Source organism: Actinomyces oris (assembly GCF_006546825.1).
GTDB lineage: Bacteria > Actinomycetota > Actinomycetes > Actinomycetales > Actinomycetaceae > Actinomyces > Actinomyces oris.
On record NZ_VICC01000001.1, the window covers coordinates 524,960 to 581,732 of the forward strand.

Below are 56,773 nucleotides of genomic sequence, written 5' to 3' on the forward strand. Positions count from 1 at the left end.
TGTCTGATATCGCTGAGGTGCTGGTCGGCTCCCAGAACGTCGAGGTTGTTGATGCTCAGGGTGAGGTGTTTGAGGCGCCGGGGTCTGGAGTCGTTGAGGAGACTCGGGATGGTGCCGGTGTTGACATGGATGCGGTGTGTACTGCCTTGCGTGAGGCTTTTGCTGAGCGTACGGGGTATCCGCTTGAGCTGATTGAGGCCGATCTGGATCTGGAGGCGGATCTGGGGATTGACTCGGTCAAGCGTGTTGAGGTTGTGGGGCACGTCGGTGAGGTGCTCGGTGTGGACGTCAAGGAGCTGGACTTCAGTCAGGCCTTGAGCGTGTCTGATATCGCTGAGGTGCTGTTCGGCTCCCAGAACGTCGAGGTTGCTGATGCTCAGCGGACGGAAGCCGGAGCATCCGACGCCCAACTGGACTCAGTCACTATCAAGTACGAAGACGAATCCTCTCGAACTGCACATCGATACGTTCCTCAGTCGGTTCGGATCAAGTCTCTTGGAGCTGAGCGTACAATTCTCCCCGGTGACGCTATCCTAGTAACAGCGGCAGATCAGTCTGTCAATGATGCCGTGAGGAAAGTTCTTGAAGAACTGAGCTTGACAGTCATCGAGATTCCCGGGGATGCGTCGGAAGCGACTATAAAACGTCTGACTTCCTCGGATCGTCTTCGCCGAGTGTCTACCGTCGTGGATCTATCCGTCCTGCGTCCGCACGCCGACATACTGTCCGAGGGTGACGCCTGGTGGCAAGATGTTGAAGGCCAGTACACAACCGTATTCAGCGTTGCTCAAGCAACCTATGAGACCCTGCAGTCACATGGAGAGCATGCGTCATGGATCTCGGTGACGTCCAGTGGTGGTATGTCAGGGATGGACTTGCGAACCGTCGGCGATCCTATCGGCGGACTGACCGCAGGATTTGTCAAGACCTTGGCTCTCGAACTGAGGCAGATGCATACTCGAATTGTCGACTTTGACGTGGTTGAGCCTAGTTCGTTGGCTGGTGCTCTCAGAACCGAGTTGACTCACAAGGCTGTGAATGAAGAAATCGAGATAGGCTATATTGAAGGAGATCGGTATACGGTACGCGTTCTTCCCGTGCCAGTATCGAGTTCTGACCGCGCAGTACGGCAGTCCCTTTCGACAGACTCTTGCGTTGTGATGTCTGGTGGTTCCCGTGGCATCGTCCGTGAGTGCGCGCTGGCTTTGGCAGAGCAGCGAAACATTCCAGTTGTCCTCCTTGGGCGCTCAGACCCCGACGATCCGGAGATGAAACCATGGTTGGCCTACAGTGACGAGGACTGGGCAAATGCCCGTGCTGAAGTGATGCGTCAGGGGAGAACTCGACGTCCGGAGGCAAGCGTCGCCGAGCTCTCCGACGAATACAGGAGAATCACTTACACTCGTCAGCTTGTCACTAATCTGGCCGACATTGAGTCTCGCACTGACAAGATTCACTACCTTGTATGCGACGTGTCTGATCCAGATCAGGTTGACAAGGCGATGGCCCAAGCTCGTAGCAGGTTCGGAAAGATCGGCGCCATTGTGCACGGAGCCGGCCTTGAGTCATTCGGTGCCATACCTCGTAAGTCTCTCAAGAAGACCGCCAAGGCTATAGCTGTGAAAGCCCGAGGTTTTCAGAACCTCCTGAGGGCCACAGCTGAAGATGATCTAAGCGCCTTTATATCCTTCGGATCTATTTCTGGGCGATTTGGTATGGACGGCCAGTCGGATTACACTGCCGGCGCCTCACTGCTGGCGCAGATGGCACACATCATGTCTCGGTCGCAGTCGCAAAATCCTCGTACCATCCCGTTCATCACCATGGAATGGACCGCTTGGGGCGAGGTAGGAATGGCGACTAATCCTGAAGTCGTTTCAGTTCAGGCAAACGAGCGTGGCATGACATATATGTCTGTCGCCGATGGAGTTCGCCACTTCATCGATGAGATAGAGCTTGGGACGGCGAATCCTGAAGTGCTCTACTTTGGGGAGCTTGGAAAAAATCGTCCTGCTGCTCAGGTGCCGGAGCTGACGAAGAGTGGCACGCAGCTGAGTGCGCTGATGGATAAGTCTGGAATGATTGTCAACCGGAGCTCATTCCCCATGGTTGATTATGCTGAGACTACTGAGTCGGGGCTTCAAACGACTCGAGTCCTGTGGACTGAGCGTGATCGCTATCTTCCTGATCATCTGGTTAAAGGAACCGCAACCTTTCCTGGGGTGCTGCATTTCGAGACCCAGATTGAAACCGCGCTCCTGCTTGCTGGCGACCAGTATGCCGGAATTGAACTCGATCAACTTGATCTCCAGACATTCCTTAAATGCAGAGATCGGGATCGTGTGACGATCCATGTTGACGCTAAACGTGTGGATGAAAAGCGGATCGACACGGAATTGACTTCTGTATTCCGTACACCGGGCGGATATGTGCTCGATCCAAGAAGACCACAGTCGAGCGCTACATTCCGTCTCCTTGACGAGCCAGTATCAGCTAAAGAGCCTGTGCTTGACGTTGAGCATATCTTCGATGATGTGATCGGTGAGTTTGACATTGATAAGTACTATGCACTGACTGATAGCTTCATATCATTCGGGCCAACGTTCCGCTACCTGAATAGCGCCTTTCTTGTCGATGAGAACATAGTGGTCGGGGAACTTCAGATTCCGGGGATCCCAGGACTGTTCTCTGATGTCGCCGATCCGAACTTCCGGTGCAACCCGATTCTCGTTGACAATGTTGGAAGGTTCGCCCTGATGCGGCAGCTGTGGCGCAATGGCCAGTATGTTGTTCCGACGCAAATGAAGAATGCGCGAATGTATCGCTGCCCTCAGGTGCGCGAGCGTTGCTTCGGAAAGATGACTGTTCTCGAAGACTATGAGGATGGTTTTGACATGCGGCTCGATATCGTTGACGAAAACGGCTACCTGCTCTGCAGCGGCGAGCATATTCGCCTGACTGCGATCGGCAGCATGCCTGAACCTGCGGATATTCTTAGCAACACTACTTCTCCAAGGATCTGATTATGTCTATGTCATACTCTTCTCTTGCCGTTATTGGATTTGGATGCGATCTCCCTGGTGGTTCTAATGGTGCGGAGTCGTACTGGGACACCATTATTCAGGGGCGTAGTGGAATTAAAAGCGCGCGCGATCAGCGATGGAACTACAGTGGGTATCTAGATGCCGACCGCACTGCACCAGAGCGCACGTATTGTGGACTTGGGGGGCTGTTAGACGACTTTACTGTACGTCCCGGTAGGTGGTGCTCCTACGCAGCGGTTGAAAAACTCAATCGCACGCAAATGCTCATTCTAGATACAGCGATTCAGGCACTCGGCATGGCAGGGATGGTGCCGGGAGACAGCAGGCTGAAGGAAATTTCTCTCATTGTGGGAAACATGCTGGCCGACGAGGCGTACGATCATGAGGTTCTTGGCGAGATCGCCAGGCTCGCTCTCCAGGAGGCTGTTCCGGACCCTGAAGAACGTCGGCCCTACGAGGCCAGCCTCGATCATTCACTTCCGGTAGTGGATGCTAATGCCGATTCTGTCGGAGTGGTCCCGTCTGCTCTTGCGCATCCGGTCGCCACGTTACTTGGTTTGCAAGATAGGGCTCTTGTTGTCGATGGAGCTTGTGCATCCGGTTTGCTGGTCGTTGACGCGGCTGCTCGTTATCTACATGATCGTACCTCTCCTTTTGTTCTTGCCGTTGGGGCAATGGCGAACATGGCGATCACAGGAAACGTCAGCTTCTCCAAAATTGGTGGTCTCTCGGAAACTGACTCGACACCCTTGGATGAGAACGCTTCGGGGCTTGTTCCCGGCGAGGGTGCTGGAGCCGTGCTGCTGTGCCCGTTAGCCTATGCACTAGAGCATGGGATGACGGTATATGGAGTGATCCGTGGTAGCGCGACTCGTACTGATGGTCGTGGTAGGGCAATATATGCCCCTAACATGCGAGGCCAGGTGTCGGCCATGAGGCAGGCAATGGAGGGCGGTAACTTCGTTGCTGATGATATCGATCATATCGAGACGCATGCAACTGGAACAAAGGCGGGAGATACGGAGGAGCTGCTTTCTGTCAAGGAAATCGCTTCCGGTCGTTGCTCAGGTCCAGTATCTTTAGGGTCGGTTAAGTCACTTACGGGGCATGGTTTCCCGGCTGCAGGCATAGCCAATCTTGTTAAGGTTCTGCTTTGCATGCAGCATGAGTGCTTCGCGCCTGTTCATGGCGTGAAGACACCTCACAAGCTCATCAGGGAGAATCCCGACATTTTTGCTCTTCATCGAGAGTCTGCTACATGGCCTGTTAGTGATTCCCGGCCTCGTAGAGCGTTGGTCAATGCATTCGGTTTTGGTGGAGTGAACTCGTCGGTCTGCGTTGAGCAGTTTGATAAGCAGTACCACGCCAATCTCGTAAGAGCGGAGTCTGACGCTGTGCGGCCATCCGGGAACGGCCGAGCCGTAGCTATTGTCGCTACCGGGCGCTGTCAGGCGACTGCCATGGACAATGGTACACTTCTTGATGACGACATTGACTTCGACTGGCGCTATTTTAAGGTTCCTCCGGTCCTGGTTCCGCATATGGATGGCGCACAGCGTCTGGCCCTGGAGGCGACAAGGCGCTTGCTTGCTGAAAGGCAGATTGATCCGGATCGTTGTGGGATAGTGCTAGGGCAGCCTGCGGGTCTTGAGGTTCTCGCTCGTCGGTCGTTCAAGATCAGACTTCCTGAAGTTGTTTCAGCGCTGCGTTCCACTCAAAGTGTGGACAGTCGAGACATCGAAACCGTAGTCTCTGGTGTTGAAAAGATTGCCTCGTCTATTCCTGCAACAGTAGAGGCGTCTCTGCCGGGGTATATGGACAACATTGTTGCCGGCCGTCTTGCTAATGTCTTCGATGTTCGTGGGCCATCAATGGTCTTGGATGCCGGAGAAGCATCGTTTGCGGCGTCTGTTGACCTCGCGGCTCGCTATCTTGATGCAGGGGAGTGCGATCAGATGATCGTGGGTTCCGCTTTTGCGTCGAGGTCCCGTGTGCATCGAGCTGCAGGCTTGGCGTCTCAAGGCCGTAACGCTTCCGTTATGCTCGTGCGCTCTCTTGAGTGGGCGCGGAAGCATCCAGAGGAGGTCTTGGCTGTTGTTGAGGTGAAGACTGTTTCAGAGGTCGAACATGACGGAGGATTCAGTAACTCGGCGAATGCTGGTTGGGTGCTCGAGACGATGGCCACTCCTCAAAACGACTCCGGTTGGAGTGAGCAAGCTACTGTTGCTCAGTCAGGTCGGAAGTTTGGGTACAGCGTGGGCGTCTATGGCACAGTACTCTCATATGACGAGAAGTCGGATGGCGAATCGGCATCAATGTCGACGAGCTTGCACCTGGCGGCAGCCGACTCTCCTGAAGAAGGCTTGCGTCTGCTTTCCCGTCCCGCCGTGGCGAACGCAGACAAGGAGAATGGGTGTGGTCGTTTTCGGATGGCCGTCCTGGACTCCGATATGGAGCTGGCCGAGGTGATCTGGAGGTTCCTCGGTCAACGCGGTCGAGAAGAGGAACTCGTCCGCAAGTAGATCGAGTTTTGATCTACTCGTGCGGGGCTCTCGATCGCCTTAGTCGGGAGCCCCGCACACCCCGTTTCTTACCTGGATGGTTATCTATATCATGCCATGAGGCGGTTATATCAACTTCGGCTTATTCCGCGAATGACGACGTCTAGAAGAATATTGTAGGCATCGTCGTCGAGTGTTGTTACGTGATCGGAAGAGCTTCGCGCAGCGGATTGGTGCTGCCATTCAATGAATATCGCACCTTGAACGCTGGCCCATATTGCTTCAGCTAGTTTTCTTGGGTCATCTTTGATGAAGACACCTGCCACTTGCCCGTACTGGACGATGTGGATGAGTTGTGTGAAAGCATCGTGAGCGGCAGGTCCCGGGCGAGTGACCCACATCAGTTCATAGGCTTGAGGGGTGGCCAGCATGAGTTGGCGAACGACGATGCCTGCTTGACGGAGGCGAGTTTTAGGATCTTGTTCTGCTATCTCGCGCAATCGACTGACCATGACGGAGAAGTGTTGCTCGGCAATAGCATCGAGGATGCCTTGCTTGTCCCCGAAGTGGTTGTAGATGCTGGCCGGCGACACGTGTGCCTGCGCTGCCACAGCGCGGATGGTTACCGCCTGCACGCCTTTGTTCTCCAGGAGGTCCGTGGCCGCCTGAACGACGGTGGGCACTAGTTTTTTTGAGGATGTGCGAGTGGTGCGGCTTGTCGGCTGTGAAGCCATGGGTCCCCCTTTTATGAGAACGACCTATGGTGAGGTGGGCGAATTGTTATGTTGCTCATGATACTCGGCGTCGAAGTCCAGCGTTGTTGGGCTTTTTGAGGCGCGTAACACGGCGGTCGTCGGGATGAGGGGCTGTCCGCTACCAGCCTGGCGTTCGTAGATGGAGGAGGTCGTTGTGGGGAGCGGTGTTCATGGTCGTTGGCGGGGCGCGCTTCTAGCCTCGAAGCATGAGCTACGACCTCCTGATCTTCGAGCCGGACTGCGCGACCGATGAGGACTTCCCCCGGTGGTGGGAGCAGGCGGTCGCTCAGTGGGATGAGCCGGGCGACTTCAGTACCATCGACGGCTCCACCCCGGCGATCAGGTCCATCTACCGCGACCTCATCCGCACCTTCCCACCGTTCAACGGCCCCGACGCGCTGAGTGATGACGAGGTCGATGCGCGTCTCGCCCAGGGGTTGCCGGTCGCCGACTACACCATTGGCGAAGACTTGGTCTACGTCGGTGTCAGCTGGTCGGCCGCCAATGCGCTGGTGACGACCGTCAGCGAGCTCGCCTGGACGCACCGGCTCGCCGTGGCGTACGTCAGCGACGACGGAGCGATCGTGCGGCCACCGGACCAGCCGGCGCAGCCCGCCTCCAGCGTCCGGGTGGACTACGTCGTCCAGCACGCCACAAGGTGAAACCGGCCGCGTGAGCGCGGCGGCCGACACCCACCTACACATTAGTGATCCCATTCAGTGGAGCAACTACTGAGACATCTCCTTATTGTTCGGCTATAGTTGCTGACAGGCGGTCATCTCGTCGTCGCGGCTGACAGCGGTCAGCAGTACCCACGGCGCCCTGACCGGCTCAGGCGCACCTCGCGCGTCGCGACACCCCGGCCCGCTGGCCGAGCAAGGAGATACTCATGAACGACACCAACCTGCCCGAGACCCCTCAGGACGGTGCTCCCGCCGGCTGCCCCATGTCCCGCGCCGGCCTCGGCGAGCACCTGCCCAGCCGCAACAACGCCGTCGGCCAGGGCCGCATGACGATGGCCAACGGCTCGCCCGTCTACAACAACCAGGACTCCATGACCGCCGGGCCTCGCGGCCCCGTCGCCCTCCAGGACGCCTGGCTGCTGGAGAAGCACGCCCACTTCAACCGCGAGGTCATTCCCGAGCGCCGCATGCACGCCAAGGGCTCAGGCGCCTGGGGCACCTTCACCGTCACCCGCGCCATCCCCCAGCTCACCCGCGCCGCGATCTTCTCCGCCGAGGGCAACCAGTGCGAGCTCTTCATGCGCTTCTCCACCGTCGCCGGCGAGCGCGGGGCCGCCGACGCCGAGCGCGACATCCGCGGCTTCGCCATGCGTTTCTTCACCTCCGAGGGAAACTGGGACGTCGTCGGCAACAACACCCCCGTCTTCTTCTTCCGCGACGGCAAGAAATTCATCGACCTCAACCACGCCGTCAAGCGCGACCCCCGCACCAACCTGCGCAGCCCCAACACCAACTGGGACTTCTGGACCAGCCTGCCCGAGTCGCTCCTCCAGGTGACCATCACCATGTCCGACCGCGGCATCCCGCTGTCCTACCGCTACATGCACGGCTTCTCCTCGCACGCCTACTCCTTCATCAATGCCGAGGGCGTGCGCACCTGGGTGAAGTTCCACTTCCGCTCCCAGCAGGGTCTTGCCAACCTCACGGACCAGGAGGCCGCCACCGTCATTGCCGAGGACCGCGAGTCCAACCAGCGTGATCTGTACGAGTCCATCGAGAAGGGCCAGTACCCCCGCTGGACCATGTACGTCCAGACCATGACCGTTGAGCAGGCCGAGGCCCTGACCGACTTCAACCCCTTCGACCTGACGAAGATGTGGCCCAAGGCGGACTTCCCCTTCCAGGAAGTCGGCGTCCTCGAGCTCAACAGGAACCCCGACAACTACTTCCAGGACGTCGAGCAGGCCGGCTTCACGCCCCAGAACATCGTGCCCGGCATCGGATACTCGCCGGACCGGATGCTCCAGGCCCGCCTCTTCTCCTACGGTGACGCCCAGCGCTACCGCCTCGGCGTCAACCACCACCAGATTCCGGTCAACTCCCCGCGCGGCGTCGCCTGCCCCCATGGCTTCCACCGCGACGGCGCCATGCGGGTGGACGGCAATGCCGGGTCCCAGAACGCCTACGAGCCCAACTCCTACGGCAACTGGCAGGACTCGCGCGAGCTCTCCGAGCCCGTCCAGGCCGGAGGCGACGTCGCCATGTACGACTTCCGCGAGGACGACCACAACTACTACACCCAGCCCGGCATGCTCTGGCGCGCCATGACGCCCGAGCAGCAGCTCGTCCTGTGCGAGAACACCGCCCGCGCCATGGGTGACTCGACCCTGCAGATCAAGCACCGCCACATCTTCAACTGCTACCACGCGGACCCCGACTACGGCCGTGGTGTGGCCCAGGCTCTGGGCATCGACATCGACAGCGTGGACCTCAGCGGCGCCACCGCCGACTCCTACGAGCTGTGGCTCGCGCGCAACCGCGCCAACGCCGAGCTCGATGTCCCGACGTCGCCCGCGGCCCCCGCCTCGGCCGCGAACCTCGGTCCGGCAGGCCGCGACACGAACGTGGCTGACCCGACCACCCTGACCGACCCGATGAACGACCCCTACGTGCTCTGAGCACTGCGTCCCGGTGCCCGACGGTGGCCCGCCATCTCCCAGCGGAGGCGGTGGGCCGCCGTCGGGGATCGCTGTGGGGAGCGGTGTCCATGGTCGGGCGGTGGGTGCGCTACTAGCCTCGGGGCATGAGCTACGACATCCTGATCTTCGAGCCGGCGGCGGTCTCAGACGAGGAATTCCCGCAGTGGTGGGAACAGATCTCCCGTTGGGAGGAGCCGCGCGACTACTACACCACCGAGGGCTCTACCCCGGCGATCAGGTCCTTCTACCGAGACCTCATACGCGTCTTCCCTCCGTTCAACGGCCCCGATGCGCTGAGCGAGGAGGAGCTCGAGGAGCGGGAGGCCGAAGGGCTGCCGGTCGCCGACTACACCATCGGCGCTGACTTCATTTACGTCGGTGTCGGCTGGTCGGATGCGAACGCGCTCGTCAAGATCGTCGGCCAGATGGCCTGGACGCATCGGCTTGCAGTCGCCTACGTCAGTGATGACAGTTCGATCGTCCGGCCGTAGCGGCGGGCGGGGCCGCGGCGCCACGCTGACCTCTCATAAGCGCGGGTGTCTTGTCCGATAACTACCGACTGGTTAGGCTTCTCGTATCTGCTGGAAGGGTTCCCGCATCAAAGGAGACGACCGTGAAACCCGCACGAGCAACCCAGCTCCTCATGACCGCGGGTCTCGCCGTGGCGACGGTCACCGCTTGCTTCCCAGTCCAGCCCCAGGGTGCGGGCCCGGGGGCTGCTGCTCTGTCGACCAGTGTCGGCACCGAGCAGGCATCCCCCGGCGGCCCGGCCAGTGCGGCGGCCTCGGTGCCGCCGGCCGGTAATGCCTCCGTGCCGGCGGCACCGTCGTCGAGCATGGGGGAGACGACCACTGCTGCCCCGTCCGGTGAGCCCTCCGCCTTGCCGAGCGAGACCGCCGCCTCCCCGTCCGACGCCGCAACCGCCTCGCCCTCGCAGCCCTCCGAGGGCTCGGGTCGGGGGCGCTCCGAGGTCGAGATCGACGGCTGGAACGTCGACTTCTTCGAGGGTTTTGATGCCTCTATTGAAGACATTGGTTGGGAGCAATACGGCGGTAAGCCTGTCGGCCAGGGGGCCATGGGCATGAGGTTGAGGAGGGACTCCTTCACCCAGAACGGCGAGCTCATCATCCGCACCCAGTACCAGGATGGTCAGTGGAGCGCCGGTGGTGCCTCGACCAACAAGGTCTTCGCGGCTTCGCGCGGCCGGTGGGAGGTGCGCGCCAAGTTCCCCCGGGCAAAGGGCATCGGGTATGCGATCCTGTTGTGGCCCGAGGACCAGGAGTGACCGCCGGAGATCGACTTCGTCGAGGGGCGCTTCCATGGTCCGCCGGTGGTGGGCACCTACCACTGGGGTGATGCCACTCCGAAGGGACACAAGCAGAAACAAGTGAGCCGCGATAACCCTGACATGGGTGGTTGGCACACGTACGGTGTCATCGTGGAGGACGAGTACATTGCCTTCACCTTCGACGGTCAGGAGTGGGGCCGGATCACTCGGGACGACGTCGGTGAGAACATCTCCAGCAAGCGGATGTTCTTCGGGGTCCAGAGCGGGGCGATGGATCCCAACGACAAGAACGCCCAATGGTACGAGACCGTCGACGGCGGTGTCCCCGGCCCGCTCACTCCGGCCGTCTCCGACATCCAGATCGACTACGTCGCCCACTACACCAGGGGGTAGCTCGGCGCGTTGCGCAGCGCCCTGACTGGTGAGCTCACGTCCCTTGAGGCGATTCACCTGGCGACTGCGACGCTGCTTGACGACCCTCGCCACCCGGTCACGGTTCTGACTCATGACGCCCGCTTGGCCGACGCCGCCCGGTCCCGAGGCCTGGGCGCGATCGACCCGTTGGGCTATAGCACCTGATAGACCTCCTCGAAGGGCAGGCGCGGGTTGCGCTCCTGGTAGGCGTCTGGCCCTGGGTGACCGACGTTGATGACCAGCAGCACCTCCACGTCCTGACCGGCGAAGAACTCGGCCGCCAATGCCTCGGCGTCATCGCCGTTCATGGGGCCGGCTGCCAGCCCGACGGCGCGAATCGCCTGGATGACGTAGGCCGTCTGGATCAGTGCTGAGGTGCGCGCCCAACGCGCCCGCATCTCCGCCCCGCCCTCCTCCAGCAGCCGCTGGTAGCGCTCGCCGCGCGGGTGCAGCCGCGGTAGGGACCCGGCGAAGGACCGATCGGCTGCGCAGACGAGGGTGAGAGGCGCCCCCGCGGCCTGCTCGCGATTGCCGCGAGGAAGACAGGGCAGTATCCGCTCCCGGGCGGCGGGGGACTGCACGGCCGCCACCCGCAACGGCTGGGCGTTGACCGCTGTCGGCGCCCACTTGGCCAGCTCGTGGATCGCCCGCAGCTGGGCGTCCGTCACCGGTTCGTCGGTGAAGGTGTAGGCGGTGCGTGCCCCGCCGAACAGCAGCGAGGCATCGGACTCGGTCAGGACGGACTCGCCGGGCACGGGGCCCGGAACCGGAACGGGGGAGACGACTGCCATGCCTCGATTGAAGCACGTGCCGTCTCCCCCGCGGTGGAATGGCCGGTCGGGTACCGGCCCTTCGGGCGGTGACCAGTCCTTAGGCAGCCTTACTGGCCGCCGCCCGATGCTATGGATGATGTCTCCCGAGGTGTTCTTGTCGTTGCTCTGTGCCTCCTCCCTTCCTGCTTCTTCTGTCTTTCCTTGGCCAGGTGGGCGGGTGTGCGCCGTCCTGTGGACATCAGACAACACGAGGGGATGTTGTGGTGGTGTTGAGGCTATTGCTTATGTCGTTGCAACATGCGAACCCTCTGGGACATCTCGGTGGGTGCGTCGACGCTGCAGATATGTGACTGCGGCTTACGGGTGGCGGTGCCGTGGCCTGCTCAAACGCATGGCCCTGACCAGGGAGGCAACCAGAAGGGTCACGGTGATGGCTACTGCTCCGCTGCCTCCGATCGCCAGACCCAGCCACGGGCTGGCGGTGGTGCCCGCAATCGTGGCCAGGCCGACGACGACCATCGAGATGCCCGCGCTGCGGCTCATCGAGCGTTGAGCGACGATGAGGGCATTGAGCCAGGAGTCATTCGTCTCGACGTCGGACTGCGCGATGGGGAGATAGATGCCCAGAAGGACCAGCAGGGCGCCCAGGCTCATCGCCACCAGCGTGAGCGCGGAGGTCTCGGAGCCCGTGTGGAGGCCGACGACGAAGACGTGCATGGCGCACATCACTAGGCAAAGCCCGGCCTGCGTCGCGGTGCGGACCCGTGCGGCACTGCGGTCGTAGCGGGGCATTGGCATGCTGGTGAGGGAGGAGAACTTCGTGTTCACCCAGGGGCTGATCGCCATCAGTGAGGAGACCAGCACGAGGGTCACCGGCATTGCCGACGCGCTAAAGCCTCGGGGGATGATGCTCGCGCCGTGGCTGCCGCCGGCCTCCCGTGTGACGATGGTGGGCGCCATCTCCGGCCAGTGCACGGCGCTCCAGGCGATCATGAAGGCCAGGGCGATCGCCGCAGCGATAACAACTCCGGCGGGAAAACGAGTTGGGCGGTTCTCGGTTGTCATGGTTCTCTCCGTTCCTGAGCGAGGCGGACGGTGGGATCGGGGGCTTTGAGCGTGCCGCCCAGGGAGGCGAGCAGCAGCATGGCCTCGTCAATGAGGGTGAGGTTGACGCGGTACTGGATCTCGGTGCCGCGGCGACGGGTGTCGACCAGCTCGGCCTCGCGCAGCGTGCGCAGGTGGCCCGACAGGGTTGATCCTGAGACGCCGACGGCGTCGGCGATCTCGCCGACCTTGACGTAGTCGTGATCGCGCAGAAAGGCCAGGATCGCGCGCCGTGTGGGGTGCCCCAGGGCGGCGAAGACTCCTGATTCGGTATTTCGCGACATACCGAAATAGTACTCCGGGCGCCGTCGGCCCGCGCGTTGAACGAGCTGGAACGGGCCCGGAGCGGAAGGTGAGTGTGATGCGTTCAGTGCAGGAGGAGGGTCAGGAAGGCGCTGAGGTTGTTGAGGCAGTGGATGCTCGCCGGGTAGAGCAGGTTGCGGTCGGTCTTGACATAGAGCAGCCCGCAGCTGAGCCCGAAGAAGGCGTGCGGGATGACGCTCAGTACCTCGGAGAGCGCGAACGAGTGCATGTGCAGCGCACCGAACAGGACGCTGGAGACGACAACAGCCACCCAGGTCGGTGCGAAGCGCTTGATGAGCCCAATGAGGAGCTGACGGAAGAACATCTCCTCCACAATCGGCCCCACGATCCCGAGCACGACGACGATGATGATCGGCGGGAACATCTGAATGACTTCGGCAACGCTGGCGTCATTCTGCAGGATTGTTCCGGACAGGCCGGCGAGGTTGAGCAGGGCCGAGGACGCCAGGCCGCCGACGAGCTCGATCACCAAGGTGGCGAGTCCGCCCACGATGAGAGTGAGGACGGCCCGCCGCTTACGGGCCGCAACCTGACGGGCGGCCCGGGCTAGCGGGTGGCGGAAAGCGACGCAACCGACGGCGAAGAGAGCGATGTAGAGCGCGAGGCCGGTTGCGGGGCCGGCGTCCCCAGGGATGAGAAAGTGACCGAGGTGGAGGGGGAAGAAGAAGGCGTAGACGCTCGTGAAGATGACCAGCGCGACGGTGCTCAGTCGGTCGGGCCGGGTGCTTGCGGTCGGAGCCGAGACCGGAGCAGAGTCCGACGGCGAAGGATTCGGTACTCCGAAGGCGGTTGGCGTCTGCTGGGGCAGGGACGTGCGGGAGGTGCTCATGGCCGGAAGTGTGGGGCGGCCGGCCTGTGAGCCACATCGCCCCGGCGGCTGAGCCTCGGTGCGCCCCTCGGACCCTGGTTCGTCAGACTCCGGTTCGACTCTCTAAGCCTTGCTGAGCTGCCTGAGCGCATGTGTGGTCGGCTGTCGTGGGGTTGGAAGACTGTGCACTAAGCGTAAAAATAAGGGACAATTGTCAAGCAGTCGCATTTCAGTTTCTACTCCCAGCAACAGTGAAAAATGTGTGTATCAATGCGATTGCATTTTATGGCTGCGTGAGTTATTACTGCCTCTGGAGTGCTTCAATTCTATCGGCTAGCCGCCCACCATCCCTTCTCCTGACTCGAGGCTCTCGTGAACGCGCCCTTTTTGTCCCCTATTCCTCCCATATTTTCCCGTTCGTCTGTTTCATCAGTGTCTTCCTCGACGTCGAAGCGGCGGGGGCTGTTGAGGACCTCGGCTCCCCTGCTCCTCGCCCTGGTTCTTGGCGTCGGGCTCGCCGGCTGTGACGACACCGCCAGCACCAGCAGTGATGCTCCGTCTTCGACTGCGCCGGCCGAGTCGCAGCAGGACTCCGGCAGTGACGGCTCCGCTGACTCCGAGGAGGCGCCTGCTGAGGAGCCCGCTGCGAAGCCGACGGACGACTCGTCTGGCGGGAGCGGCTGGTTCGGTGGCAGTGACTCGGGCTCTGGAGAGGGCTCCCAGGGGGAGACGACCCCCGAGCCTGAGCCTCAGAAGGAGTTCTACGCCAACTGTGACGACGCCAAGGCTGCCGGGGCTGCACCGATGTACAAGGGTGACCCTGGCTATCGGCCCGAGCTGGATCGGGATAAGGACGGCATCGCCTGCGATCAAAATAAGTAAGGCCTGACTATTGCTGCGGCGAGCCAATGTCGGCTCTTGCTACTCCAGATCTCATTTTCGCGTGTCCCGTCATGCCGCGTCGAGTGCTATGCGGCATGACGTGGCGTAACGCATTGTCTTTCACTTTTCCTTTTCGAGGCTCTCATGAAGAATTTTCCTGTCTACTCCGTCTTTTTGCGATCGTTCCACGCCGGTGCTGGTCGGCCGGCAACTCCGATGTCCTGTCGCCAGAAGGTGACGCTGAGGTCGGTGTCTGCGGCCCTTGCCATGGCGACCTGCGCCGGCCTGGCCGGGTGCGGGGTTCCATCCGTGGCTGACGATGTGGACTCGCCGGTACCGGCACCCTCGCCGACGGCGACTGCTTCGGCGTCGCCGTCACCCACTCCGACTCCCTCTCCGTCGCCTACTCCGAGTCCCACCCCATCCCCGACCCCGAGTCCTACGCCGTCGCCGATTCCGACGACGCAGGCCCCGCCCCCCGAGCCCTCGACGCCGCCTGAGACGCAGGAGCCCGAGCCGACGCCGGAGGCGGATACGCAGGGTGGCGGTGGTGGGGCGGCTCCCGCACCCGCTCCGGAGCCGAAGCAGGAGAGCACGTACTACCCCAACTGCAAGGCTGCAAAGGCAGCAGGCGCTGCTCCCTTGTACCGAGGTGATCCCGGGTATCGCGAGGACCTGGATCGAGACAAGGATGGCGTCGCCTGCGAAATCAAGTAAGGTCCCGTCGAGGTCTGCCGTCTCGAGCGGTGGTGGCGCGAGAGTCTCCCCGGCTCCATGTGCGTCGTTCGCAACGTCCAGGCGTCGCGAACGGCGCACATCGGCTGGGAGCGGCCCGTGGGCTTAAGGCTTCGCTGACACTGCCTGAGGTGACTGGGCTGCCGACTGACGCTGGTTCGAGCCCTTACCGTGAGGACAAGTAGTTGCCGGGATTCCACACAAGCAGCCTCGTCTGGAACCCTGCCGCCGGGTACCCATCTACTCGGCCCGGGCTTCAGCGGATCTCTGGTGGTCCTTGGTCGCTGCGGTGACTGCGTGGGCTACGAGCCCTGCTGCATCGTCAGAGTCCTCGTGCTCCCAGATGTGGATAACCGTCCATCCAAGGGCGTTGAGCTTCTCATCGGTGTCACGGTCGCGGGCCTGGTTCCTCGCGATCTTCCACCTCCACCACTCGGAGTTCCGGCCGGGCATGGTCCCGTGCTCAGGGCAGCCGTGCCAGAAGCAGCCATCGACCTGTACTGCCACTTTCTTCCCGGGGAAAGCAATGTCGACCTTGCGACGTGGAATCCCCGGGACCTTGTACTGCACCCGATACCGCAGTCCTATCCGCCACAGCGCTCGCCGCAGTTCCATCTCAGGGGAGGTGTCACGCCGTGACAGGTTGGAGTAGCGAGTGCTCACCTTCGGATCGGCGGGCTTGTCTCGTGCCGGTTCGGGAGCGTGCAGCGGGTCGGACGAGGCATCATCCGATATCGCAGGCTGCATACATCACCTCGTCAGTAGCTTGCGGACCGCCTCATCAGGACTTGCTGGAGCGGCATCTACCGCATTGAGGATACGGCGGCCGGACGCTGTCGACTCGAGGATGTGGCGGTCGCGCTCACAGTGCATCTTGAGCACGTTCCAGACCACGCCTACGTTGACGCCGTTTCCCAGCTGCTTGTAGGTCTTGGCGTCAGGTTGGCCGGCAAAGGAGAACTCATCGGGGAACCCCTGAAGGCGGGCGGCCTCCCGAGGTGCCAGTCGGCGACGTTTCTTACCGACGATGCTGGTCTGTGTGATGGCGACAAGTGCGGGAACGTAGGTGGGCGGCTTCGCGCGCAGACCGGACGGGCGGAAGTGCATGAGGCAGTCCCAGAGAGACTCGATGTCCTGTGCCTGCCACTCGAGCTTGCGGCGCGACGGCGGGAAGTTCTTCACGCCAGAGGTGGTCTTCCATGCCTGGCACCAGGCCGCGTTGCCGGTGAAGAGCTGCGCGTTCTTGCGCAGGAAGTTCATCTTCCAGGCGGGAACGTCATCGAGCTCGCCCGACTCGATCTGGATCTCCAGGTCCTCGATTGTCTGCCACGCATCGACCCAAATGGGGAATCCAGGTAGCTTCTTCCCCGGATTGTGGTGGCGAAACCGCTGCACCCAGTCGTCCCAGGCGTAGATCCAGTCCTTCTCGGCATCCGACAGGTCGTAGCCCTCTACGTCAGCGAGCAGGTAGTCATCTATCTGCCAGTCGACTGGCCCATCCGCGTACAGCTCTCTAGGCCTCGCCACAGGCTGGGGTTCCGTTGACTCGATGCCGTTGGGGTCGTAGGTGGCGGTGATGAAGACTCGCTCCCTGACCTGGGGCCGCCCTCCCCGCTCTGGTCCGAGCTGATGTGGCGAGAGGATGGCGGGGGTGTCTGCGACGCGATACCCCTCCTCCCTCAGGGACTCGACGATGACCTCCCACTCGTGGGCGTGGCGCGGTCCGGCAAGATTCCGAACGTTCTCGAGGAGAAGCACCGTGGGGTGGCGCTCCTGGACGATCTTGAGGATGTTGAAGTAGAGCGTGCCCCGCACCTCGTCCAGCATCCCGGCCTGGGCGCCGGACTTAGAGAAGGGCTGACATGGGAACCCGGCGGCGAGGATGTCGTGGGGCTGGATCCTCTCGGAAACACCGTGTTCGCCCGCATCAACTGTGATGTCGCCGAGGGCACCGATGCCCCAGTTCTGCTCGTAGATGCGGGCGGCGTCCTTGTCGATTTCTACCGCGTAGGTGCATTGGCCGCCCATCCCAGACAGGGCCGCGTGGAAACCCCCGATACCCGCGAACAGGTCAACGTAGTAGAAGGGGATGGTAGGCACGGAATAAGCTTAGCCGGTTGAGAGCCAAAAGCCGGCCCGACCTCACGAAACTGCAGAAGATCACAAAGTCGTTACTGAAAGGTGTCGCCTATATGTCGAGTATTGCGATGCGCTGCCGAGCATGGCCACGGATCGCACCAGGCTGTCGGAGCGCAACAAATAGGCGCGGACCAGATGAATACTGACAAAAACACGCGACTGCAGAGGTGACTCGCTGTAAGGGCAACAGTGTGGTTGCTGATGGCCATCCTGTACCGATCGCACTTATCGTAAGATCTGTCCATACTAACGAAACGGACCCCTGTTGGGGTGCTCAGCTACGTTCTAGTCAACATCCGGTGAAGCGGGCTCAACAGGACTACGATCCAGGCTGACGCATCTGCAACGCAACGCTCAAAAGCCCAGGAGGCAGAATCAGTGTAGAGCGTAGCTGGACCAACCGCAGTTCAGCAGAACGGACCGAAATCAACCAACTGAAGGAATTAATGAGGTCACCCAACCGCTCGTCCCAGCATCATGGGCAAAACCAATCATACTAGCCATGCCGTTCTAACCACACCTGTCCCTATCAACTAAGGTAATCAACAATGGATGTTGATGAGTCTATGAGCAGTACTCAGTTATCCGGCTACCAAAGTGCTGCTAGCAAAGCTAATGCTGTCGCGAGGATGTACTTTCTCGGGAATCAGCCAGCTGAGCCGCTGGGCCCTGGAAGTAAGGAAAAGAAATCGGCGCTAGTGTCAATGGGGCGATTCGTTGGCCTTGAACTCGACGATGTTGCCGGGAAAGGCGAATGCGGACGACTCATCGCCGAACGACTGCAAGTTACCTGGGGCGCGGACTGTGTGTCCTCGGGTGACACGGTGACATTAAAAGGACTGAATCTACTAATTGATTCCGCTGTGAAGTTACAGTTGAAATCGGGTAGGCGACCGTGGCGGGCCTTTGTGCGCGACATCATGGCCTTGAATCCGGCACCAAAATGGAACGACATTGAGGAGACGAGCATGCAAGAAGCAATCTCAGAATTGGAAGTAGACATTCTTGAACAAATTAAGGGGTTGATGCAACCTGGGCTAACCCCAAAGGGAGTGGAGGTAACCAGCGGCACAGATTCCGTTTCAGTCGCTGAAATGACAGAAGGATCTTGGCGCAGTCTTCTTGTCGATGTGCAGGGGTGGCTACATCTTCCTGAAGAGATCGACACAACTTCGACAGAGGCTGCGGATCGGTCATTGGCAAAACTGCTTGGACTGAAGAATCCAGAAAACGCGTCCACTGAAGAGCTTCTGACGACACTACTGAATAGACTAGAGAAGGCAAACGAATTACGTGAGGAGTTCATCGACGCCCTAGAAGACGAGACCGAAGGCACTGTTACGTTGGCGACAGCTTCGGCTGAATGGGTTGAAAAATGGGAAGACGTCGAAGACTCACAAGAAGTAGAGACTAGCGGACCTATTATAGCCGAAGCCAGCGTCTGGCCTATTACGGAATTTCGTGAGCATGCAAATGAGGAAGACCTCAACCTATCCCCCTCTTACCAAAGAGCAGATGTTTGGCCGACAGGAGACGCACAGCTACTTATTGAGTCTATTCTCAGAGGAATCCCACTTCCATCTGTAATCTTGCTGAAGACAAATGATAATGAGGGGGATCACTTTGAGATCATTGATGGAAAGCAACGCTTGACCTCCATCCTTAGATTCACGGCTTCACACCCACGAGCCCTGGACAACGTTAGAGGCAAAGCCAAGAAGTGGGGAGTCGACGAAGATGATCTCATCGATTGTTTCCAAAGCGATTACGCCAACAGTTTCAAAAAGCAATGGCGTTCTCATGAAACAACGAGACTGACTACAGCGGTTGAGCGGGCTATGTACTTCCCATTTCCTCTCAGAAAGGGAAGCAGATCTACGTTGATGGGTGAACTAGAGCAGGTACAGGGGAGATACTACTCAGAAATTCGAATGCTGACAATTCCGGTTGCGGACGAAACTAAAAAGGTCAGAGACCTTTTCGAAAGGCAGTCGAAGTACCGCATCCCCGTAATTATCTACAGCGAAGCATCCAGCAAGCAAATCCATGAGGTGTTCAGTCTATACAATCGGCAGGGTAAACGTCTCAACGCCGAAGAGATTCGGAATGCTGCGTATCATGAGCTAGATTTCATGCGAGCGCTGCTGGTAACGAGCGGAGATGCTGATGAACCTGAAAAGGTCGCCCCATTCCTCATGGAGTCATGGGAACAAATTTCTTCGACAGGTGAAGCGTTGGGAGACGCCAACGGAACTTATGCAATGAAAACCGCGGGATACAAACGTACCAAAGCGTTGTCCTGGGTTGTTGCTGCACTCCTTGTCGAAGATGGAGGCATAGGAGGAAGATCGACGGCTAACCAAATTAACGCACTTCTTAAACGAATTCAGGAAAATCCAAGTGATCCTCTGAGGGACCGGCACCGTATTCTTAAGGTCATGGAGATGCTCGATGGCGCGATTGATGCTCACCAGATCCTTCCCGACGAAACGTGGAGTGCCCCGTTTAAAACCAGCAGCAGGTGGCAAGAGTTGCAGTTGGTTTCTTCATTTATCGCTCTAGCTGCCGCCTATAGTGTGCGTAAAGACAAGTTGGAGGACGATGTCGATGATGCTGTGTACGCGATTCAGGAGGCTTCTAAAGCATGGAAGCGACCGAGCAAAACTCAGTCTCGACAGCAGTGGCAGTTCATCGGGAAGGTTGCAAAAGAATTCCTTGAGGTTCTAGATATCTCTGTGGAAGAGGCCGACGATACTATACGGCGAACCTATGGAACATCTGGACTTGCAGAACTGGCATACTTGAGTTGCGAAGAGAATCGGTGAGTACATGGTTCTTCCGGAGGTCTCGGCAGAAGAAAAATATACGCGCATCAGCATAGGATGGCAGGAGCGCTATAATCAGGTTCTCGAGAATTATGCCTACCCCAGCGGGCAGGTCATTAAGGATGATTCTGCCTACATATGCGACAGAGCCATTCTGCCTACGGGCGATTCTCGTTGGCCCAACACGCGCTATCGAAGTGGAATCGTCATTGGCGCTATTCAATCTGGGAAAACGGCATCCATGATTGGATTCATGGCGCGCGCACTCGACAAGGGTGTGAATGTCATTGTTATACTTGCTGGTAGGCAGACAGCATTATGGCGCCAGACTATGGATCGAGTGCGCTCTCAACTTCTAGGGGGAAGTTCGTCGCTAGGGGAATGCGTGTTTATCCCGTCTATGCGTTCAGGAGGTGAACGCTATGCCGTCAAGGGCGCCTACGCCATTAACGAAAAACGGGCAGAACGAGCATTTCGGAAAAGAACTCCCATTGTGTTTGTTGCGATGAAAGAGGTCAACCATCTTGCCTCGGTGAGTCGTATTCTTAGCAACAACGTATTCCCTGCTGCTGCCAAATGCGGTGTAGACGTCAATCTGCTCGTTATTGACGATGAGGCGGATGACGCTTCCATAGCCGACGACCAGGTGAAACCTGATGGTGATTCGTTACAAGAAATCAAGAGAATTCCGTTCGGGATTCTCGATCTTTGGGCAGATAGTGCGGTGCCAACGAGAACCAAAGCAGAACATGTCTATTCTACGTACATTGCCTACACGGCGACGCCCCAGGCAAACTTTCTTCAGAACAGCGAGAATCCGTTGGTTCCGAAAGACTTTGTTGCGGCGCTACGCACACCCGGTGCGTCCGGAATGTTGTGTCCCCGGGAGATCACGTACGATGGAGGAAATGTAAGGAACTGGTATATCGGGGCAGATGTCTTCTATGGTCCTCTCGCAGACTGTTTCTGCAGCCTGATTGATGAATCTATTCCGCCCGATGATAACGAGAATGCGGCTGCAGACGTAGGTAGAAAAAATGGGTCAGCGTCTATCACCATAGAGTGCGTTGACGAAGAGCTACTCAAACGGGGACTGCGGGCCTACATCATAGCCGCAGCAATATCGACGATTCGGTCAGGAAAGTTGGGCCCGAGTACTGCCGCCGGTATGACATTCAGTTCGGTCAGTGAGATTAAAAATAAAGTGGCCCCTGTTACGTCGATGCTGATCCACCCCTCAGCCGACCTAGACGATCACTTCAGCGTAAAGGACGCAATTACCTATTGGTGGGATGGAGACGGAGGAAAGACCGGCGAAGGAGTGATTAGTGATCTTGAATCTCTACGGCAGGCTTGGATAAATCAGTATGAGGAGTATCGTATCTCGGCCTCGAAAATTGCGAAAGAGTATGCCGATAGGTTTGATATTGTTGATTTACCAACCTGGAGCGAAGTCGAAGAGGTGATAAGGCAAGAAATCGTTCCGTGCACTAGGATTGACGTCATCAATAGTCGTCCGGATTCAGATGAAAGACCGCAGTTCGATCCACGAGCGGACAGCTGTGGAGTTTGGCGTCCTCCGGTCAACCAGTCATCTATTTTTATTTCTGGTAACGTGATGTCTCGCGGTCTGACTTTGGAAGGTCTGCTTACGACGGTGTTTCTCCGGTCATCGAATAGCCCGGTCGCCGACACTCAGATGCAGATGCAGAGGTGGTTCGGGTATCGGGGAAGGACATTAGATCTTTGTCGCGTGTACCTTACCGGAGAACAATTGAATTTGTTCTCGGAGTATGCTGAGGCTGATCGAGTTCTCCGTCAACAGGTAATTTTAGCGATGCGTGCCGATGAATCTCGGCTCCCGGGTGTGGTGGTCCTTCAAGGACGAAGTTTTCGTCCTACCAGCAAGGTGTCGTCCTTGACGACCAGTACGCTCTCGCCGGGACGCAGGCCAGTCGTGCGGTATATGAATCATCCAACAGACGACATTGAGAATCAGCGCCTTGTGAGAGATCTATTTCTTGCGGAAGACGCAGGTGTTGTGGGTGTCCCAGGCGGGCTGGTGACATCTGCGAGTTATTCGATCATGACCGTGGCAGATGTACTTGATAAGTTGAGATACAAGTTTCACGGCCAGGAGGCAGATGAACTTGAAAAATGGAATGCTGCTGCGAGACTAGTCGGTATCCATCCAACTGAATCCTGCTACCTCCCCCTGTATCGTGCTCCGGCAGTCAATGATGCAAAGGTCTACCTAGGAGGTAGGTCGCCATACTCGTTAGCTGCCTACCTAAGACTGTGGTCTGCCAGCATTGGACGGAAGGTAGACGGACTCATGACTGATGAGACTCCGCCTCAGCGATGGAACCTTAAGTACTCTGCGTCAAAGGACATGCAACAGCCTAGATTTCGGTTTGGCTTGAGGTATGGGTCGGGTGCGTCTATACACGTGGGTCCGTTTTTCGAGTTGTCGACACGCTATGGAGTACCGGTCAAACCGATGCGAAGGAAGGTCTCTGGCTGCGAACTGGAAGCAGAGTGGGGGGCTAGGCGTGCAATTGAGCATGGATATGCTGGAGACGATGTGTTTGATGCAATTGTATTGGATCAGCCTGTCAGAAGGCTCGAAGATGGGACTCGTTGTGAGGGAGAACTAGGCCTCGTACTTTTCCAGTTGATTGATCGAGGGGAGGGTGAGGCTTCGTTGTCGGTAGGTATGAGCATCCCGGCGGGCGGGCCCGACTATGTACGTGCGGCTAACAATAGAAATCGGAGATAGGTATGTGTAACGATATCGATACTGGTGCTACATTTGAGGTGTTAAGGAAAGCAGTCTCTGATGCCCGGCGTGCTCAAGGGAGAGATCAACGGTTTGTGCATTGGGTCGGTGATGGCCGCAAGCTTGCATATGCTCGCGACCATCGGGGTCGATTGGAACTGTTCATTTCTAAAGAGCCGTTGGAATCTCGCGTAGACTCTGTTGCTCGGCGGCTGGACTTGAATGTCTGGAGAAGTGATGATGGCGGGGTTTTGCGTGCGAATCGAATCGTGTTTCCGGCTGGGGAGCACGTAGACGCGCTGTTTACCGCAATTTTGGTCGAACTTTTACGACAGGGTATTCAGCTAGATGCCCAGAAGGCATTTTCGGCTACGGAACGTCTTATCGCTTTAGCATTTAAAAGCGGGGACAGAAGGGTGAATGCCCTCACAGGCCTTGCCGCTGAACTCTCGTTGCTGGAACGCCTGGTCAGGTCGCGGCGCTTTTCAGACGACGAGATTGGTCATGTGTGGACAGGTCACTCTCAATCCAGTAGAGATTTTGTGCTTGGTGACGTTGGCGTGGAAGTTAAGGCCACGACGCAAGGGGTCAGTCGGCACCACATCCAGGGGTGGTATCAAGTAGAGTCAGGGGTATCTGTGGGCGATGATGTGTTCGAGTCACGTCTTTTCCTGCTTTCTGTGGGTATTCACTGGTTGCCGGTTGGCGTGGAGGGGCGAACGGTCGAGGGTGTCCTGATGGGGATGCGAGGCGAGCTTTCTGACCATGTCTGGCAGGGCTTGATTCAGTCAGCTTGCCGATATTGTGGTGAGAACTATGTTTTCGATGTGCGCGGATTGAAGTCAGAGGAAGCGTTTCGACGTCCGTTCCAAGTAGGGTTTGTGAGGATGTATGATCTGAGTCACGATCGAATTGATCTTCTTCGTAGTGCGGATGTTCACAAACATGCGCATGTAGTGGGGGATAGTGTGTCGTTTGATATTGTTTTACCGGAATTTATTGATGGCGCCAACCCAGTTTCTGGGTGGTCGGCGGTTCTGGGTGTTCTTACTGATTCCCGCGAGTAGGGGAGATAACGCCGTTGCCTGCTTCGGCTCGGACTTTGGTGGGCGGTGGCTGGGGCGACCTGTGGCGTCCTGACCCTCATCTGTCGGCCCGCACCAGCCGGACGATGCCGGCGGCCTGGGCGGCCGTCGTCCAGGCCAAGATGATGAGTCCGGCAGAGGTGACGTCCGCCCGGGATGTGCCGGCTGCCAGCCAGATCTGGGCCGCTTGGCCGGGGAGCCAGCGGGCGGCGTTGCCCAGGAACACGGCCAGTTGCGGGGCCAGAATCACCAGCACCACAGCCGCCGTCGAGGCACCGATAACGCTGCGCAGCGCCGCACCGAGCCCAGCCGACAGCAGCAGCACCGCCGTCAACCAGACCGCGGTCCTTCCGCCGGCCCACAGTGCCGCCGTCGACATCGCCGGACACGCCGCCAGACTCGCCCCGACCAGGACGCTCGCCACCACCAGTCCCGTACCAGTCAGTACCATGAGTCGCGTCGTCGCCAACCGACCCCGTGCCGGTGTCACCAGCAGACTCGTCATGCCCTGCGCCGTGGAGTGCTCGCCGCCAGCCGCGGCCACCCCGGCCGCTACGAAGCCGATCTGCACCGCCAGCGTCCACACCGGAGCGACCTCCTCGAAACCGAGGCCCCGCCTATCCACCACGTCATGCAGAACTGACATCATCGTGGCGACCGCAGCCCCGCCCGCCACCGCCGCCGACCACCACATCGCCGGCAGCGTCACCACCTTCACCAGCTCCGCGCGCAGCGCCCGCCCCCAGACGGTCGCCACCCCAGCGGTGGCCCTCACCCTGCTGGTCGCACCGGCCCCGCTCATGCGTCCCGCCTCATCCACACCCAGCAGCACACCGCCGCGCACCCGACCGCCCACGCCGCGCAGACGGCGGCCGCCATCGGGATCGACAGCAGCTCGACGAGCCGGTCGTAGTTGAGCGTCGTCGGGTTTGCAATGAGCCGCACCGCCGCCGTGTCCGGCAGGAACCGGGCCGCATCGGTGGACTTGATGAGCAACACCCCCGGCGAGAGCATCGTCGACATCGCGACGAGGACCGTCATCGACACCAGCGCGCTGCGCGTCACCATCGCCAGCGTCATCGACGCCATCGCCGAGAACACCCACCACGTCAGGATCCCCGTCAGCATCCACCAGGGCACCGACTCGAAGGGCACGTTCGCCCCCAGCAGGTGCCGGCACAGCGCGAAAGTCCCCGCCCACGCCACCGCCAGCAGCACCGTCGCTGCCCCCATTACCACGAGCAGCTTCGCGGCCACCGACGCCCCGCGCCGCGGCAGCACCAGCATCGTCGTCGCCACCTGACGCGGAGCGCTGGAGGCCCCGCTCGTGCGCGGGTCACTCGCGTACTCGCTGACCACCACACTCACCGCCAGCACCACGATCCCCGTCGTCCCCACGTACAGCCCGATGACGCCGACGTCGCCCAGCCGCGCCGGCGCATCCGGGTCGCCCGCCGCCAGCCGCGCCGCCAGGTCATGGTTCGTGTAGTACTCGATCAGGAGCGGCAGGACGATCGCCAACGCCACCCCCAGCCAGGCCCCCGGCAGACCCACCGTCTTGCGCACCTCCGCCTTGAGGGAGCGCACCAGCGCCGTCGCCGCGCTCATGAGCGGCCCCCGTCCTCGCGCTCTGCCCGGCCCGCCCGGCCGGCCCCACTGCCGGCCGCGCCCCCGGTCGGGGCGGTCAGTGAGAAGAACGCCTCCTCCAGGTTCGCGTAACCCGCCGCGACCTCCTCCAGCGTCCCGGCCGCCCGCACCCGCCCGCCGGCGATGACGACAACGTCGTCGGCCACCTCAGCCAGCTCGGCCAGAACATGACTGGACAGCAGGACCGTGCCCCCGGCATCGGCCCGCTGCCGAAGCAGCCTGCGGATCCACCGGATCCCCTCCGGGTCCAGGCCATTGACCGGCTCGTCGAGGACCAGCACCTCCGGGTCACCCAGCAGCGCCGTCGCCAGCCCCAGGCGCTGCCCCATTCCCAGGGAGAAGGTGCGCACCCGCCGCCCGGCCGCCTCACTCAGCCCGACGACGTCGAGCACCTCAGCCACCCGACGCCGACTGATACCCGCACCCGCGGCCACCCAACCCAGGTGACCGCGGGCCGTGCGCGAGGGATGCGCGCCCGAGCCGTCGAGCACCGCCCCCACTGTGCGCAGCGGCTCACGCAGCTCGCGGTAGGGGCGCCCGCCGATGAGCGCCCGCCCACCGTCGGCCCGGTCCAGACCCAGTAGACACCTCAGGGTTGAGGACTTCCCGGCACCGTTCGGCCCCACGAATCCGGTGACGCGGCCCGGACGGGCCTCCAGGCTCACGCCGTGAAGCACCTCCCGCGCCCCGTGCCGCTTGACGAGGTTCTCAATAGCGATCATGGGCCAACTCCAGCGCGCCGAGCGGCAGCGCGCATCGGCCGCCCAGCCGAGGTGGTCCCGCCACATCAGACCCAGGTCCGTCAGACCCCGGTTCGATGAAGCGTCCGAGCCGCCTTCCTAGACTGGCCGCGTGCCAGCCCCCGACGTCCCACCGCGCCACTCGCCGCTCGGGCGCGCCATCACCGGGCTGACCGTGATTGTTCTTGGCCTGGGCACCCTGGTCGGCTACTCCCCGGATCCTTCTCGGCGCGCCCAGATGACGGTACTGCTCGTCATGGCCGGGCTCGTCGCCGCCTCCCTGTGGCTGCGGCGGCGCGACCGGCGTGCCCACGAACGGCGCCTGACCCAGGAGACCGCCGCGCGCGCCGTCGCCGAGGACCGCCTCGTCATCGCCCGCGAGCTGCACGACGCCGTCTCCGGCAACCTCGGCGCCATCACCGTGCGCTGCGCCGTGGCCCGGCGACTCGAGACCACCCCCGACGGGCTGCGAACCGCACTCGACGACATCGAGACCGCCTCCCGCGAGGCCACCGACGCGTTGCGGCGCATGCTCGCCGTCCTGCGCGACGGAAACAGGCCCCCGACGCCCGGGGCGCTCGCAGCGATCCCGGCGGGACACACACCGGCAGCCGGCCCCGGCCCCGTCAACAGTCTCGCCGAGAGCCTTCGGGAACTGATCGGCAGGGCCCGCCGCACCGGCGTCACCGTCGATCTCGACGCCGAGGCGCACATCGGCGCAGATGCGGGCGCTGCCCGAGCCGCAGCGATGACTGATGGTCTCCCGGCTCCGACGGCGCAGGCCGCTACCCGGGTCGTGGCCGAGGCCCTGGCCAACACCGCCCGCCACGCCGGCCCCACACGCGCCCGCGTGATCCTCCGTCGGGAGCCGGGATGGCTGCGCATCGCCGTCGTCGACGACGGGCCCGCAACCGGGTGGGAGCCTCACCCCGGGGCCGGGCAAGGACTGCGCGGACTTCACGAGACCCTGACCGCGCTCGGCGGAACCCTGACCGCCGGCCCCCGCGCCGACGCTCCCGGCTTCGCCGTCGAGGCCATCCTGCCCATTCCCGCCGACGACGCAGCTGGGGCCACCAGCAGCACCCGGCGTTCCGGAGACAGCACGGGCCCGGAACGCAGACCCACCAGTGAGTCACCGGATACCGATCCCAGGAGCGACAGGGGCAAGCCATGACGGAGCCCACCAATGCGCTGACGAACAAGACCGACAAGACCGGCGAGGCTCCCGGCGCCCCCATCCGGGTCCTCATCGCCGAGGACCAGGCCCTCCTGCGCACCACCCTGGCCGCCCTGCTCGAGGCCGAACCCGGCATGAGCGTCGTCGGCCTGGCCGAGGACGGTGCCCGCGCGGTCGCCCTGGCCACCGAGCTGCGCCCCGACGTCATCCTCATGGACATCCAGATGCCGGGCCTGACCGGCATCGAGGCCACCAGAAGGATCTGCGCCGACCCGGCGCTCGCGGCCACGCGCGTCCTCATCCTCACCATGTTCGAGATCGATGACTACGTCTTGGGAGCCCTGCGCGCCGGCGCCTGCGGCTTCCTGCTCAAGGACGCCGACCCGCAGTCCCTCGTTGACGCCGTGCGCACCGTCCATGAGGGGCAGTCGCTGCTCAGCCCCCAGGTGCTGGCCCGCCTCGTGGCCCGCATGCCGAGCACGACGTCGACCGGCACCTCCCGTAGCACCTGGACCGGTGAGGTCGAGGCCCTCACGCCCCGCCAGCGCGAGGTCCTCCTGCTCATCGCCCGGGGCTTGTCCAACAGTGAGATCGAGGTCGAACTCGGCATCACCCGGGCGACCTGCCGCAGCCACATCACCGCGCTCCTGGCCCGCCTAAATGCCCGCGACCGCGCCCAGCTCGTTATCGCCGCCTACGAGGCCGGCCTCATCAGCTCCCGCTGAGGTCCATTGGGACGATCTGGCTCGAGGTCGTACCTTAGGGCGTGAGATCGAGGGGTAAGGGTACGACCTCGAGACCTACGGTACGACCTCGCGGAGACTGGCACCGCGCTGGTCGCCCCAACCGCCCCGTGCCGGCCTCACCTCCGCTCCTTGAACACCAGTCGGCGCTGCGCCATATAGCTGGCCACGTAGATGGCCCCGTCGCCGAGAACCTTGGCGATCCCCAGCGGAATCCCGACCGCCGTGAGCGCCTTGAGCGCCAGGTAGCTGGCCGCCAGCAGGCTCACCGCCAGGACCGTGTAGCGCACTGCCGTGCGCACCACTGTCCCGCGCCGCGCCCGGAAGACGCGGCGATTCATGAAGAAGTTCGCCGTCCCGGACACCAACCGCGCCCCCACGACCGCCGCCAGCAGGCTGCCCGTCATCGCGAAGATGACCATGACACCCAGCCAGTCGATCCCGAAGCTCGCCAGCGACGCCCCCATGAACCGCAGCAGCGGAGCGTAGATCCGCGCCGAGTCCTGTACCGGCCGGAAGTGGGAGGAGGTGTTGCCCGGCTCGTAGACCGTGGTGATCTCCACCTGCTCCACCGCCATCCCCAGCTCGTGGGCGCGCAGCAGCGCGGAGAGCTCGTACTCGTAGCGGTCCCCGGGAACCTCCTGCAGCCACGCCAGCTGCCCGGCGGGGTAGCCGCGCAGACCCGTCTGGGTGTCGCCCAGCCTCCAGCCGGTCGCGCCCCGGAACAGCAGGGCAGTCACGTCGTTACCGATCCGGCTGCGCAGCGGCACCGGCCCGGTGAAGCGCCGCACCCCCAGGGTCATGCGCCCGGTCTCCCGCACCCGCGCGGCTACGGCCTCAATGTCCGACGGCGTGTGCTGCCCGTCGGCGTCGGCGCACACCACGTCCGCGTCGGGCCAGGTGGCGGCCGCGTGAGCCAGGCCCGTGCGCAGCGCCTGACCCTTGCCCTGGTTGACCGGAGAGCTGACGACCTCGGCGCCCCGGGCGCGGGCGGCGGAGAAGAAGGACGCGTACTGCGGCCCCGAGCCGTCGTCGACGACCAGCACCGCGCAGTCCCGGCGCGCCCCGCGCAGACGGGCCACGAGCACGGCCAGGCGCTCATCGGGCTTGTAGGCCGGGATGAGGACCACGAGCGTCACCGCCGCCCGGGGACGGCGCTCGCCCCCGGCCCGCGTTGTTGTCTCGTTGCCCACGAACCGGTTGCCCGCCGTCCGGTTGGCCGTGGTCCGGTTCGCGGGGACGATGACCCGCGGCAGGATGCGCGGCGAGATCTGAAGGGCTGTGTCGGTGCCGCTCATCTCAGGCTCCGTTCGCGATGTAGAGGATGTCGGAGGTGTCTCGCTCGCCCCCGTTGGAGGGCTGGTTGAGGATCGAGCCGTTGAAGTACATGGCTGACGAGCCGCCGCCGTCGATGTTGTAGGCGCAGGCGCACCCCAGGTCGGCCATGATCTGGGCGAGCTCGGTCATGGTCACGCCGCGCGAGTAGCCCTCGTTGCGGCCGTCGACGACGACGAGCTTGAGGTGGTTCGTCTCCACCCACCCCACGGCGGTACGCGGCTGCTTGCCCTGGATGGAGTGGTTGCCGACGTTGGTGTCCACCTCGACCTGGTCGATACCGGAGAGCACCTTGGAATCGTTGACCAGCGCCGGCCCGAAGGACAGCGTGTTCCACACGCCTGCGTCCAGAAGCGTCTGGGCCTTGGTAGTGGTCTCGTCGTAGACCTCCACGCGCCCGTCGCTGTAGAAGGCCATGCCGTCGCGCGTGCCGCTGTCGCGGTAGATGACGCCGTTGCGGATGAGGATGCCGTCGCTGCGGAAGCCGTAGTAGTCGCCGTTGATGGCCAGGACGGCGTCGTGCTCAGAGGCCATCGTGGTGGGCTTGGCGACGATGTTGGTGCCGTAGGAGTTGTTGGCGAAGGCGCTGCGCAGGTCGGCGGCGTTGGTGAGCTTGACGTCGGCCACGTAGTAGGTGACGGTGTCGTTGCCCGAACCGGTGGAGACCTGCTCAATCTTGATGCTCGTATTCGATGAGGAGTAGGAGTTGTCGCCGACCGTCACGTTCGTGGCCGGGGTCGCCGAGGAGCCGGCCGCGTTCTGCGCCTTGGCCTCCAGCGCGGTGACGTCGCCGACCTCCACGTGGTCGATGACGAAGCGGTTGAGCGCCCAGGCGCTGGTGCCGGTGGCGGCCAGACCCAGGACGGCGGCGCCGCCCAGGAGGAAGCGGCGGCGCGGGTGCTTGCTGGACTTCGAGGAGCGGTCGCGCCGGCCGGAGTCGTGGTCCTGGCCGGACTGGGGTGACTCGGGCGGGCTGAGGGTGTCGGAGCTGTGCATGACTCAACCGTGTCGGCCCCGCGTATGCCAGGCGTAGGTTGACCTTGTGGGTCTCCTGTGAAGCCGCAGCTGTTGGAACGAGGCTGAGAACGCCGGCGCGTCAGGTGCCAATACTTCCGGAGGGTGAGAGTCCTGCGCAGAGACGGTTCCTGAAATCCTTCGATGGGGCCTGGCCTGTGCCTACAGTGATGGGGGAGCGGGTAGCCGGTGCCCGCCGTGAGAATCTGCGAAGAAGGGGGCGGTCGTGTTGTCTGGACGGACTCTGCGCATCCTCCGCATTGTGGCTGTGGTGCTCAACGTGATGGTGGCCGTTGTCTCCTTCCGGCGGGGAGACACCTCGGCCATGGTTATCGCCATCGCTCTTGCCGTGCTCTTCCTGATCCAGGTGATCCGCCCGACCTTCGGCAGCCGGAGCGCCGAGCGCGACGACCGTACGCCCCCGAGCTCATGAGCGCCGTCGAGCTTGCGGCGTCGTGGGTGAGTGGCCGGCGCTGGCCAGCTCGGCCTGCGGCGACTTGTCGCGAGCGGCACCTGTGCCAACCTCTACATACCTCCCGTAAAATTTGTGCAACCTTACTAAAAATAGATGCCATCCCTTGTCAAATTAACTGAGGTAGCCCTAAGGTCCTAGGTGCTTCGTATTCGCCCTCGCCTCACCGAAGGACTCTTATGCGCCGTCGTACCCTGCTCATGGCCCTCCCACTGACCGCCGTCCTCGCCAGCTGCGGAGTCGCCTCCCGCGCCGGCAAGGGCTCCAGCGCCGGCGCCTCCGCGGGCGCCTCCGGTGGCGGCTTCGAGGTCACCGACGTCGTCGGCCGTAAGGTCACCTTCAGCGCCCAGCCCAAGAGGATCGTCCTGAGCGAGTCCCGACACGTCTACTCCCTGGCCTTCCTCAACAAGACCAACCCCATCGACAAGGTGGTCGCCTGGGGCGAGGACCTCCAGAAGGCCGCCCCCGACTTCTACGAGAAGGTCCTCTCCGTGGCCCCCAAGGCCGCCGACCTGCCGAAGATCGGCAACATCGCCAAGGACGGCCTGCCCATCGAGACCCTGGTGAGCCACAAGCCCGACGTCTTCATCATGACCCTGGACGCCTACAACTCCGCCAAGGAGAAGGGCTACCTCGAGAAGCTGGACGGCCAGAAGATCACCTACGTCGTCACCGACTTCCGCCGCGACCCGGTGAAGAACACCGTCCCCTCGGTCACCCTCATGGGCGCCGTCTTCGACAAGCGTAAGGAGGCCGAGGACTTCGTCGCCTTCTACAAGAAGCAGGTCGACCCCATTGTGGCCAAGGCGAAGTCCCTGAGCTCCAAGCCCAGCACCTTCCTGTGGCGCGGCCCGGGCGTCAACGACCCCGGCGCCACCTACTCCACCGCGAACCTCGGTGCGATCGTCACCGCCACCGGCGGCACCAACATCGCCGACAGCCTCCTGTCCGGGGAGGAGGGCGTGCTCACCCCCGAGCAGGTCATCGCCTCCAACCCCAAGAACATCATCGCCACCGGCGGCGAGTGGCAGCAGCAGAAGATCAAGGACACCGCCCAGACCAGCTACGTCCACCTCGGCTACAAGGCAGACGAGGCCTCCGCCAAGGCCAGCCTGGAGCAGCTGAAGAATCAGCCCGGCTACGACCAGATTCAGGCCTTCACCGACCGGCACGTCTACGGCATCTACCACCAGTTCTACGACGCCCCCTACAACTTCATCGCCTACCTCACCTTCGCCAAGTGGCAGAACCCCGAGGCCTTCTCCGACATCGACCCCGCCAAGGTCTGGAAGGACTTCCACGAGCAGCACATGCCCTGGAAGGCCGAGGGCGTCTTCTTCGCCGCCATCTGATGGGGGACCCCAACGTCACGGCTCCTTCCGACGACGTCGCAGCGCACCAGTCCGATACCGGCCGGGTACCGGACGGTGCGGCGTCGACGACGAAGGCCGACGGGCCGGCCGATGCGCCCACCGACACGGCGGCGTCGGCCTACGCCTCCTACCGCCGTCGAACCGCGCGGCGAGTCGCGATGCTCCTGGGGCTGGCCACCCTGCTCCTGACCGTCTTCCTCGTGGCCCTCATGGTGGGGCCCCTGGGGTTCAGCCCGGCCCAGGTGCTCGGAGCCCTCTTCGACGCCGACTACGACCCGTGGGTCGCCAACATCGTCATCAACCTGCGCCTGCCGCCGGCGCTGCTCGCGGTCCTGGTCGGCGGGGCACTGTCCCTGGCCGGCGTCCAGATGCAGACGATCCTCGACAACCCGCTGGCCGAGCCCTTCACCCTGGGCATCTCGGCGGCCTCGGCCCTGGGGGCGGCGCTGGCCATCGTCACGGGCCTCGTGCTGCCGGTGGCCACCGGCGCCACCCTGCCGATCGTGGCGATGACGGCGGGCCTGGCGGCCTCCCTCACCATCGCGATGGTCTCCAGGCTGCCGTCGGTGACCAAGGAGATGACGATCCTGCTGGGCATCGCTCTGGTCTTCAGCTGTCAGGCGCTTCTGGCGCTCGTGCAGTACCGGGCCTCCACCGAGAGCCTTCAGCAGATCGTGTTCTGGTCGATGGGTTCCCTCATGCGTGCCACCTGGCCGGCCGTGGGCACTGTCTCGGCGGCCCTGCTCGTGGCCACGCCCGTCTTCTGGGTCAACGGCTGGCGGCTGACCGCCATCACCCTGGGGGAGGCGCGCGCCGCAGCCATGGGCATCAACGTGGCGCGCCTGCGCGCGTGGACCCTGGTCGGCGTCTCGTTGCTGGCCGCCCTGTCCGTGGCCTTCGTCGGGATCATCGGGTTCGTGGGACTCGTGGGGCCGCACATGGCCCGTGGCCTGGTGGGGGAGGACCAGCGCTTCCTCGTGCCCGCCTCCATCCTGTGCGGCGCCACCCTGCTGACCGCCGCCCACACCGCCAGCCAGCTCATCGTGCCGGGTGTCGCCGTCCCCGTCGGCATCCTGACCGCCCTGGTGGGTGTGCCGGTGTTCCTCACCATCATCTTCGGACGTCAGCGCTCGGCGGTCAGGAGCGGTTCATGAGCCTCATCCTGAACGACCTCACCTTCTCCTACGGCAGGCGGGCCGTCCTGAAGGGTGTCGACGCCACCTGGGAGACCGGCCAGACGGTCGGGCTGCTCGGTCCCAACGGCGCAGGCAAGTCCACTCTGGTCACCTGCGTGGCCCAGCTGCGTCGTCACCTGGGGGAGGTGAGCTTCGCCGGGCGCCGGGGCCACGACCTGCGCGGCACGATCGGCTACATGCCGCAGGGACTGCCCGGCGACGCCGCCCTGACCGCCCTGGAGTCGGTGCTCACCGCCTCGCGGCGCGGCATGACCTGGCACACGAGCCGGGCCGATATCGACCTGGCCTGGAGCGCCCTGGACGAGCTCGGGGTGGCCGAGCTGGCCGACCGCCCACTGGGCCAGCTCTCCGGCGGGCAGCGCCAGCTCGTCGCCCTGGCCCAGACACTCGTGCGCGAGCCCGGACTCATCCTGCTCGACGAGCCCACCTCCGCCCTCGACCTGCGCCGCCAGGTCTCGGTGCTCTCCCACGTGCGCCGGATCTGTCACCGGGACACCGGGCGCCTCGCCGTCGTCGCCCTGCACGACCTCAACCTGGCGGCCCGCTTCTGCGACCGCCTCGCCATCCTCGCCGGCGGGACGATCCGCGCCGAGGGGCCGCCCGCCGAGGTGCTCCAGCCCGACATCCTCGCCGAGGTCTACGGGCTGCGGGTACGGATCGTGCCCGACGGCGACCACGTCATGGTCGCCCCCGAGGCCGAGCAGGGGGCTTGAGCCGGGGCCTGGCGCCGTCAGGCGCTCCGGCCTCGAATGAAGGGGATGATCCGGAGAACGATCCAGCCGAGCGCCAAGTGACCAAGGCTGGCTCCGGCCACGCCGAAGAGAACGGCGTCGGCCCCCCATATCGCACAGACGGTGCCGAGGACGAGCCCCAGCCAGAGAACGACGGCTGCGGCGGACCACAGGCTGAGGAATCGATGGGTCCGGATGAAGGAACGCAGTATTCGCCCGCTACGGCTGGTGAATGCGCGCCGAAACGCCCGAATGCGTGAGTTGGCCGACTGATACGTGGGGATCACCGCCAGGATCAGCGGCAGAAGAAGGAGATTGCCGGGCAGGTTCATGGACCTGACGAGCGGCAGGAACAGCAGCGTCAGGATCGTGGCCCCCCACAACCCGAGGCACGCGCTGCTGGTGAGCTTCATGAGGAAGGCGTCGACCATGAGACGTGACGTCTCATAGTCGGAGGTCTGGGTCGTGTACGCGGCGAGCGCCTTGGCGGCGTCGTGGTGGTTTCCGCGCTCATCGAGCATCCAGGACCGCAGGAGGAGGGCGTCGTCGAACATGGGGTCGAGTGCGAGCGTCTCCTGCAGGGCGGTCTCCGCCGCCTGCGGGTCGGTCTCCATCTGCGCCACTGCCAGAATCATGTGGTTGTCAGCTGAACCCGGTGAGAGCCTGGCCGCCTCACGGGCATAAAACAGCGCCTCCTCCGTGCGCCCCATCCTGATCAGCGCTATGGACATGAGGGAGAGCAGTGCATCATCCTCGGGGGCCAGCTGCAGGGCCGTCCTCAGAGAGGGCTCCGCCTCCGGAGCGCGGTCCTGGGCGATCAGGGCCTCAGCCAGAAGCCGGTGGGCGTCAGGATCATTCGGTTGCACCGCCAGGGCCTTGCGGGCCGCGGCCTCGGCGTCCCCGAAGCGGTCCACACTGTTGTGGGCGAGCGCCATGACCTTGTACGTGATGCTGGCATTGTCCGGGTAGCCGGCGAGCAGGTGAGCGAGGATCTGCATGGCCCGCTCGTACTGACCGACTTCGATGAGCCAACCGGCCCGAGTGACCTCCTGGCTGTACTGGTCCTCGCTCATAACATGCGGTGCCGCTTCATCCACTCGCGCAGATCCGCATACTCTCCGGAGGAATCGGCGTACTCGATGACGGTGCGAGCGGTCTCGAACCAGGGGCCGGTCGAGGGGCGGACCTCCTGGATGGCCGCGTACATGTCCTGCATGTTCATCAACCGAGGCCGGCCGGTGCGCACCGAGTCGATGAGCGCCTTCTCCGCAGCGGAGTCGCACACGTGCGACAGGTCCGCTCCGGTCAGCCCCTCGGTCATGCGCGCCAGGACCTGCAGGTCGATGCCCTCCACGGGACGCTCGCGCAAGTGCGTGTGCAGAATGGTGGCGCGCGCCGGCTCATCCGGCGGCAGGACGAGCAGGGTCCGGTCCAGCCGCCCCGGCCGGCGCAGCGCCGGATCGATGTCCCAGGGGGTGTTGGTGGCGGCCAGGATGTAGACGCCATCATTGTCGTTACCGATGCCGTCGAGCTCTTCGAGGAGCTGGTTGACGACACTGCGCATACCTGAGTTGCGTGTGAGTGAGCGCTTGATTCCGAGAGCGTCGATCTCGTCGAGGAAGAGGACGCAGGGAGCGTGGTTGCGTGCCTTCTGGAAGATCCTGTGGAGGTTGTTCTCGGAGATGCCCATGTAATGGTCGAGGATGTCAGTGAGCGTCACCGACAAGAACCCAGCACCCATCTCGCCGGCGATGGCGCGGGCGATGAAGGTCTTCCCCGTTCCGGGCGGACCGTATAGGAGCAGGCCGCCGCGCAGGCTCTTGCCGTAGAGCCGGCGCAGCTCGGGATTGCGCATCGGGGCCAGGAAGGAGGCCTCGAGCCGGTTCTTGACCTCGACCATGCCGCCGACGTCGGCCAGGCAGATATCGGCCCGCTCCACCTCCCAGTCCCCCGGGAGGCTGTAGTTGTCGTTACTGACCAGGTGCGACTCGGAGAGAGCCGGGTCGGAGCCGGAGGACTTCTCGGAGGACTCTGAGGACACGAAAGGGGCGGCGGGTCCGCCGTCGAAGTCCTTCTCGGCCCGCTGCCAGTCGAAGTCCTTGAAGTCGTCCGATGCTGTCGAGTCCTTGGGGGCAGGAGCCTCGGGAGAGCTGGGGGCGGACGGGGCGGCGACCTGGGTGGGAATTGGTGAGTCGTGTGGAGCGGCGACTGGTGACGCTGCGCTGGGCGCCGGCTCTGCCGGCTGCCCCACGGGTGGTTGCGCGGCCTGCAGCGAGAGTGCCCTGGCCATGATGGTGCGGGCACGCTCATCGGTGGGGGCGTACTGAAGGGCGACTGCGCAGTGGGTGACTGCTTCAGCGTTGCGGTCGGTCTGGACGAGGAGCTCGGCCAGGTGGGTGCGCAGCCGGACGTCGTCGGGAGTGGCTTCTACGGCACGCGTCAGGGATTCAATCAGGGGATCGGTCACCCGGCCAGTCTAGAACCGGGAAGGGTGACAGGTATTGGCGTCACTGTGCGGAACGATCCGGCCACGCCGTGCACCGCGTCACGCATGGGCGCACTGACGCCTCGGTCGGAACTCTCCGTACTCTCAGGGCATGACAGCTTCGCCGGCCACTCCGTCCGACCACGGGCTGAGGACGACCTTCCCCGCCACGCTCCTCATCGCCCTGGCCGCGCTCGCGGCCGTCGCACCTCTGGCCACCGACGCCTACCTGCCGGCCTTCGCCCAGATGGCCGATGATCTGGGTGTCTCCGCCTCCAGCGTTCAGCTGACGATGACCACGTTCCTCGTGGGCATCGCGCTCGGCCAGCTGGGCATCGGGGTCCTGTCCGACCGCGTCGGCCGGCGTCCCCTGCTGCTGTGGGGCAGTGTGCTCGCCCTGGCCGCCAGCATCGGCGCCGCCCTGTCCCCGAGCCTGCCCGTTCTCCTCATCGCTCGCTTCTTCCAGGGGCTCGGGGGAGCGGCCGGGATGGTCCTGGGGCGGGCAGTCATCTCCGACCGCTCCCGTGGGATCACCGCCGCCCGGGCCCTCAGCGTCGTCATGGCGATTCAGGGGATCGCCCCGGTGGTGGCGCCGATTCTCGGGGGCGTGCTCGTCGAGCCCATCGGGTGGCGCGGCATCCTGGGAGTCGTGGCCGCCTTCACCGGGCTGCTCGTGGTCATGGTCCTTCTCTGGGTGCCCGAGTCCCTGCCCGCCGATCGGCGTCACGACGGCGGCCTGCGGATGCTGCTCGACGGCACCCGCGAGCTGGCCCGCGACCATGTCCTCGTGCGTCTGCTGTTCATTAATGCCCTGTCCTTCGGGCTGCTCATGGCTTACCTGTCTGCGGCTCCTTTCGTCCTGCGCAACGTGCTGGGCATGGGGACGGTGGCCTATACAGCGGTCTTCGGGCTGTGCGGGGCGACGGTCACGGTGACGATTGCTGTGGCGGCGTCGCTCGTGCGCCGCTTCTCCCAGGCCCGCCAGGTGAGGGTCGGACTTGTTGCGGGGCTGGTCGTCGATACGGTCTTCGCGGGGGTCTGCCTCATGTGGCTGCGCGAGCCGGTGACCGGGCCGGAGCGGATGCCGCTGCTGGTGGCGGTCGTGGCCCTCTTCCTGGCGCACGTGGCCTGCCTGGGACTGTCGATGGGCAACGCCCCTGCGCTCGCGCTCGACCGCACGGGTCGGTGGGCGGGAACCGGTTCCGCGCTGCTCGGTTTTCTGCAGTTCGTCGTCGGTGGGCTCGTCAGCCCGCTGGTGGGGCTGACCGGTGAGGCCAGCGGTGTGGCCTTCGGCGTCGTCATCGTGGCCGTCGGTGCCGTCGCCAATGTCCTGGCGGTCTTCGGCCTGCGCGAGCGGGGCGAGAAGCAACGCCTGGCCGCTCAGGTGACCGAGCGCCGACAGCAGCGCCTGGGCCAGTGACGGCTCTGGCCGGCAGCGTGTACTCAGGAGGCTGAGCGCAGCCGCGTCGTCGGAAGAGACAGCTCGATGGCACCGATGAGGTCCACGGACTTGGCGACGCTGGTGGCCGACAGGTCCTCCATCGCCCTGGCGACGATGACGCGGTCCCGGTGGATCTCGCGGATCCTGACCCGGATCCAGCTCGCCTCGCCCGTCTGCGGATCGTCCTCCTCAAGGAGCCAGTCCTCCGCCAGAAGCCGCAGGCCGATCGCGTCCAGGACCACCTCGGCCTCATCGAGCTCCATGGCCTCACCGCGCCGGGCCCACAGCCGGTCATACGGGATGAACCGGCCGTCCGCACTCATCTCGATATAGCCCACGTGCTCGCCGTCCTCGCGGCGCAGATGATCGAAGACGTCCTCGGGATCGGGCAGGCCTTCCGGTGGTGGGGCACTCATGCGTGCCAGGTTATCGGGCTGGTGAACGCCGCCATGTCAGCGCAGGCCTGTCGCTTCCGATGTGGCCTGATCTGCCTCACGCCACGAGTGGCTGATAGCGCTGGCGGGCGGCTTCACCGGAGGTTCCGACCATATTTCCGATGGCTGCCCAGGACATCCCAGCATCCCGAGCGCCTCTGATGGCATCAAGGACATGCCGTTCGGCCTGGGCCTGTTCAGCAACCGCGTCTCGCAAGGCCGCTAACGCGGCCACGTCGACCTCATCGGCTGCGACTGGCTCGTAGCTCTCGAATCGAGCGGCCAGCTCGTCGGCATGCGCCAGGATCTCGTCAACAGTACGGGGCATCGTCATCACCTCAGAAACTTCTCTCGGGCACGCATGGCGTGGACGATGACGATTGCTGTGATGCCTTGAATGTAGCCAATCTCGAGAACAAGGGCAGCCCGGTTGGCTCCCAGGAGCATGGTGAAACCATCTCCCATATCCCAGGCTCGGATGGGGTGGTGATAGGCGTGAAGGATGTCGGCCTCGCTCAGGCCGTGCTTCAGCGCCGATCTGGCAATGATCGGATCGTCCACAAATCCAAGGTAACTTGTGATGCGTTGTTCGGTCGAGGGGTGTGGTCCCGGGGCGGCGCTGGTGGTTGTCGCAGATGCCTTGGCTGACATCGGCGTGGAGCGGGGCACTCATGCATGCCAGGTTATCGGGCTGGTGAACGCCGCCATGTCAGCGCAGGCCTGTTGCTTCTGCGGGCTGGTGTCACGATTGGCGACTATTCGGGGTGGTGCGGCATCGGTCGGCAACCTCGCAGAGGTGACTTGGGGGCGTCTGTGCTGGTCAGGGCTGGTTGCGGGGAGGGGGAGTGTGGCGGGGTGAGGCTGGTGGGCTCTGAAAAGTCGCCAATCGTGACACGTCGGTGGTGCGTGGGGCTGGGTGGACTGATCGAGAACGTACTTTCGCGCCGAGGACTGCGTTCTCCCACAGAACTCTCGGGTGGGGCCTCAGTCATCTGTGGGAATGCGCAGTCCTCGGCGCGTATCGCAGTCCCCGTATGTGGCTGGGATGCGCCGCCTGACGCGGCCGGAACCGTCCGTCACCCTGTCGCGGCCAGGGCGCTTCGTGAGGCAAGTGGCTCGCGCTGTGCTCGCATGGCAGACCTGTGTCACAGGTCACTGTCAGCTCCGGGAATGGACTGCAACCCACCAAGGTTGAGCCAGTCAGACTCAAGGTTGTATGCAGTCAAGTTGACAGAGCCTGACTCAATCACAATCCTGAGTGCATACGACTCAACCTGAAGGCGCCGGAACCTCCGGCCCTCACCTCGAACATCAACTGACAACACCTCAGCAACCACAAGGAGCACATCACATGGCACGCGCTGTCGGTATCGACCTGGGTACCACCAACTCTGCTATCGCCGTCCTCGAGGGTGGCGAGCCCACCATCATCCCGAACGCCGAGGGCGGTCGCACCACCCCCTCCGTCGTCGCCTTCTCCAAGTCCGGCGAGATTCTCGTCGGCGAGATCGCCAAGCGTCAGGCGGTCACCAACGTCGACCGCACCATCTCCTCGGTCAAGCGCCACATGGGCACCGACTGGTCCGTGGAGATCGATGACAAGAAGTACACCGCCCAGGAGATCAGCGCCCGCATCCTGGCCAAGCTCAAGGCCGATGCCGAGGCCTACCTGGGTGAGCCCGTCACCAACGCGGTCATCACCGTCCCGGCCTACTTCAACGACGCCGAGCGCCAGGCCACCAAGGAGGCCGGCACCATCGCGGGCCTGACCGTGGACCGCATCGTCAACGAGCCCACCGCCGCGGCCCTGGCCTACGGCCTGGACAAGGGCAAGGAGGACGAGCTCATCCTCGTCTTCGACCTCGGTGGCGGTACCTTCGACGTCTCCCTGCTCGAGGTCGGCAAGGACGACGACGGCTTCTCCACCATCCAGGTGCGCGCCACCAACGGTGACAACCGTCTGGGCGGTGACGACTGGGACGCCCGCATCGTCGACTGGCTGGTCAAGCAGGTCAAGAGCAAGGACGGCGTGGACCTGTCCAAGGACAAGATCGCCATGCAGCGTCTCAAGGACGCCGCCGAGCAGGCCAAGAAGGAGCTGTCCTCGGCGACCTCCACGAACATCAACCTGCAGTACCTCTCCATGAGCGAGTCCGGCCCCATCCACCTCGATGAGAAGCTCACCCGCTCCAACTTCCAGGAGATGACCGCGGACCTGCTCGAGCGCACCAAGATCCCCTTCCACAACGTCATCAAGGACGCCGGGGTCAAGGTCTCCGACATCGACCACGTGGTCCTCGTGGGCGGCTCCACCCGCATGCCCGCCGTCGCCGACGTGGTGCGCGAGCTGACCGGCAAGGACCCCAACAAGGGCGTCAACCCCGATGAGGTCGTCGCCGTCGGCGCGGCCCTCCAGGCCGGCGTCATCCAGGGTGACCGCAGCGACGTCCTGCTCATTGACGTCACGCCGCTGTCCCTGGGCATCGAGACCAAGGGCGGGGTCATGACCAAGCTCATCGAGCGCAACACGGCCATCCCGACCAAGCGCTCCGAGGTCTTCTCCACCGCCGAGGACAACCAGCCCTCCGTGCTCATCCAGGTCTACCAGGGCGAGCGCGAGTTCGCCCGGGACAACAAGCCGCTGGGCACCTTCGAGCTGACCGGCATCGCCCCGGCCCCCCGCGGCGTGCCCCAGATCGAGGTCTCCTTCGACATCGACGCCAACGGCATCGTCCACGTCTCGGCCAAGGACCGCGGCACCGGCAAGGAGCAGTCCATGACCATCTCCGGCGGCTCCGCCCTGCCCAAGGAGGACATCGACCGCATGGTCAAGGAGGCCGAGGCCCACGCCGAGGAGGACAAGAAGCGCCGCGAGGACGCCGAGACCCGCAACTCCGCCGAGCAGCAGGCCTACTCCATCGAGAAGCTCCTCAAGGACAACAAGGACAAGCTGCCCGAGGACGTCCACTCCGAGGTCTCCGAGGCCGTCGCCGACCTCAAGAAGGCCCTCGAGGGTGACGACATCGAGCCGGTCAAGACCGCTCAGGAGAAGCTGAACTCGGTGGCCCAGAAGGTCGGCGAGGCCCTCTACCAGGCCGACGCCGCCGCCCAGGCCGCGGGCGATGCCTCCGCCTCCTCGGCCGGCTCCACGTCCTCCGACGACGAGGACATCGTGGACGCCGAGATCGTCGACGACGAGGACTCCAAGTGACCTCGGCCGGCCCCACCCCCGAGAACGAGGGCGTCGACCCCGAGCTCCAGGCGGCCGTCGAGTCGGCCTTCGAGGAAGTGCCCGACGACGTCCGTGAAGGACTCGCCCAGGGCTCGCCCGAGGGCGCGGCCGGCCAGGCCGACGCCGCCTCCGATGAGGCGGCGGAGGACCCCCTGGCCCAGGCGCAGGCCCAGGCCGCTCAGGCGGCCGACGACCTGGCCCGGGCCCGGGCGGACCTCTACAACCTCCAGCAGGAGTACCAGGGGTTCGTGCGCCGCTCCCGTGAGGGCGCGGCCTCCCACCGGGACGCTGGTGCCGCCGGCGTCGTTGAGGCCCTCATCCCGGTCCTCGACGAGATCGAGCTGGCCCGCCAGCACGGCGACCTGACCGGCACCTTCGAGACCACGGCCGGCAAGCTCGAGTCGATCCTGGCCGAGAAGTACTCCCTGGAGCGCTTCGGCGCCGTGGGTGAGGTCTTCGACCCCACGCTGCACGAGGCCCTCATGGCCACCGAGTCCAGCGAGGTCACCGAGCCCACCATCGCCGCGGTCCTCCAGCCCGGATACCGCCTGGGTGAGCGCGTCGTGCGCGCCGCCCGCGTCCAGGTCGCCAACCCGGCCTGACACCCACCGCACCACACACCCCGGCCCGACGGCGGACCCGAGCCAGCAGCTCTGGCGGGTCTGAGTCCGCCGTCGGGCCGGCTGGTGCACCAGGGCGCCCCAGGCCCAGGGCCGCGGAGCCGTCCACCCCCACAATCTTCAACTTCAGTAAGGAAAACCCACGATCACCCGGATAAGGAGGCGGTGAGACGACCATGGCCAGTCAAGACTGGATGACCAAGGACTTCTACGCGGTCCTCGGCGTGAGTAAGGACGCCGACGCCGCCGCGATCAAGAAGGCCTATCGCACACTCGCAAAGAAGTACCACCCCGACCGCAACCCCGACGACGCCGCAGCGGCCGAGAAGTTCAAGGAGATCGGAGAGGCCTACGCGGTCCTGTCCGACGAGGCCGAGCGCAAGCAGTACGACGCGATCCGCTCGATGGCCGGAGGCGGCGCCCGCTTCCAGGCCGGTGGCCCGGGAGGGACCGGCGGCGCCGGCTTCGAGGACATCTTCTCCTCCATGTTCGGCGGCCAGGGCGGCGGAGTCCGCTTCGAGACCGCCGGCGGCGCCGGCGAGCCCGACCTTGACGACCTGCTGCGCATGTTCGGCGGTACCCCCAGCCCGACCCGCTCCGGTGGGCGCTCCGGCCCCTTCGGCTTCGGTGGCTTCGGAGGCTTCGGCTCCCAGCCCCAGCCGCAGAAGGGCTCCGACGTCCTGACCTCGGCGACGCTGGACCTGCGCGACGCCGTCGCCGGTACCACCGTGGAGCTGACCGCGGACGGGCGCACCATGAAGGTCCGCATCCCGGCCGGTGTGCGCGACGGCCAGAAGATCCGCCTGCGCGGCAAGGGCCGAGCCGGCCTGAACGGCGGCGAGAACGGCGACATGGTGGTGACCATCGCCATCAAGAAGCATCCCGTGTACTCGGTCGACCCGGTCGACGGAGCCAACCTGCGCATGGACCTGCCGGTCACGCTGCGTGAGGCCGCCCTGGGGGCCACCGTCGAGGTCCCGTTGCTCGACGGCGGCACCTCCAAGATCAAGATCAAGCCCGGCACCTCCTCGGGCACCGTCATGCGCCTGCGCGGCAAGGGCGCCACCACCAGGAAGAAGACCGGCGACCTGCTAGTGACCATCCAGGTGGCTGTGCCCAAGAAGCTCTCCAAGGCCGCCAAGCAGGCCCTCGAGGCCTTCGATGAGGCCATGGGTGACACCGACCCGCGGGCCACCCTCATGGAGGAGGCGGCGACATGAGCCGGCACCGGGCCGGGCAGGGCCTGGGGCACCTGGCCGACGACGCCGCCGAGCGCGCGGTCTACGTGGTCTCGGTGGCGGCCGACCTCGCCGGGATGCACCCCCAGACCCTGCGCCAGTACGACCGGCTCGGGCTGGTCAGCCCCGCCCGGACCCGCGGGCGGGGTCGGCGCTACTCCCACCGCGACGTCGAGCGCCTGCGTCGCATCCAGTCCCTGTCCCAGGAGGGCATCAACCTCGAGGGCATCCGCCGCATCCTTGCCCTGGAGGCCCGCGTGGAGGAGCTGGAGGCTGACAACGCCCGCATGCGCAGCCGCGAGGCCGTCGTCCAGCGGATCTTCGCGGCGGCGGCCGACGGCGAGGTCCAGGTCGTCGCCCCCGGGCGCCAGGGCCGTGGACCCGCCGCGCGCCACCCCGAGGCGGGGCGCGCACGCGCCGCCGGTACAGCGGGAGGCGCGAGCACTGCGCTCGTGCCCGTGCGCCGGTGGTACTGACCGACACGCATTGGCACTGACTGGGACTGACGAGCGCTGACGAGCGCCGGCGGGCAATGATGAGCGCCGGCGCGTCCTGGACGCGGCACTGAGACGCCAGCTCTGATGCAGCACTGAACAGCCCATCGGCCGCTGCGGCGGAACAGGCGGCCGGCCCCCGCACATCATTCTCCGGGTGGATACAGCCGGTCTTCAACCACCCGTAAGGTTCCGCTCATGCGGATGACGACCTCCTTCACCGGTTCGCGGGGCGTGCGATACCCCGCCCCCGACGTGGCCCGTGGCTTCATGCTCCTGCTCATCGCGGTCGCCAATGTTCCGTCGTGGAACAAGATGCCGAACGGGGCCGAGCCTCCGGTCTCCTCCGTTGACGGCTGGTGGATGTTCGTCCGCACGCTGGTGGTGGATCACCGGGCCTACCCGCTGTTTGCGATGCTCTTCGGCTTCGGGCTCATGACCATGATTAACCGGCGCATCGCCTCCGGGACCCAGACCTACCTCACCTCCCTTCCCGGCGCGCCGGAGGGCCGCGAGCCGATGCCGCACGAGGCGGCCTGGGCCCGCGAGATGGCCACCATTGACGCCTACCGCCTGGTACGTCGCCGCGGCTGGTGGATGCTCCTGATCGGATTCGTCCACGGCCTCGTCTTCCTCGGCGACATCATCGGCGCCTATGGGCTGGTCGCCGTCCTCCTGGCCAACCTGCTGGCCCGCAAGAACTACTCGGTGCTCTACCTCATCGCGGGCATCATCTCCGTGCTGGCCCTGGTGACGTATCTGGCCTCAGGGACCCTGTCGGGCGGCGACACCCTGACGGCCTCCGGGGAGCAGTCGGTCTCGCTGACAGTGGCGCTGCTCTGGGTCGTCACCAATGCCCTGCAGTGGGCCGTGGTGCTGGTCGTGCAGGTGCTCATCGCCCTCATCGTCCCGGCCGCGGTGATCGGTGCCCGCCTGGCCGACACTGACCTCCTCACCCATCCGGAGCGGCACCGTCGTCTGCTGATCTGCGTGGGCCTGGGCGGTCTGGCGCTGGGGGCGCTCGCGGCGTTCCACGGCGCGCTGACGCTCGCGACGACGGCGCAGCTCTGGCCGTGGGACTTCGCCATGACGGAGTTCTTCGGCCTGGCCGGTGCCTGCGGCTGGCTGGCGCTGCTGGCCCTGTATGCCGGTGGGCCCAGGCCGGATGGCCGGCTGACGGGCCTGCGCCGGCTGGCTTCCGCCGTCGGCCGCCGTTCCATGACCGTGTACCTGAGCCAGACGATCCTGTTCGGCATCATCTTCGGCGTCGTTCCACTCCTGGTGACGGGCAGGCGCCTGTGGATGGGGCAGGCCGCGGCCGCCCTCGTCGCCCTGGGTGTCTGGCTGGTGAGCGTGGTCCTGTGCGCCGTCCTGGAGCGCGGTGGTCATGCCGGCCCCTTCGAGACCCTGCTGCGCACGGCCGTCGCCCGCAGCGAGCGCAGGAGGCCGACGCCGCCGCCCCCGCCCGCCGTCTGGCCCGGGATGCAGGCGGGACCGTGGCCGATGATGCAGATGGGGACCCACCCGGGAGCGCCGGTGCCGATGCAGCCGGGCATGTCGCCAGTGGCTCACCCGGGAGTCCAGCCGGGGGCGCCGGTCCAGCCGGGCATGCCGCCTGCACCGCAGCCGGGACCGCAGCCGGCCCCTTGAGCCAACCCGCCCCGGGTCCGTCCGCCGGAAGAATGGTCGGACGGCAGGCTCCACCTTTCGGTGGACACGATCTCGGCGCTTAAGGCGGACGCCGCGGAACCACTCGTTTTCATACGGTCGAGTCATGAACACGACGACTTCCTCCGCGACCTCATTCACTGGTTCCCGCGGCCTGCGCTACCCCGCCCCCGACGTCGCCCGCGGCTTCATGCTGCTGCTCATCGCCCTGGCCAATGTGGGGTTCTGGGTGGCGGGTCCCGAGGGCCGTGCGCCATCGACCGCCGACAGGACCTGGGCCTTCATACGTGCCCTGTTCATCGACCAGCGCGCCTACCCGCTGTTCGCACTGCTCTTCGGCTTCGGGCTGGCCACCATGGTCAACCGGCGCATGGCATCGGGCATCGACGCCTACTGCCAGCAGTTGACCGGCGGGCTCCGGGCGCCGTCGGCGGCTGAGCTCGACCAGGCCCGGGAGCAGGCCGTCATCGATGCCCGCCGCCTCGTGCGGCGCCGCGGCCTGTGGATGGTCCTGTTTGGGCTCATCCACGGCGCCTTCTTCCCCTCGGAGATCATCGGCACCTATGGCATCGTCGCCGTCGTCTTCGCCGGGTGGTTCGCCCACAAGCACCACAAGCGCCAGCTGGCGGTGTGCGCCCTCATTCTTCTGTTCCAGATCGTGACGGTGGTCCTGGCCATGCTCATGGGCCCCGGAGGTGAGGCGGCCGGTGTGGCGGGGCCCGCTGCCCCGGCGGCGGCACCTACCGGAGCAGGTGAGTCCGTGGCGTCAGCGCTGCCCTGGTTCGTGACCAACGTGAATGAGTGGTTCTTCACCGCTCTGGGAGCTGCCTTCACCACGATGATTCTTCCCGCCGCCTTCCTGGGGGCCCGCCTGGCCGACACCGACCTCATCGCCCACCCCGAGCGTCACCGCGGTCTGCTGACGGTGGCCGGGATCGGCGGCCTGGCCCTGGGGGCACTCGGCGCGCTTCACGAGCTCCTGGTTCCGCTCACCAGCGCTCAGTCCTGGGAGGCCGACTCCGCCCTGATCGCGGTCCTGGGCCTGGCCGGGGGCTGCGGCTGGCTCGCCGTTCTGGCCCTCTACGCCGGCGGGCCGACGTCGGACAACCGGCTGACCGGCCTCAGGTGGCTGCTGTCCAATGTGGGGCGCCGCTCCATGACCGCCTACCTGTCCCAGACGGTCATGTTCGCCGGCATCTTCGTCATCGCGCCGCGGCTGACCGGGAGGCCCCTGGAGTTGGGAGTGGTGGCATCCGCCGCAGTGGCGGTGATGGTCTGGCTGACGACCGTGGTCCTGTGTGCGGTGCTTGAGCGGCTCGGCATGCCCGGTCCCTTTGAGTCCCTCCTGCGCATCGCCGTCGCTCGCAGCGAGCGCAGCCGCACGAACCCGTTCCCCCAGCAGATCCCCGCCCAGCGTGCGGCCCAGTTCCTCGGTCGGTCGACGAGCGCCTCGGTTACCGCGGGAGCCTGAGAGCGGGGCGGTGCCCGCTGCCATCGCAAGACGGAAGAGCCCTGGTCCTCCGGGAGGAGGACCAGGGCTCGGTCCGCTCTCCGGGGAGGAGAGGATCAGCCCGTCATGATGGCTCCGCAGGGGGAGGTGGCGCTGGTGGCCGCCCCCTAGCGTGGAGGGCATGAAACTTACGACGTCATTCACCGACACTCGGGGGGTGCGCTATCCGTCCCCGGATGTGGCCCGTGGCTTCATGCTCCTGCTCATCGCCCTGGCCAACATCCCCTTCTGGACCGATGTGACGCACGCTTCCGCCCCGTCTGATGCGGTCGACACGGCATGGCTGTGGGTGCGCTCCCTCCTGGTCGACTCGCGTGCCTACCCGCTGTTCGCGATGCTCTTCGGCTTCGGACTGGTCACCATGGTCAACCGGCGCATCGCCTCCGGTGCCGCGTCCTACCTCAGCTCCCTGCCCGGCGTGGAGGACGGCCGTGAGCCGACGTCGCAGGAGGCGGCCTGGGCCCGTGAGCAGGCCACCGTCGACGCCCGTCGCCTGGTGCGGCGTCGGGGCCTGTGGATGATCCTCTTCGGCGCCGTGCACGCCGTACTCTTCTCCGGTGACATCATCGGCCCCTACGGCCTGGTCGCCGTCATCTTCGCCGGCTGGATCGCCCGCAAGCACTGGAAGCGGGCCGTGGCCTTCTGTGCCGTCGTCGTTGTTGCCGGCACCACCACCTTCCTCAACATGGGCAGCTTCCTGGCCTCCCAGGGGGCCGCCTCGGCGACGGACGCGCACCAGGGGGCCGGCGCCTCGACCGATACGGTCCTGTCCTACGTCTCCGACGGACTCCTGTCCTGGGGTGGAAGCCTGGTCTCGGCGCTGTTCTTCTCCATGATCGTTCCGGCGATGTTCCTCGGCGCCCGGCTGGCCGACACCGACCTCATCTCCCATCCCGAGCGCCACCGCCGGCTCCTGGTCGCCGTCGGCCTGGGCGGTCTGGGGATAGCGGCCGCTGGCGGTATCGGGTTCGCCGTGTGGGCCGCGGGTGGACACCTGGTTGTCTGGACCATGCCCCTTCACTCGCTCACGGGCGTGGCCGGGGCCTGCGGCTGGCTGGCACTGCTGTCCCTGTACGCCGGTGGGCCGCGGCCGGATGGTCGGCTGACGGGGCTGCGTCGGCTCGCCTCCACCGTGGGGCGCCGCTCCATGACGGCCTACCTGAGCCAGACCTTCCTCTTCGCCATCATCTTCTTGGCCCTGCCCGCCCTGACCGGAATCGAGCTCCACCTGGGCGAGGCTCGGGCCGCCGGGATCGCGCTGGCGGTCTGGCTGGTGACAGTCGGTCTGTGCGCCGCCCTGGAGCGCGGCGGTCACGCCGGCCCCTTCGAGACCCTGCTGCGCACCGCCGTGGCCCGCAGTGAGCGCCGACGCCGGCTGCTGGCCCCTCCTGCCCCTCCGACCCCGGCCTCACCGGTGGGCACCTCCAGCACCTACGACCTGGTGCGCTGAGAGCCCGGAACACAGATAGGCGCCCAGGACGATGGGGAGGGCTTCCCCGCGGGCCGGCGGGTGCCTGCCCACCCCGGCCTTCAGGGATTCTGTATGGTGGGACGGCCTGGTGACAGCCTTCAGGGCGCGTCATCGCACCATGTCCTGAGGACTGTGAGTCGCCTCGCAGAACGTGAGGGGTGACTTGAGCGTTTCACAGGGCATCGTTGACACGGTAGCCTGCCTGCGTCCCCAACTCTGAAGGAAGCGAACAGTCCTCATGACTCAGCCCCCCAACCCTGGTCAGCCCTTCTACCAGCAGCAGCCCTCGGCACCCTCGGCTCCGGCCTCGGGGCAGCCCTACCCGCCCCAGCCGCAGTTCCAGGGCGCTCCCGGCGCGCCTGCTGCTCCCGGCGCCCCCGGCCAGCCCTTCCCGCAGGCTCCGGCGGGGGACAGCTTCATGGGCAACCTCTTCGACACCGCCAAGCCCTTCGCCGAGAAGTTCGGCAAGGTGTTCTTCTACATCGCCGCCATCGCCCTGGTCGCGAACTGGCTCTACTCGGCTTACAACGCCGGTGACATCGCTGGTAACTACGACATCGAGACGCAGAGCCGGAGCTTCAACTTCGGCAAGTTCCTGCTGAGCCTGCTCTTCGACGCCCCCTGGATCGTGACGCAGATCGGCCTCATTCGCCTCTTCATCGAGCTGGTCATCAACTCCGGCAAGAAGAACTAGTCGCTGCCGGGCGGAGTCTCGTCTCCGCCGCAGCCAGCTGCTCGACCCTGACGGTCGCCGGCCCTCGCGGCCGGCGACCGTCAGTCGTTGGAGCCGGCTGCGCCCGAGTCGTCCCCGGCCTGACCCACCGGCAGCTCGAGGACGGCCGTCAGCCCGCCGTCGGGGTTGGCGCTCAGACGCAGCTCGCCGCCGTGCGCGGTGGCCACCGCCGTCACGATGGCCAGGCCCAGCCCGTGCCCGGAGCCCCGGGTCCGCCCCCGTCCCTCGCCGCGCACGAAGGGCTCGCGCAGAGACTCCACGCTCTCGGCCGCCACCACGGGGCCCTCGTTGCGGATCGTCAGGCGCACGCCGTCGTCCAGACGCGCCATGCCCACGGTGATGCGGCCGCCCTCGACGTTGTAGCGGGCCGCATTGCGCAGCAGGTTGGAGACGCTCTGACGCAGCAGCACCGGATCCCCGGGGACCCGGGCGGGCAGCAGGTGGGTGGAGACGTGAAGGTGGTGCTCGGCGACCTCCGGAGCGATGAGGCCCAGGGCGTCACGGACCGTGGCCTCCATATCCACGTCCTCGTGGGCCAGTTTCCCGGACTGGGCGTCGGCCAGGTCCAGCAGGGCGTCGATCGTCTCCCGGTTGGCGCGGTTGGTCTCCAGCACCCGGGTCAGTACCCGGCGCAGATCCTCGGCCGAGGCCTGCGGGTCGGACAGGGCGACGTCGATCATTGTCTGCGTGGTGGCCAGGGGAGTGCGCAGCTCGTGGGAGGCGTTGGCCGCGAACCGGCGGTGGACGGAGAAGGACCGCTCCAGGGAGGCCAGCATGTTGTCGAAGGTGTCCGCCAGGTCGTGGATCTCGTCGCGCGGGCCGGACAGGTCCAGCCGCTGACTGAGGTCTCCCGAGGCGGCGCGCTTGGCGGCCGCATTCATCGAGGACAGCGGCTGCAGCATCCGCCCCGCCAGGATCCAGCCGACAGTTCCGGAGAGCACCACGAGCAGCGCCAGCGCGCCGACGGCCGAGCGCATGATGCTGCTGAGCAGATCGAACAGGTTCGTGTCCACCTTGGCGGCCTCGCCGACCTGGGAGACCGGTACGGCGGCGGTCTCCCCGACCGGGTCGCCGATCTGGATGCTCAGCGTGACGTAGCGCGTGTAGAAGTAGACCAGGGCGATGAGGACCACGCCGGCGGCCGTCACCATCCCGGCGTAGGTCAGGGTCAGACGGGCCCGGATACTCAGGTGCCGGGCGCGACGCATGTGCTCCGTGCGGCCCGGCCGGGCGCCGTGGGGCCAGCTGTCGGCGCCGGGCCGCGCCGCGTCGTCGGCCCGGGTCCCCGCAGCCCCCTGCCCGCTCATGCGCTGAACCTGTAGCCCGCGCCGGGGACCGTCTGGATCACCCGCGGCTCACCGAGCTTGCGACGCAGGTGGGAAATCGTCACCCGCGTGGAGTTGGTGAAGGGGTCGGCGTTGGCGTCCCAGGCCTTCTCCAGGAGCGTCTCGGCGCTGAGCACCCCGCCCTCGGCCTCCATGAGGACCTGAAGGACCGCGAACTCCTTGGGGCTGAGGTGAATGAAGTGCCCGTCCCGGTAGACCTCCCGGCGGAAGGGATCCAGGCGCACCCCGTGGGCATCGAGGACCGGGGTGCGCGCCGGCTGGCTGCGTCGCCCCAGGGCCCGCAGCCGGGCCACCAGCTCGGGGAACTCGAAGGGTTTGGTGAGGTAGTCGTCCGCCCCCAGCTCGAAACCGCCCACGCGCGCGTCCAGCGTCCGAGACGCGGTGAGCATGAGGACCCGCGTGCTGGGGTGGTCGCGCACCACCCGCCGGCAGACCTCGTCGCCGTGGACCACGGGCAGGTCCCGGTCCAGGACGATGATGTCGTAGTCGTTGACCGCCACCTGCTCCAGGGCGCTGGCCCCGTCGCCGACGACGTCCACGGCCATCGCCTCACGCCGCAGCCCGGTGGCGATGGCCTCAGCCAGGTACTCCTCATCCTCCACGACGAGCACGCGCATCGCCCTGCCTCCTTCACTGTGGATTCTTTCGGCTGGTCCCTCAGCGAACCAGCCCCTGTGTTGCCACAACATAAGCGAATTTGTGAACCCCGTGGCAACACCGCTCCCGGTTGGCTGTTCCCCGAACGAACGGACGCCACCGCGCCCCGACCCACGTGAGCCGAAAGGACCCTCTCCCATGAAGCAGCCCCTCAACACCCGGATCCTCACCCGCGCCGCCACGGTGCTGACCTGCGCCGTGTGCGCCGTCGGCCTCATGACCGGATGCTCCCAGGGCTCGAAGGCGGACTCGGCCGCCTCCGCCTCCGCCACCAGCGGGGACGACTACCTGCTCAAGATGGCCAAGTGCATGCGCGACAAGGGCATCGACGTCTCCGACCCCGACGCCAACGGCAACGTGCAGTTCCCCGACAACGAGGCCGCCACCAAGGCCGCCCAGGAGTGCGAGCAGATCGTCGGCCCCGCCCCCGGCACCGAGGACCTCGCCAAGCCCGAGACGCAGCAGGACCTGGTCAAGGCCGCCGAGTGCCTGCGCAAGGAGGGCTACGACGTGCCCGACCCCGAGGCCGGCAAGGGCATCCAGATCAATGGCGACATCCCCCAGGACGTCATGAACAAGTGCTTCTCCCAGGTCGGGAGCAAGTAACACCGCGCCCTTGCAGGCGCCACCAGACCACAGGCTCGCGCGGCCGGACCGCCGCGCAGACACACACTCAGACAGGCAGACACATGGATCAGACCACCACCTCCACGCAGGCCGACGACGGCTCGACCGGCACCGCGGACAAGCCGGGCACGGCCCACCGCACCCGACGCCGGGCCTTCCTGGCCATGGGGGCCGCCGCGATCCTGGCGGCGGGCGCTGGTGCGGGCGCCTTCGCCTCCAGGTCGGGCCCCTTCGCGGCCAAGGCCAAGCCGACGACGTCGACCTTCAGCGGCGCCACCGACACCGTCACCAAGGGCGACCTCCAGGGACAGACCTCGGTGTCCGGGACCCTGCGCTACTCCGACTCGCGCAAGTTCAAGTCGGGCTTCGAGGGCGTTCTCATCCAGGTGCCGGCCTCCGGGACCGTCCTGACCCAGGGCGACGTCCTCTACCGCACCGGCAACGAGACCGCCTACCTCATGCGCGGCAACCTGCCCGCCTGGCGCAGCTTCGAGGCCGGCATGGAGGACGGCGAGGACATCCGCCAACTCGAGACGGCCCTGCGGGACCTGGGGTACTTCGACTACGAGCCCGACGACCACTTCAGCTGGGCCACCACCAGCGCCATCCTGAAGTGGCAGAAGGACCTCGACCTGCCCCGGACCGGGACCCTCCCACTGGGACGGATCGTCTTCACCCCCGGGGACCTGCGCGTGGGGACGGTCACCGCCCGCGTGGGGGACCGCGTCGCCGCCGACACCGAGCTCTTCGACGTCACCTCCACCACCCAGGTGGTCGACGCCAACATCAAGCTCTCCGATCAGAAGCTCGCCGTCGCCGGTACCGCCGTGACCATCAAGCTGCCCGACGCCAAGAAGACCGCCGGGAAGATCACCTCCGTGGGCACCCCCACCGAGAAGTCCTCCGGCTCCGGGTCCGGCGCCGGCTCCGGCTCGGGTGAGTCCAAGGAGCGGGTCATCCCCATCACCGTCACCCTCACCGACGCCTCGGCGACCACCAACTTCCAGGAGGTCTCCGTCACCGTCGACCTGCCCAGCGAGAAGCGTACGGGCGTCCTGTCGGTGCCGGTCGGGGCCCTGCTGGCTCTGAGTGCCGACCAGTACGGCGTCGAGATCGTCGAGGCCGGCGGCACCACCCGCAAGGTGCCGGTCACCATCGGGCTGTTCGCCGGTGGGCGCGTGGAGATCTCCGGTCAGGACATCTCCGAGGGACAGCGAGTGGTGGTGCCGCAGACATGAGCCGCATCCTGTCCCTGCGCGACGTGAAGCGCACCTACGGTGAGCCGCCCGTGGCCGCCTGCGCGGGCGTGAGCCTGGAGATCGACGACGGCGAGTTCGTCGCCATCGTCGGCCCCTCGGGCTCGGGCAAGTCCACGCTCCTCAACCTCATCGGCACCCTGGACCGGCCCAGCTCCGGCACCGTCGAGATCGACGGCGTCGACGTCGGCTCCCTGTCCGACGCTAAGCTCTCGGCCCTGCGGGCCAGCCGCATCGGCTTCGTCTTCCAGCAGTTCCACCTGGCAGACGGCGTCAACGCGGTCGACAACGTCGCTGACGGCCTGCTCTACAGCGGGATCCCCCGCTCTGAGCGGCGCCGGCGCGCCCGGGCCGCCCTGGAGCGTGTCGGCCTGGCCCACCGGCTCGACCACCGCCCCCACCAGATGAGCGGCGGCGAGCGCCAGCGGGTGGCCATCGCCCGGGCCGTCGTCGGCGAGCCCCCGCTGCTGCTGGCCGACGAGCCCACCGGGAACCTCGACTCCACCTCCGGGGCCTCGATCGTCGAGCTCCTCCACGAGCTCCACGCCCAAGGCACCACGATCATCGTCATCACCCACGACAACGAGCTGGCAGCCCAGCTCCCCAGGCAGATCGCCATCCGCGACGGCCGCATCGTGGGGGACTCAAGCCTGAAGGAGATCGTCCATGACGACGTCTACGCACCGGCGTGACCGGTCCGCGGCCGAGCGGGCCGGCCGCGCCCCGGCCCGGCGGATCCAGCGCTCGCGGCTGCGTCTGGCCGACGTGCTGCGCCTGGGAGGCACCGGCATCAAGGCCCGCCCCACCCGCGCCTTCCTGTCCGCACTGGGGATCGCCATCGGTATCGCCGCCATGATCTCGGTCGTGGGCATCTCGGCCTCCAGCCGCGCCCAGCTCTCCGCCCAGCTCGACTCGCTGGGGACCAACCTGCTGACGGCCACCGCCGGCCAGGACCTGTTCGGCAACTCCTCCTCCCTGCCGCAGGACAGCGTCGGCAAGGTCCGACTCATCGACAACGTCCAGAGCGCCTCGAGCACCGGACTGGTCAAGAACTCGCTGGTTTACCGCACTCCGCTCATCGACAAGAACGCCTCGGGCGGCATCACCACCCTGGCCGCGGACAAGTCGCTGCTCGACGTCGTGGCCGGACAGGTGGACAAGGGCGCCTGGCTCAACGAGGCCACCAGCAAGTACCCGGCCACGGTCCTGGGGCAGACGGCGGCCCAGCGCCTCGGCGTCGTCTCACCGGGAACCAAGGTGTGGATCGGCGGGAACTGGTTCACCGTGGTAGGCATCCTCAAGCCGGTGGTGCTGGCCCCCGAGCTCAACAATGCCGCCCTCATCGGTCAGGGCGTGGCCAGCGACCTGCTGGGGCACGACGCCAAGCCGACGACCGTCTACACGCGCAGCCAGGACGCCGCCGTCCCCACAGTGCGCAAGCTGCTGGCGCCGTCGATCTCGCCGCAGGCCCCCAATGAGGTTAAGGTCTCGCGCCCCTCGGACGCGCTGGAGGCCAAGAACGCGGCCGACAAGGCCTTCACCGGTCTGCTGCTGGGCGTGGGCTCGATCGCCCTGCTCGTCGGCGGTATCGGGGTGGCCAACACGATGATTATCTCGGTGCTCGAGCGCCGTCGGGAGATCGGACTGAGGCGGTCCCTGGGGGCGATGCGCGGACACATCCTCGTGCAGTTCATGACCGAGGCGCTGCTGCTGGCCTCCCTGGGCGGTGCCCTGGGGTGCATCATCGGGATCGGGGTGACCGCCGGGATGTCGGCCGCCAACGGCTGGCCCTTCAGCCTGCCGGTGATCGCCGTCGTCGGCGGTCTGGGAGTCACCATCGCCATCGGCGCCCTGGCCGGCGTGTACCCGGCCGTTCGGGCCTCTCGCACTCCTCCGACCGCCGCGCTCAACGCGCAGTAGGCGAACGCCGCCGGCCCGAGGGGAGGCGGATGAGACGTCCCGGTGGGAGACGGCTGGGCCCCGCGGTGGCGGCACCGGACTGTGGCGGCCGGTGCTTGAAAGAGATGGGGAGAGCCCAGCTGGCCGGGAACGCGTGAGAGCCCTGCACTGAATGGTGCGGGGCCCTCACTCCTGCGATCAGAAGACCGCGGTGCCTGTGGGTAGGCAGGCTCTCAGCCGGGTCACTCCGTGCCGAGCTTGCCGTCGACGGCGTCGCGGGCGGCGTCGATCTTGTCGTCGTACTTGCCGCCGGTCGCCTTCTTGGCAGCACCGGCTGCGGCGTCCAGCGCCTTGTCGCTGATCGCCTCGGCCTTGTCGGAGCTGAGAGCGTCACCGGCCTTCTTCGCCAGGTCATCAAGTCCCATCTGTGTCTCCTTCCGTCGGGTGGCCAGACGTCGGATGACGACGGCCTCGGCTGAATAGTGCCAGGTTTGCGCAGCCGCGTCATCTGAGGGCGGCTCAGCCCCTGGGCTGCGGCCGGGGGCAACTGACGCGGCGGGGGACTTTCTCTTGCGGCCGGGGTCGGTGGGGTCTGGTGGTGGATGCACCGCTCGTGGGAGGGGACACTCCACGCAGCCGGGGACTTTTCCTTCCAGCCGGGGGCATTCGACGCCGTCGGGGACCGGAATCCTGTCACCGAACGCGCAGGACGCCCCCGTAGGGAAGTATCCGCACCCCTACGCGCGCAATGTCCCCGGCCGTTCTGCCAGGGCGTCAGCGGCGGCGGGCTTCACCACTGCCAGGTGGGGCGGACGGGGGAGCCTGCGGCGTCGGCCAGCAGGACGGCCTCGCGCACGCGGCGGGTCAGGAGGGACAGGACGACCCGGTAGGAGTCCTCGACCATGGCGGTGGCCTCGTCCGTGCGGTAGTCCGGGCTGGTGAGGTCGATGCTCACCCAGTGCCGCTTGGACTGGTGGAAGCCCGGCTCCACCCACTCGAAGGTGGCCCGCACGGCGACGACGTCCTCGGGGTCGAGCTTGACGTTGGCCAGGAGGCGGCCGTCGGTGTGGGGGATGAGCAGCAGGAAGAGGCGAGGGCCCACGGAGGCGACAGGGA

The 56,773-nt window shown here is 65.1% G+C and carries 52 protein-coding genes (2 of these 52 cut by a window edge); 31 read left to right on the forward strand and 21 right to left on the reverse strand.

Translation table 11 applies throughout. The annotated features are described in order from the left end of the window. Positions 1-3,023, forward strand: the 3' portion of a protein-coding gene (locus FK267_RS02175) for an SDR family NAD(P)-dependent oxidoreductase (RefSeq protein ID WP_141406074.1). It extends 1,696 nt beyond the left edge of the window; 3,023 of the gene's 4,719 nt are visible here — the last part of the coding sequence; its start codon lies beyond the left edge, outside the window; the stop codon is at positions 3,021-3,023. 2 nt (positions 3,024-3,025) lie between these two features. Beyond that, positions 3,026-5,566, forward strand: a complete 2,541-nt coding sequence (locus FK267_RS02180) for a beta-ketoacyl synthase N-terminal-like domain-containing protein (RefSeq protein WP_075378961.1) — start codon at positions 3,026-3,028, stop codon at positions 5,564-5,566. A gap of 110 nt (positions 5,567-5,676) precedes the next feature. On the opposite strand, the gene FK267_RS02185 is transcribed toward FK267_RS02180, so the two are convergent. Next, positions 5,677-6,279: a TetR/AcrR family transcriptional regulator gene (locus FK267_RS02185; protein WP_075372097.1), complete on the reverse strand. Its 603-nt coding sequence runs from the start codon at positions 6,277-6,279 to the stop codon at positions 5,677-5,679. Positions 6,280-6,506: 227 nt separating this feature from the next. Between FK267_RS02185 and FK267_RS02190 the strand changes: the two genes are divergently transcribed. From FK267_RS02190 to FK267_RS13565, 5 genes are all read left to right on the forward strand, one after another. Continuing rightward, entirely contained in the window at positions 6,507-6,962 is a 456-nt protein-coding gene (locus tag FK267_RS02190) for a hypothetical protein (protein ID WP_075374190.1), read from the forward strand. A 227-nt stretch (positions 6,963-7,189) separates the two neighbouring features. Continuing rightward, positions 7,190-8,941 (forward strand): catalase, encoded by a 1,752-nt coding sequence (locus FK267_RS02195; RefSeq protein ID WP_075374191.1) that lies wholly within the window; start codon positions 7,190-7,192, stop codon positions 8,939-8,941. A gap of 125 nt (positions 8,942-9,066) precedes the next feature. Beyond that, a complete protein-coding gene (locus FK267_RS02200) occupies positions 9,067-9,453 on the forward strand; it encodes a hypothetical protein (RefSeq protein WP_075378963.1) in 387 nt (128 codons plus the stop codon). Between the two features lie 122 nt (positions 9,454-9,575). Next, entirely contained in the window at positions 9,576-10,247 is a 672-nt protein-coding gene (locus FK267_RS13560; RefSeq protein ID WP_232622487.1) for a LamG domain-containing protein, read from the forward strand. A 102-nt stretch (positions 10,248-10,349) separates the two neighbouring features. Continuing rightward, on the forward strand, positions 10,350-10,643 hold the full coding sequence (locus tag FK267_RS13565; RefSeq protein ID WP_332840074.1) for a LamG domain-containing protein: 294 nt from the start codon (positions 10,350-10,352) through the stop codon (positions 10,641-10,643). Positions 10,644-10,816: 173 nt separating this feature from the next. On the opposite strand, the gene FK267_RS02215 is transcribed toward FK267_RS13565, so the two are convergent. The 4 genes from FK267_RS02215 to FK267_RS02230 all read right to left on the reverse strand — a co-directional run bounded on the left by FK267_RS02215 (position 10,817) and on the right by FK267_RS02230 (position 13,694). Beyond that, positions 10,817-11,455 carry a malonic semialdehyde reductase gene (locus FK267_RS02215; RefSeq protein WP_075375360.1) on the reverse strand — a complete coding sequence of 213 codons (639 nt, stop codon included), beginning with the start codon at positions 11,453-11,455 and terminating at the stop codon, positions 10,817-10,819. Positions 11,456-11,794: 339 nt separating this feature from the next. Beyond that, entirely contained in the window at positions 11,795-12,502 is a 708-nt protein-coding gene (locus FK267_RS02220; protein ID WP_075375361.1) for a hypothetical protein, read from the reverse strand. After that, a complete protein-coding gene (locus FK267_RS02225) occupies positions 12,499-12,825 on the reverse strand; it encodes an ArsR/SmtB family transcription factor (protein ID WP_008732099.1) in 327 nt (108 codons plus the stop codon). Before FK267_RS02225 ends, FK267_RS02220 begins: the two co-directional genes overlap by 4 nt. A gap of 83 nt (positions 12,826-12,908) precedes the next feature. Beyond that, entirely contained in the window at positions 12,909-13,694 is a 786-nt protein-coding gene (locus FK267_RS02230) for a CPBP family intramembrane glutamic endopeptidase (protein WP_141406076.1), read from the reverse strand. A gap of 444 nt (positions 13,695-14,138) precedes the next feature. Between FK267_RS02230 and FK267_RS02235 the strand changes: the two genes are divergently transcribed. Together FK267_RS02235 and FK267_RS02240 are read left to right on the forward strand one after the other, a co-directional pair. Beyond that, the gene (locus FK267_RS02235) at positions 14,139-14,555 is read left to right on the forward strand and encodes an excalibur calcium-binding domain-containing protein (RefSeq protein WP_232622488.1); all 417 of its coding nucleotides are present in this window, start codon (positions 14,139-14,141) and stop codon (positions 14,553-14,555) included. A gap of 267 nt (positions 14,556-14,822) precedes the next feature. Beyond that, positions 14,823-15,272, forward strand: a complete 450-nt coding sequence (locus tag FK267_RS02240) for an excalibur calcium-binding domain-containing protein (protein WP_141406267.1) — start codon at positions 14,823-14,825, stop codon at positions 15,270-15,272. Between the two features lie 258 nt (positions 15,273-15,530). On the opposite strand, the gene FK267_RS02245 is transcribed toward FK267_RS02240, so the two are convergent. After that, entirely contained in the window at positions 15,531-15,953 is a 423-nt protein-coding gene (locus FK267_RS02245) for a very short patch repair endonuclease (protein WP_232622489.1), read from the reverse strand. 87 nt (positions 15,954-16,040) lie between these two features. Beyond that, a complete protein-coding gene (gene dcm, locus FK267_RS02250; RefSeq protein WP_141406078.1) occupies positions 16,041-17,390 on the reverse strand; it encodes a DNA (cytosine-5-)-methyltransferase in 1,350 nt (449 codons plus the stop codon). Between the two features lie 587 nt (positions 17,391-17,977). Here dcm and FK267_RS02255 point away from each other — a divergent pair. Genes FK267_RS02255 through FK267_RS02265 form a run of 3 tightly spaced genes read left to right on the forward strand, consistent with a single transcriptional unit; the run spans position 17,978 to position 24,100 of the window. Further along, positions 17,978-20,254, forward strand: coding sequence for a DUF262 domain-containing protein (locus FK267_RS02255; protein ID WP_141406080.1), 2,277 nt, complete (start codon positions 17,978-17,980; stop codon positions 20,252-20,254). 4 nt (positions 20,255-20,258) lie between these two features. Next, positions 20,259-23,033, forward strand: coding sequence for a Z1 domain-containing protein (locus FK267_RS02260; RefSeq protein WP_141406081.1), 2,775 nt, complete (start codon positions 20,259-20,261; stop codon positions 23,031-23,033). Positions 23,034-23,035: 2 nt separating this feature from the next. Continuing rightward, positions 23,036-24,100, forward strand: a complete 1,065-nt coding sequence (locus FK267_RS02265; RefSeq protein ID WP_141406082.1) for a PD-(D/E)XK motif protein — start codon at positions 23,036-23,038, stop codon at positions 24,098-24,100. 76 nt (positions 24,101-24,176) lie between these two features. Here the strand turns inward: FK267_RS02265 and FK267_RS02270 are convergent, their stop codons facing one another. Genes FK267_RS02270 through FK267_RS02280 form a run of 3 tightly spaced genes read right to left on the reverse strand, consistent with a single transcriptional unit; the run spans position 24,177 to position 26,487 of the window. Then, on the reverse strand, positions 24,177-24,920 hold the full coding sequence (locus FK267_RS02270) for a cupin (protein ID WP_141406084.1): 744 nt from the start codon (positions 24,918-24,920) through the stop codon (positions 24,177-24,179). After that, positions 24,917-25,726: an ABC transporter gene (locus FK267_RS02275; RefSeq protein WP_141406086.1), complete on the reverse strand. Its 810-nt coding sequence runs from the start codon at positions 25,724-25,726 to the stop codon at positions 24,917-24,919. The genes FK267_RS02270 and FK267_RS02275 overlap by 4 nt, the downstream gene beginning before the upstream one ends. Beyond that, positions 25,723-26,487, reverse strand: a complete 765-nt coding sequence (locus tag FK267_RS02280; protein WP_141406088.1) for an ABC transporter ATP-binding protein — start codon at positions 26,485-26,487, stop codon at positions 25,723-25,725. Before FK267_RS02280 ends, FK267_RS02275 begins: the two co-directional genes overlap by 4 nt. A gap of 130 nt (positions 26,488-26,617) precedes the next feature. Here FK267_RS02280 and FK267_RS02285 point away from each other — a divergent pair, with 130 nt between their 5' ends. Together FK267_RS02285 and FK267_RS02290 are read left to right on the forward strand one after the other, a co-directional pair. Further along, entirely contained in the window at positions 26,618-27,679 is a 1,062-nt protein-coding gene (locus tag FK267_RS02285; RefSeq protein ID WP_141406089.1) for a sensor histidine kinase, read from the forward strand. After that, positions 27,676-28,407: a response regulator transcription factor gene (locus FK267_RS02290; protein WP_141406091.1), complete on the forward strand. Its 732-nt coding sequence runs from the start codon at positions 27,676-27,678 to the stop codon at positions 28,405-28,407. The genes FK267_RS02285 and FK267_RS02290 overlap by 4 nt, the downstream gene beginning before the upstream one ends. 137 nt (positions 28,408-28,544) lie before the next feature. Here the strand turns inward: FK267_RS02290 and FK267_RS02295 are convergent, their stop codons facing one another. After that, complete coding sequence (locus tag FK267_RS02295) at positions 28,545-29,723, reverse strand: bifunctional glycosyltransferase family 2/GtrA family protein (RefSeq protein WP_141406093.1); 1,179 nt, start codon at positions 29,721-29,723, stop codon at positions 28,545-28,547. 1 nt (position 29,724) lies between these two features. After that, entirely contained in the window at positions 29,725-30,756 is a 1,032-nt protein-coding gene (locus FK267_RS02300) for a phosphodiester glycosidase family protein (protein WP_141406095.1), read from the reverse strand. 280 nt (positions 30,757-31,036) lie between these two features. Between FK267_RS02300 and FK267_RS02305 the strand changes: the two genes are divergently transcribed. The 4 genes from FK267_RS02305 to FK267_RS02320 all read left to right on the forward strand — a co-directional run bounded on the left by FK267_RS02305 (position 31,037) and on the right by FK267_RS02320 (position 34,528). Next, complete coding sequence (locus FK267_RS02305; protein WP_232622490.1) at positions 31,037-31,207, forward strand: hypothetical protein; 171 nt, start codon at positions 31,037-31,039, stop codon at positions 31,205-31,207. 218 nt (positions 31,208-31,425) lie between these two features. Beyond that, a complete protein-coding gene (locus FK267_RS02310; RefSeq protein WP_141406096.1) occupies positions 31,426-32,598 on the forward strand; it encodes an ABC transporter substrate-binding protein in 1,173 nt (390 codons plus the stop codon). Next, a complete protein-coding gene (locus tag FK267_RS02315; protein WP_141406098.1) occupies positions 32,598-33,773 on the forward strand; it encodes a FecCD family ABC transporter permease in 1,176 nt (391 codons plus the stop codon). The genes FK267_RS02310 and FK267_RS02315 overlap by 1 nt, the downstream gene beginning before the upstream one ends. Beyond that, positions 33,770-34,528 carry an ABC transporter ATP-binding protein gene (locus FK267_RS02320; RefSeq protein ID WP_060957173.1) on the forward strand — a complete coding sequence of 253 codons (759 nt, stop codon included), beginning with the start codon at positions 33,770-33,772 and terminating at the stop codon, positions 34,526-34,528. The genes FK267_RS02315 and FK267_RS02320 overlap by 4 nt, the downstream gene beginning before the upstream one ends. A gap of 17 nt (positions 34,529-34,545) precedes the next feature. On the opposite strand, the gene FK267_RS02325 is transcribed toward FK267_RS02320, so the two are convergent. Then, positions 34,546-35,619: a tetratricopeptide repeat protein gene (locus tag FK267_RS02325; protein WP_232622491.1), complete on the reverse strand. Its 1,074-nt coding sequence runs from the start codon at positions 35,617-35,619 to the stop codon at positions 34,546-34,548. Continuing rightward, the gene (locus FK267_RS02330) at positions 35,616-37,013 is read right to left on the reverse strand and encodes an AAA family ATPase (protein ID WP_141406101.1); all 1,398 of its coding nucleotides are present in this window, start codon (positions 37,011-37,013) and stop codon (positions 35,616-35,618) included. The genes FK267_RS02325 and FK267_RS02330 overlap by 4 nt, the downstream gene beginning before the upstream one ends. Positions 37,014-37,143: 130 nt before the next feature. Here FK267_RS02330 and FK267_RS02335 point away from each other — a divergent pair, with 130 nt between their 5' ends. Then, on the forward strand, positions 37,144-38,451 hold the full coding sequence (locus tag FK267_RS02335) for a multidrug effflux MFS transporter (RefSeq protein WP_075377861.1): 1,308 nt from the start codon (positions 37,144-37,146) through the stop codon (positions 38,449-38,451). A gap of 23 nt (positions 38,452-38,474) precedes the next feature. On the opposite strand, the gene FK267_RS02340 is transcribed toward FK267_RS02335, so the two are convergent. The 3 genes from FK267_RS02340 to FK267_RS02350 form a co-directional block, all read right to left on the reverse strand. Further along, positions 38,475-38,888 carry a serine/threonine protein phosphatase gene (locus FK267_RS02340; RefSeq protein ID WP_141406103.1) on the reverse strand — a complete coding sequence of 138 codons (414 nt, stop codon included), beginning with the start codon at positions 38,886-38,888 and terminating at the stop codon, positions 38,475-38,477. Between the two features lie 76 nt (positions 38,889-38,964). Then, positions 38,965-39,234: a hypothetical protein gene (locus tag FK267_RS02345; RefSeq protein WP_232622492.1), complete on the reverse strand. Its 270-nt coding sequence runs from the start codon at positions 39,232-39,234 to the stop codon at positions 38,965-38,967. A 5-nt stretch (positions 39,235-39,239) separates the two neighbouring features. Continuing rightward, positions 39,240-39,467 (reverse strand): hypothetical protein, encoded by a 228-nt coding sequence (locus FK267_RS02350; protein WP_009407640.1) that lies wholly within the window; start codon positions 39,465-39,467, stop codon positions 39,240-39,242. Positions 39,468-40,257: 790 nt separating this feature from the next. On the opposite strand from FK267_RS02350, the gene dnaK reads away from it, so the two are divergent. From dnaK to FK267_RS02390, 8 genes are all read left to right on the forward strand, one after another. Beyond that, positions 40,258-42,117 (forward strand): molecular chaperone DnaK, encoded by a 1,860-nt coding sequence (gene dnaK / locus FK267_RS02355; protein WP_009407705.1) that lies wholly within the window; start codon positions 40,258-40,260, stop codon positions 42,115-42,117. Beyond that, a complete protein-coding gene (locus FK267_RS02360) occupies positions 42,114-42,740 on the forward strand; it encodes a nucleotide exchange factor GrpE (RefSeq protein ID WP_075377864.1) in 627 nt (208 codons plus the stop codon). Before dnaK ends, FK267_RS02360 begins: the two co-directional genes overlap by 4 nt. A gap of 194 nt (positions 42,741-42,934) precedes the next feature. Then, positions 42,935-43,978 (forward strand): DnaJ C-terminal domain-containing protein, encoded by a 1,044-nt coding sequence (locus tag FK267_RS02365; RefSeq protein ID WP_141406105.1) that lies wholly within the window; start codon positions 42,935-42,937, stop codon positions 43,976-43,978. Then, positions 43,975-44,472 (forward strand): heat shock protein transcriptional repressor HspR, encoded by a 498-nt coding sequence (locus FK267_RS02370; RefSeq protein ID WP_141406107.1) that lies wholly within the window; start codon positions 43,975-43,977, stop codon positions 44,470-44,472. Before FK267_RS02365 ends, FK267_RS02370 begins: the two co-directional genes overlap by 4 nt. Before the next feature lie 216 nt (positions 44,473-44,688). Further along, complete coding sequence (locus tag FK267_RS02375) at positions 44,689-46,140, forward strand: DUF418 domain-containing protein (protein WP_141406109.1); 1,452 nt, start codon at positions 44,689-44,691, stop codon at positions 46,138-46,140. Between the two features lie 124 nt (positions 46,141-46,264). Continuing rightward, a complete protein-coding gene (locus FK267_RS02380; RefSeq protein WP_141406111.1) occupies positions 46,265-47,629 on the forward strand; it encodes a DUF418 domain-containing protein in 1,365 nt (454 codons plus the stop codon). Positions 47,630-47,789: 160 nt separating this feature from the next. Next, positions 47,790-49,118, forward strand: a complete 1,329-nt coding sequence (locus FK267_RS02385; RefSeq protein WP_141406112.1) for a DUF418 domain-containing protein — start codon at positions 47,790-47,792, stop codon at positions 49,116-49,118. Between the two features lie 259 nt (positions 49,119-49,377). Continuing rightward, a complete protein-coding gene (locus FK267_RS02390) occupies positions 49,378-49,833 on the forward strand; it encodes a collagen-like protein (protein ID WP_141406113.1) in 456 nt (151 codons plus the stop codon). A gap of 80 nt (positions 49,834-49,913) precedes the next feature. Here the strand turns inward: FK267_RS02390 and FK267_RS02395 are convergent, their stop codons facing one another. Further along, entirely contained in the window at positions 49,914-51,179 is a 1,266-nt protein-coding gene (locus FK267_RS02395) for a sensor histidine kinase (protein WP_198498125.1), read from the reverse strand. Beyond that, positions 51,176-51,835, reverse strand: coding sequence for a response regulator transcription factor (locus tag FK267_RS02400; protein WP_075373865.1), 660 nt, complete (start codon positions 51,833-51,835; stop codon positions 51,176-51,178). Before FK267_RS02400 ends, FK267_RS02395 begins: the two co-directional genes overlap by 4 nt. A gap of 178 nt (positions 51,836-52,013) precedes the next feature. Between FK267_RS02400 and FK267_RS02405 the strand changes: the two genes are divergently transcribed. From FK267_RS02405 to FK267_RS02420, 4 genes are all read left to right on the forward strand, one after another. Beyond that, positions 52,014-52,481, forward strand: a complete 468-nt coding sequence (locus FK267_RS02405) for a hypothetical protein (protein ID WP_009407646.1) — start codon at positions 52,014-52,016, stop codon at positions 52,479-52,481. Positions 52,482-52,564: 83 nt separating this feature from the next. Continuing rightward, positions 52,565-53,740: a peptidoglycan-binding protein gene (locus FK267_RS02410; RefSeq protein ID WP_141406115.1), complete on the forward strand. Its 1,176-nt coding sequence runs from the start codon at positions 52,565-52,567 to the stop codon at positions 53,738-53,740. After that, positions 53,737-54,450 carry an ABC transporter ATP-binding protein gene (locus tag FK267_RS02415; RefSeq protein WP_003788873.1) on the forward strand — a complete coding sequence of 238 codons (714 nt, stop codon included), beginning with the start codon at positions 53,737-53,739 and terminating at the stop codon, positions 54,448-54,450. The genes FK267_RS02410 and FK267_RS02415 overlap by 4 nt, the downstream gene beginning before the upstream one ends. Continuing rightward, positions 54,425-55,678, forward strand: a complete 1,254-nt coding sequence (locus tag FK267_RS02420) for an ABC transporter permease (RefSeq protein ID WP_083303305.1) — start codon at positions 54,425-54,427, stop codon at positions 55,676-55,678. Before FK267_RS02415 ends, FK267_RS02420 begins: the two co-directional genes overlap by 26 nt. A 221-nt stretch (positions 55,679-55,899) precedes the next feature. On the opposite strand, the gene FK267_RS02425 is transcribed toward FK267_RS02420, so the two are convergent. Both FK267_RS02425 and FK267_RS02430 read right to left on the reverse strand, forming a co-directional pair. Further along, the gene (locus FK267_RS02425) at positions 55,900-56,082 is read right to left on the reverse strand and encodes an Rv0909 family putative TA system antitoxin (protein WP_009407609.1); all 183 of its coding nucleotides are present in this window, start codon (positions 56,080-56,082) and stop codon (positions 55,900-55,902) included. A 365-nt stretch (positions 56,083-56,447) separates the two neighbouring features. Then, positions 56,448-56,773, reverse strand: partial view of an MmcQ/YjbR family DNA-binding protein gene (locus tag FK267_RS02430; RefSeq protein WP_141406116.1) — the 3' portion only. It continues 148 nt past the right edge of the window; only the last 326 of its 474 coding nucleotides appear in the window; its start codon lies off the right edge, out of view; its stop codon occupies positions 56,448-56,450.

What these genes read in the sequence shown, in the direction of transcription:
- FK267_RS02275 (WP_141406086.1), bottom strand. Translation starts at nt 25,726, where the DNA reads ATGAGCGCGGCGACGGCGCTGGTGCGCTCCCTCAAGGCGGAGGTGCGC.
- FK267_RS02190 (WP_075374190.1), top strand. Translation starts at nt 6,507, where the DNA reads ATGAGCTACGACCTCCTGATCTTCGAGCCGGACTGCGCGACCGATGAG.
- FK267_RS02410 (WP_141406115.1), top strand. Translation starts at nt 52,565, where the DNA reads ATGGATCAGACCACCACCTCCACGCAGGCCGACGACGGCTCGACCGGC.
- FK267_RS02180 (WP_075378961.1), top strand. Translation starts at nt 3,026, where the DNA reads ATGTCTATGTCATACTCTTCTCTTGCCGTTATTGGATTTGGATGCGAT.
- FK267_RS02260 (WP_141406081.1), top strand. Translation starts at nt 20,259, where the DNA reads ATGGTTCTTCCGGAGGTCTCGGCAGAAGAAAAATATACGCGCATCAGC.
- FK267_RS02315 (WP_141406098.1), top strand. Translation starts at nt 32,598, where the DNA reads ATGGGGGACCCCAACGTCACGGCTCCTTCCGACGACGTCGCAGCGCAC.
- FK267_RS02270 (WP_141406084.1), bottom strand. Translation starts at nt 24,920, where the DNA reads ATGAGCGGGGCCGGTGCGACCAGCAGGGTGAGGGCCACCGCTGGGGTG.
- FK267_RS02325 (WP_232622491.1), bottom strand. Translation starts at nt 35,619, where the DNA reads ATGAGCGAGGACCAGTACAGCCAGGAGGTCACTCGGGCCGGTTGGCTC.
- FK267_RS02335 (WP_075377861.1), top strand. Translation starts at nt 37,144, where the DNA reads ATGACAGCTTCGCCGGCCACTCCGTCCGACCACGGGCTGAGGACGACC.
- FK267_RS02340 (WP_141406103.1), bottom strand. Translation starts at nt 38,888, where the DNA reads ATGAGTGCCCCACCACCGGAAGGCCTGCCCGATCCCGAGGACGTCTTC.
- FK267_RS02230 (WP_141406076.1), bottom strand. Translation starts at nt 13,694, where the DNA reads ATGAGCACCTCCCGCACGTCCCTGCCCCAGCAGACGCCAACCGCCTTC.
- FK267_RS02200 (WP_075378963.1), top strand. Translation starts at nt 9,067, where the DNA reads ATGAGCTACGACATCCTGATCTTCGAGCCGGCGGCGGTCTCAGACGAG.
- FK267_RS02405 (WP_009407646.1), top strand. Translation starts at nt 52,014, where the DNA reads ATGAAGCAGCCCCTCAACACCCGGATCCTCACCCGCGCCGCCACGGTG.
- FK267_RS02365 (WP_141406105.1), top strand. Translation starts at nt 42,935, where the DNA reads ATGGCCAGTCAAGACTGGATGACCAAGGACTTCTACGCGGTCCTCGGC.
- FK267_RS02310 (WP_141406096.1), top strand. Translation starts at nt 31,426, where the DNA reads ATGCGCCGTCGTACCCTGCTCATGGCCCTCCCACTGACCGCCGTCCTC.
- FK267_RS02390 (WP_141406113.1), top strand. Translation starts at nt 49,378, where the DNA reads ATGACTCAGCCCCCCAACCCTGGTCAGCCCTTCTACCAGCAGCAGCCC.
- dnaK (WP_009407705.1), top strand. Translation starts at nt 40,258, where the DNA reads ATGGCACGCGCTGTCGGTATCGACCTGGGTACCACCAACTCTGCTATC.
- FK267_RS02195 (WP_075374191.1), top strand. Translation starts at nt 7,190, where the DNA reads ATGAACGACACCAACCTGCCCGAGACCCCTCAGGACGGTGCTCCCGCC.
- FK267_RS02345 (WP_232622492.1), bottom strand. Translation starts at nt 39,234, where the DNA reads ATGCCCCGTACTGTTGACGAGATCCTGGCGCATGCCGACGAGCTGGCC.
- FK267_RS02420 (WP_083303305.1), top strand. Translation starts at nt 54,425, where the DNA reads ATGACGACGTCTACGCACCGGCGTGACCGGTCCGCGGCCGAGCGGGCC.
- FK267_RS02185 (WP_075372097.1), bottom strand. Translation starts at nt 6,279, where the DNA reads ATGGCTTCACAGCCGACAAGCCGCACCACTCGCACATCCTCAAAAAAA.
- FK267_RS02225 (WP_008732099.1), bottom strand. Translation starts at nt 12,825, where the DNA reads ATGTCGCGAAATACCGAATCAGGAGTCTTCGCCGCCCTGGGGCACCCC.
- FK267_RS02380 (WP_141406111.1), top strand. Translation starts at nt 46,265, where the DNA reads ATGAACACGACGACTTCCTCCGCGACCTCATTCACTGGTTCCCGCGGC.
- FK267_RS02220 (WP_075375361.1), bottom strand. Translation starts at nt 12,502, where the DNA reads ATGACAACCGAGAACCGCCCAACTCGTTTTCCCGCCGGAGTTGTTATC.
- FK267_RS02295 (WP_141406093.1), bottom strand. Translation starts at nt 29,723, where the DNA reads ATGAGCGGCACCGACACAGCCCTTCAGATCTCGCCGCGCATCCTGCCG.
- FK267_RS02400 (WP_075373865.1), bottom strand. Translation starts at nt 51,835, where the DNA reads ATGCGCGTGCTCGTCGTGGAGGATGAGGAGTACCTGGCTGAGGCCATC.
- FK267_RS02215 (WP_075375360.1), bottom strand. Translation starts at nt 11,455, where the DNA reads ATGGCAGTCGTCTCCCCCGTTCCGGTTCCGGGCCCCGTGCCCGGCGAG.
- FK267_RS02265 (WP_141406082.1), top strand. Translation starts at nt 23,036, where the DNA reads ATGTGTAACGATATCGATACTGGTGCTACATTTGAGGTGTTAAGGAAA.
- FK267_RS02415 (WP_003788873.1), top strand. Translation starts at nt 53,737, where the DNA reads ATGAGCCGCATCCTGTCCCTGCGCGACGTGAAGCGCACCTACGGTGAG.
- FK267_RS02320 (WP_060957173.1), top strand. Translation starts at nt 33,770, where the DNA reads ATGAGCCTCATCCTGAACGACCTCACCTTCTCCTACGGCAGGCGGGCC.
- FK267_RS02240 (WP_141406267.1), top strand. Translation starts at nt 14,823, where the DNA reads ATGGCGACCTGCGCCGGCCTGGCCGGGTGCGGGGTTCCATCCGTGGCT.
- FK267_RS02425 (WP_009407609.1), bottom strand. Translation starts at nt 56,082, where the DNA reads ATGGGACTTGATGACCTGGCGAAGAAGGCCGGTGACGCTCTCAGCTCC.
- FK267_RS02290 (WP_141406091.1), top strand. Translation starts at nt 27,676, where the DNA reads ATGACGGAGCCCACCAATGCGCTGACGAACAAGACCGACAAGACCGGC.
- FK267_RS02395 (WP_198498125.1), bottom strand. Translation starts at nt 51,179, where the DNA reads ATGAGCGGGCAGGGGGCTGCGGGGACCCGGGCCGACGACGCGGCGCGG.
- FK267_RS02385 (WP_141406112.1), top strand. Translation starts at nt 47,790, where the DNA reads ATGAAACTTACGACGTCATTCACCGACACTCGGGGGGTGCGCTATCCG.
- FK267_RS02375 (WP_141406109.1), top strand. Translation starts at nt 44,689, where the DNA reads ATGCGGATGACGACCTCCTTCACCGGTTCGCGGGGCGTGCGATACCCC.
- FK267_RS02280 (WP_141406088.1), bottom strand. Translation starts at nt 26,487, where the DNA reads ATGATCGCTATTGAGAACCTCGTCAAGCGGCACGGGGCGCGGGAGGTG.
- FK267_RS02300 (WP_141406095.1), bottom strand. Translation starts at nt 30,756, where the DNA reads ATGCACAGCTCCGACACCCTCAGCCCGCCCGAGTCACCCCAGTCCGGC.
- FK267_RS02255 (WP_141406080.1), top strand. Translation starts at nt 17,978, where the DNA reads ATGGATGTTGATGAGTCTATGAGCAGTACTCAGTTATCCGGCTACCAA.
- FK267_RS02370 (WP_141406107.1), top strand. Translation starts at nt 43,975, where the DNA reads ATGAGCCGGCACCGGGCCGGGCAGGGCCTGGGGCACCTGGCCGACGAC.